Consider the following 44,113-nt stretch of genomic DNA (forward strand, 5'->3'; position numbering starts at 1 on the left):
TGCCGAAGATGGTCACGGCCAGCGCAGCACGGGACGCCATCTTCGACACGTACGCCGGTATCAGTCCGAAGATCGGGTAGAACGCCACGGCAAACACGACGCCCGCCACCAGCGGCCAGTAGCCGGTCGGCGCGACGACCAGAATCACCGCTGCCGTCGCCACGCAGACGTACACCATCAGCATCGCCGCACGCAGGCCGATGCGGTCCGACAACGCGCCGAGCGCCAGGCCGCTGAACATGCCGACGAAACCGATGCTGGCCCAGATCTGCGCGGTGTATTCGACGCCGAAATGCAACTCCGTGCGCAAGTAGGACGACAGGTAGTTCTGAAACGGAAAGGTCGAGAAGCCGATCAGAAAATTCATCGACCAGACCTTGTATACCCAGCCCTGCAGCGCCTCACGCAGCACGCCTTTGCCTGGCCCGCCCTCACTGGTGCTCTCATCGTTGCGCAGAAAGAGCCGCGCGCGTTTGAACACCAGAAACACGCCGGCCACCAGCACGACCGTGATCAGCCCGACGATCCACCACACCGTGCGCCACTCGCCCTGGGGCGCATACAACGGCACCAGCAGGCTGTTGATGAACACGCCATAACTGGTGCCGCTCGACACCAGCCCCATGGCCATGCCGCGGTATTGATAGGGCACGGCGCGCGCGATCACGTCGACCATCGGCACGAACACCGTCGCCGCCGTGCCAGCCAGAACAGTCAGCAGCACACCGATCAGCACCACGTTCTGCGCCAGGGGCATGAGCAGCAAGGCCAGGGCGCACACGGCGCCCGATCCGAAGATCATCCAGCCGCCGCCAACACGAGGCGTCAGCCAGGCCGCCAACAGCGCGCTGGCGAGAAACCCCGCCTGCCCCGCTGCGGTGATGGTGCCCACGTAAGCGATATCGAAGCCCAGGCTGGCGCGCATGTCCGGCACCAGTTGGGCGAAGAGGTAGATCCCGAAACCGTAGGTGGCCGCCACGAGCCCCGTGAGTAACAGCACAATCAGTGCATTGGCACGCATCATCGGCATCCTTGCTGAGGTCCGTCGCCGGCGCGGCGGCAGGAGTCGACCCGGATAATCAGTGCTGGATCAACCCACAGGCTAGCGTAAAACCGGCGCATTACTGACAGGGAAACGCGTTTTTCAACGCCGCGACCACCAACACGGATTCATTCAGGTGCAAGCTCTCGGGATGGGCCTGCAAGGACTGCACAATAATGCGCATCGACTGGATCATCGGAATGCCACCTTCGGGCACGCACACCAGCCGGGGCAATCCGCCCGCCTCGTGGAACAGATCCAGAGTGTCCATCGTCGCTTGCAGCACCCCGACACAATGCCCGACGCCCACGCCGTTCTGCGCCACGCCGCCGCTCATGCTGTTGATCCCGTCCTGGCATTCGAGCAACAACTTGTTGCCGTCCGCCAGAGCGCCAGCGCTCACACAGAGCGCGAATAACGCCGACACGCCCGCGATTGATTTACCCATCAGCGTAGCCACAATTCCTTCACCGAATGGTCCGACGCCTTACGCACCACGAGACTGGCGCGCTCACGGGTCGGCAGGATGTTTTCCAGCAGATTGGGCCGGTTGATGTCGTGCCAGATTTTGCGCGCCGCGTCCGGGGATTTCTCCGGCGGCAGATCGGCCAGTTCGCGGAAGTAGGCGCCTCGCGCGCGAAACGCGGTGCGTTGCAGCATCAGAAAGCGCTCGACGTACCAGCGCTCGATGTCACCCTCTTCGGCGTCCAGATAGATTGAAAAGTCAAAGAAGTCCGAGACGATGCTGCCGGGTTTCTGCCCGTCATTGCCCGCGGTCTGCAACACGTTCAACCCTTCGAAAATCAGGATGTCGGGCTGGCTGACCTTGAAGAACTGGTCCGGGACGATGTCATAGCTGATGTGGGAATAGACCGGGGCGGTGATTTCCGGCGTGCCGGCCTTCAGGTCAGAGAGAAACTTGACCATGCGCTTGCGATCGTAGCTTTCCGGAAAGCCCTTGCGGTGCATGATGCCGTCGGCGACAAGCCGGGCATTGGGGTGCAAAAAGCCGTCGGTGGTGATCAGATCGACCCGGGGATGATCCGGCCAGCGCGCCATCAGCGCCTGTAACACCCGGGCGAAGGTGCTCTTGCCGACCGCGACGCTGCCTGCCACCGCGACCACATAGGTCTGGCGCTTGGCAGGGCGTCCGAGAAAGGTGTCCTTGATGCTGTCGAGATTGCGCGCGGCGCTGACGTGCAGGTTGATCAGGCGCGACAACGGCAGGTAGATGTTGGCGACATCCTCCAGCGAGATGTCCTCGTTCACGCCCCGCAATGCGGCGAGGTCCTCTTCGGACAACGTCAATGGCGTACTGGCGCGCAGCCCCGCCCACTCCGCGCTGCTCATTACCAGATAGTCATCAGGGGCCATCAATCGCGTTCCAGTCAGGTGTCCGTATCAACAATGGTGCGAAGACTATCGTATTGGTCCAAATGGAGGGCAGATTTATTTGAATCTGCCGGGGCGACTGGCTTACCTCGCTGACGGCATCTCTGCCAGATCCGCAGCCAGGGTTTCCAGCGTCGGCCGCATGATCATAGGCGCCGGCGCACCTTCGGGCGCAGACAGGCCAAGACGGTTATGCCAAATCGTCGGCAGTCCCACCTTGGCCGTGCCGAACAGATCGTACGCCGAACCCGCGACGAACACGGCATGGCTGGCATCCACACCCACGGTGTCCAGCGCCAGACGATAAGGCGCGGGGTCGGGCTTATAAAAGCCGGCTTTCTCCGAGGTAATGACCACGTCGAACGGGATACCCAGCACCTCCGCCGCGATCCGGCCCAGGCGCTCCGAACAGTTGGTGACGATACCCAGCTTGTAATGAGGCTTGAGGGATTCGAGGACCGACTGGGCTTCCGGCCAGGGCTGCAACTCCCCGAAGCGCCGATCGAGTTCTGCGGCGGCATGCTTGCCCAGGCCGACTTCCATCGCCGCCTGCTCCACCAGCGTGTCATAGGGGCGATAGCGGCCGCAGCCGTAGGTCGCCTTCAGGTAGGCCATGCGCCAGGTCCGGCCCAGCTCCTCGGAGCCGGCGACTGAATTCCACAGGGTCCAGGAGTCCAGCAAAGCGGTGAGCAGGTCGAAAAGTACGAGTTGGATGGGGGGTGTTGGACGGAGGGGTGATGGGGTGTCGGTTGTCATCATTATTATTCCTGAGCGGAGGGGTGGCGTGCGGAGGATGCCCGGCCAGTCAGCGTGATGGGCCTGTGGGTTTCTTCGCGATGGACTCCATTCTAGGCGGCGCATACGGCGATGAACCGCATGTGGCCTAACACTATGGTTCAGCGTTGGTTAAGGATCATTCCCTCAAGGTCGGGTTCCGACGAGCCACGCGATCAGAGATAACAACGTTGAGACACGCAGCCATTTGCCAACAAGACAGGGATGAAAAATTTGAGAGAGTGGAAGGGATCGAGGCCGCCAGGGATGCGGATGATCAATACTCGTCATGGCGACGAGAGTGCGTTATGGAGGCAACCCCACCAGCCACACCCCGGCACACAATGTTCCCGCTGTGGCTGCTGCCTTCCGGCTCTGACCAGGTTCACGGGTAATCGTTGCGGGGGGACCGATGGGGTCACCATAACGACGCTCGCCAGTGGCGAGCCGCGCCATTGTACCGGTCTCGCGAGAAGTTACAACCTCTTGTTTCAGATTAAGATTTTGAGCGCCGTGAGCCCCTCGTCGCCTGCCCGATGCAGCGCATGAGGCGCTGAATGCGGCACAATGACGCCTGCCTTTTCACCTCCCACACGCAAGTGGCTGGCCCCTGCCCGGCCCCGCCAGGGCGCAAGACACAGGAACCACCGATGCAGTTCGCGCTCACCCGCCATGAATCCCTCTCCCCCACCCAACAGCGCCAGTTGCTGGAGATCGAGCTGCTCCCCGAGCAGATCCGCCACGTCGGCGACATTCATGGCGGTCTGCACACGCTGACCGCACGTCCCGTCGCCGACCGGCAGGGCTTCGTACTGCTGGTGGACGACATCCCCCGGGGCTTTTTCGTGCTCAAGCGCAGGTCGCTGTTGCCGGAGTGGGCACGTGAGCACGCGAAGGTGACCACCACGCTGCACGCGTTGATGGTCGATAAACGCTTTCAAGGCGGTGGTCTCGGCAAGCAATGCCTGCGCGCGCTGCCGGCGTTGGCGCGGGATTTATGGCCAGACACTGCGCAGTTGATGCTGGCGGTGGAGGCCGGCAATCACCCGGCGCGCCAGTTGTACCTGGCGCTGGGTTGGCAGGCGTTGCCCGAGCGCGATCCGGACCACGTCAGTGTCGAGCGGCTGATGCTGCTCGCACTGTAATCACTCAATGGGCCAGTGATCGCAACTGCCAGACTTTGCTGCAGCACTCGACGTTCATCCAGTGCTCGAGCGCGGTGACGGTCATGGGCCGCGCGACCAGGAAGCCCTGCACTTCGTGGCAACCCAGCTCGCAGAGGATTTCGTAGACGCCTTCGGTTTCGGCGCCTTCTGCAACGACGCGATAGCCCAGGCGCATCGCCAGATCAACGATGGCTTCCACCAGGCCGCGATCCTTGTCATTGCTGTCGATGTTTTCCACCAGCGATTTGTCCAGCTTGACCGTGGTGGCGGGCAATTGCCGCAGGTAGGTCCAGTTGCTGTAGCCGGTGCCGAAGTCATCGATGGCGATGTCGATGTTCAATGCGCGCAAGCGCTCCAGCTGCAGCCGGGTGACTTCAGGGTTGTCGCACAGGGCGCTTTCGGTGAATTCGAGCTCGAAGCCACTCGGGTCGAGACCGCTGACCGTCAATTGCTCGAACAGCGCATCGCTGAATGACGCGTTGGCCAGATCGATTGCCGACACGTTCATCGCCACTTTGAAGGCATAGCCCTGCGCCTGCCAGAGCGCCGCCTGGGCAACGGCCTTTCTCAACACCCAAAGGCTGAGCGAGCGAATCAGGGCGGTCTTTTCCGCCAACGGGATAAATTCCGCCGGGCTGATCGGGCCCAGCACCGGGTGCTGCCACCGCAACAGCGCTTCGACGGTCACGATGCGGCCGGTGGCCACTTCAAGCCTTGGCTGATACACCAGCGACAGTTGATCCGGGCTGCGCACGGCTTCGGCCAGCGCCGCCAGCAGCAGAAAGGCCCGTTGCTGGGCGAAGTCCAGGTGCGGCTCGTACCAGCGCCAGCCCGTCGACTTGCCGCGGGCTTCGTCCGCCGCGCTGACCACCAGCCGAATCCAGTCGTGCTCATCACAGCGGTCCAGGCCCAACGGCAGCACGCCGATGCCGACGTCCATTTGAATGGGGATGTTGCGACAGATCAGCGGCCGCCGAAAATGCTCGAGCAACTGCCGAAACAGCAGCTCGGCCTGCTCCGGCCGGGCGTTGCGGGTGATCAGCGCGATGCGCGTGGGGCTGACCTTGTACAACGCGGTGTCGGCAGGCAACTGGCTGCGGCAGTTTTCGATCATGCAGCGCACCAGTTCCTGGGCGAAGCTGTAGCCCAGCGCTTTGACGATGCTGTCGAGAAACGCTGGCGCGACCATGTCCAGCGCAACCAGCGCGTATTTGCGCCGATCCGCCAGGGCGGCGAGGTCTTCTTGCAGGCGCAGACGGTTGAACAGACCGGTGGGCTGATCGACGTAGCTGGCATGGCGCAGGTTGTTGAGCCGCTTCATGACCAGCTGGCCATACATCTCCAGCATCGCCACGTCGCGCGGGCCGAGTGGCGGCCGAGGCGTGCTGTCGATGATGCACAGCGTGCCCAGGGCCAGGCCGTCGGCGGTCACCAGCGGCACGCCGGCGTAGAAGCGGATGTGAGGCTCGCCAGTCACCAGCGGATTGTCGCTGAAGCGCGGATCGAGCATCGCGTCAGGGACCTGGAAGATTTCGGGGCTGAGGATGGTGTATGCGCAGAAGGCGATTTCGCGGGGCGTCTCGCGCTCGTCAAGGCCTGCCCGCGCGCGAAACCATTGGCGGTGCTCGCTGACGATGGAAACAAGGGCAATGGGGACCTCGAAATAGTGGGTCACCATCAAAATGATGTGGTCGAGCACGTCGTCCGCTGTCGCATCGATTAAACCCATGTGGGTGATGCGCGAAATCCGGGAACGCTCGTTTTGGGGAAATGGAGCACCAGTGGCCATAACTGAAGTCCCTTTTAGACCGCTTTGCCAATCGCCTTGCCAGTAGTGTCAAAACGATATGTACAGGGAAAATAGCACCCCTTTTTCCCCGTTGCAGGCATCGCGGACAAGCGGCGAAGTCCTTTCACCGCTTCGTACCCGTGCTTTTTAGCCCTCACTCACCTGAGTGAATCACTGCACCTGCAGCACCTCATCAGCCTTGCCGCCAGCACCCTGTATGACCAGATGGATGAAATGCAGCTTGGTGATGACCGCCGGAGGCAACACGAACGGATAGAAATCCGCCTGACCCATGGCGCGGGACAATTCGTTGAGCATGCCCGCCAGCTCGATCCACGCATTGACGAACGAGAGAAACGCCGGACCGCCCGGATGCTGAGGGTCGTACAGGGTTTCCAGCGGGAACGGCTGGTAGTCGAGGTCCATGTCACGGGCACTCATGCCCAGGCTCAGGGCGGTGTCGACGGCGTCCATCATGTGCAGGTAATGCGCCCAGGTTTCGGCCCAGTCTTCCCACGGGTGCATGGTCGCGTAGGCGCTGACAAAGCTCTGCTGCCAGTCGGCCGGCGCGCCATGCTGGTAGTGATGGTCAAGGGCGTCGGCGTAGCTGGCGCGGTCATCGCCGAACAGGTTGCGGAAACCGTCCTGCCAGTAGGTGTCGGCGATCAGGCGGTCCCAGTAGTAATGCCCCACTTCATGACGGAAATGCCCGAGTAGCGTGCGGTAGGGTTCGTGCATCTGCACGCGAACCTTCTCACGAATGGCGTCGTCGGCTTCTTCGACGTTGAGGGTGATCAAGCCACTGGCATGGCCGGTGGTGGGCAGGTTGCCTTCCAGGTCGACGCCGAGGAATTCGAAGGCCAGGCCGCGTTCTTCGTCGACGCTTTTGGGGACGACGTGAAGGCCGAGGGTGATCAACTGTGCAACCAGCCGGCGCTTGGCGGTCTCGATCTTGCCCCAGCGCTCAGGGTTTTCCGGCACGGACAGGTCGGGGATGGTCTTGTTGAGGCTGCAAGCGATGCAAAAGTCGCCGGCGTTCAGCGCCGGAAACACCCAATTGCAGGCGGCTGCCGTGTCGAGGTTGGCGCAACGGCGGTAGAGCCCGGCCTGGGGCTCGTCGGTGAGACGCCAGGTCTGCGCCTCCGGGCCCGGTTCCAGCGCGGCAATCTTGCTCTGCTCGGGGAGATACCCCAACGCTGCGGAGCAGGCCAGGCACTGGCTGTTGCGGAAAAACACCGACTGTCCGCAATGGCATTGCCAGACTTTGCTGTTGCGTTTGTTCTCACCGGCGAACGGCGCCGCGATCCGTGTGCTGAGTTGCTCGAAGAACTGGAACATGGCGATATCCTGATGGGGCTGCAAGCACTAGATCGTCAAGGGTGGCGGGGGTTCCGTGGGATCTGTGCTTACTCTAGGTCCCGCCTAACGGCGGGACTGTTTCGCCTTCGGCGAGTTACTTGGAAAAGCACCCCAAGTAACCAAGGGTGCCTGCTCCTGGTTTGGCCCTTCGTTCCTCAGGGTTCCCTCACTCCGACGACGCTCCGTGGGCCCGCGCCGAACGGACATCCATGTCCTGACGGCGCTCTCGCGGCATCCATGCCGCTCGGCCCACTCCGCGTCGTCTGCGTTCGGCCTGCACCCAAGTCGCGATTGGCGGTGTCTGGGCTGGCTGTGTATGAAGATCAAGATCAAGATCAAGTGCAGATCAAAGGCTTCCCGGCTGAAGCCGGTCCTACGGGTGCGCGTTGTTTCTGCTGATCGTTGATCGCTCCCACGCTCCGCGTGGTAACGCCACCTCGGACGCTCCGCGTCCCTGCATGACGCGGAGCGTCTTGGGATGCATGCCCACGCGGAGCGTGGGAACGATCAGTTGCCGAACTGAGAAACTGATGGTGACTGAACTGCCCCCTTCCCGGCTAAAGCCGGTCCCACTAACGGCAGCGCGTGCATTCTGCAAGAGTCGCGGCAGACCTCGACCGTAGGACCGGCTTTAGCCGGGAAGCCCTTGATCTGCTTTGAAAGCGCTTTTGATCTTCCTGCACAAAAAGCCCAAACACCGCAGAACGCGACTTGGGTGCAGGCTGAACGCAGGTCTCGCGCAGTGGGCCGAGCCGCAGGGATGCGGCGAGAGCGCCGTCAGGACATGGATGTCCGTTCGGCGCGGGCCCACGGAGCGAGACCGGAGTGAAGGAACCCGACGAAGTCGGGCCCAACCAAGAGCACAAGCCCTTGGTTACTTGGGGCTTTATCAAGTAACTCGCCGAAGGCGAAACAGTCTGCCCCCAGGCAGACGCTTTTGATCTTGATCTAGCCGACCTCAACGCCTTGTTGCTTCAGAAACCCCACAAACGCCTCTTCGTCGAGCACCTTCAGCCCCAGCTCGTTGGCCTTGGTCAACTTCGAGCCCGCCCCCGGCCCGGCCACCACCGTGTGGGTCTTCGCCGAGACAGAACCGGACACCTTCGCCCCCAGCCCCTCCAGCTTCTCTTTCGCCACATCCCGGCTCATCAACTCCAGCGAACCGGTCAAGACCCACGTCTGCCCGGCCAGCGGCAAACCCTCCACCACCTTTTTCTCGCTCTGCCAGTGCATGCCGAAATCCTTCAGCTGCTGCTCGATCGCCAACGCCCGCTGCGCATGCTCCGCGACATCGAAAAACGCCCGCACCGCCTGCGCCTGCTTCTCGGGCAGCGTCTGCCGCATATCCAGCCAGTCCGCCTTGACGACCGCCTCAAGGGTGCCGAACTTGTCCGCCAGTTTCTGCGCCGCACCCGGCCCTACCGACGGAATATTCAGCTTGTCCAGCATCCCGCCCAAGGTCGCACTGGCTGCGAACTCAGCGCCCAAGTCGCCCGTGTCCTGAAGCTCCATCTGGCATTCGCCGAGCAAGGCCCCGATCACGTTCTGGTTGTGCTCGTCCTCGAAGAAACTGTGAATCTCATGGGCGACTTCCAGACCCACGTCCGGCAGGTACGTCAGCACCTCCGGCAGCGCCACAATCACCCGATCCAGCGAACCCAGCGAGCGCGCCAATACCTTGGCCGTCTCCTCACCCACGTCTGGAATGCCCAGCGCATAGATGAAGCGCGCCAGCGTCGGCTGCTTGCTGTCGTCGATGGCCTTGAGCAGCTTCTTGCTGGAGATTTCGGCAAAACCCTCCAGATCGATGATCTGCTCGTACTTAAGTTTGTACAGGTCAGCGGGCGAACCGATGAGCTTCTCGTCCACCAGCTGCTCGATGGTCTTGTCGCCCAGGCCTTCGATGTCCATCGCCCGACGGGACACGTAATGGATGATCGCCTGCTTGAGCTGCGCGCCACAGGCCAGACGGCCGACGCAACGGTAAACCGCGCCTTCGCTGATGGTTTCCTTGCCCTTGCTGCGCTTGATCAGTTGCGTGCGCTCGACCTGGGAGCCACACACCGGGCAGGTCTGCGGGATCTCGACGGCGCGCGCGTGTGTCGGGCGGCGCTCCTGCACCACCTGCACCACCTGGGGAATCACGTCCCCGGCGCGGCGGATGATCACCGTGTCGCCGATCATCAGGCCCAGACGCGCCACTTCGTCCATGTTGTGCAGCGTCGCGTTGGCGACCGTCACACCGGCGACTTTCACCGGCTTCAAACGCGCCACCGGCGTGACGGCGCCGGTGCGGCCGACCTGGAATTCCACGTCGAGCAGCTCGGTGAGTTCTTCCATGGCCGGGAATTTATAGGCTATAGCCCAGCGCGGTTCACGAGCCCTAAAACCCAACTCCCTCTGCGAAGCAATGTTATTTACCTTAAACACGACACCGTCGATTTCATACGGAAGGTCAAGCCGCTGTTCAGACATGTCCCGACAATAGGCAATGCATCCCTCGACATCGCTAACCAGCCTTAGCTTATTACTAATCGGTACTCCCCACTTCTTGAGCTTTTGCAGCATTCCGTAGTAGGTGTCAGCAAAATCTCTCTGAACCTGGCCAATCCCATAGCTACAAAATTTCAAGGATCTCCGGCCAGAGATCTTCGAATCCAGCTGGCGCATGCTTCCCGCAGCGGCATTCCTAGGATTCGCAAATACCTTTTCGCCAATCTCGATCTGATGAGCGTTTACCCTCTCAAATCCAGCTTTTTCGATGAAAACCTCACCTCGGACTTCCAAAACCGAAGGCCATCCTCCATCCATCAGCCTAAGAGGGATATTCCGGACTGTCCTGACGTTCTCGGTTATGTCCTCACCAACCGTGCCATTACCACGTGTAGCACCCCTTGTCAGCCGTCCGTCGACATAAAGAAGACTGACTGCAAGACCGTCGAGTTTAGGTTCACAGGTGTATTCAACATTAACGCCGCTAAACAGATCATTAGGGAGAGGCGAAATGGTCTGGACCACTCGCTGATTAAATTCATACAAAGCCGCCTCTTCGAATGCGTTCCCAAGGCTGAGCATTGGTACTTCGTGCTTAACCTTGGAAAACGCCGTGAGGACCGCACTGCCCACCCGCTGGGTCGGCGAGTCAGGGGTCACCAGATGCGGGTTCTCCGCCTCCAGCGCCTTCAGCTCGTGGAACAGCCGGTCGTACTCGACGTCCGGGATGCTTGGCTCGTCGAGCACGTGATAGCGGTAATTGTGCTGATCCAGCTCAGCGCGCAGTTCAAGGATGCGGGTTTCGGCGGCTTTCATAGGTGTGATCTCGAAATGCAAAAGAGCAGCCGAAGCTGCTCAATCGTGGTACGTGCATAACCTGTGGGAGCGTGGCTTGTCCCGCGATCGGCTGCGCAGCAGTCGCAGCTCATCCAACGCGGTGTAGCTGAAATACCTCATCCGTCAGATCTACTGCCGCTTCGCGCCAGATCGCGGGACAAGCCACGCTCCTACAGGATTGCATCGTCCAATAAACGTGCAGCCAATCAACGGCGCTGGGTCAGGGCGCGGCGTTCGAACTCGACGATGCGCTGACGGTAATGCTCGATGGTTTGCGCGGTCATGACGCTGCGCTGGTCATCTTTCAATTCACCGTTGAGCTCGTGGGCCAGCTTGCGAGCGGCGGCGACCATGACATCAAACGCCTGCTTCGGATGACGCGGCCCTGGCAGACCCAGGAAGAAGCTGACGGCGCGGGTGCTGAAATGGTCGATATCGTCCAGATCGAACACGCCCGGCTTGACCGCATTGGCCATCGAGAACAGCACCTCGCCGTTGCCGGCCATGCTTTCGTGACGGTGGAAAATGTCCATTTCGCCAAAGCGCAGGCCGCTTTCCAGAATGTTCTGCAACAGCGCCGGACCTTTGAAGCCGCTTTCGTCCCGGGAGATCACGCTGATCACCAGCACTTCTTCCACCGGTGGCAGGTCCTTGTCTTCGGTGATGCGCTGGTTCGGCTTGTCGTCCGGGAAGTCGTCGTCGCGGGCACTGAACAGGTCAGGACCGGCGCTCAGGTTAAGGTCGCCCTGATGCGGCTCGTCCTTGCGCTTGCCCCGTCGCGGTTCACGTTCGGCGCGCTCCCGGGGCGCGGCACTCATCGTTGGCAGGTCATGCTCGTCGAGTTTCGGTTCTTTATGGGTGTCCAGAACGCGCGCAGGGCCCAGCACTTCGGCGGACGTCGGTTCGTCGTCGTCCGGCAGGTTGGATAAGTTGCGGTCCAGCCTGAATTTCAATTTGCCCTTGCCGCCGCGCATACGGCGCCAGCCGTCAAACAGAATACCGGCAATGACAATAATGCCGATGACGATCAGCCACTCTCGCAGACCGATTTCCATGTAGTCCCGTGCCTCTAATGAAATTCTGAAAATTAAGGGCGCAAACCCCTTTAAAACGTGGAGCCAACTCTATGTTCTGAATGGCCTTTTACCCACGCGAAATGGAAAAGTGGACATTAAGCTAGCACGACCAAAGGCAACTTTACACCGTCTGTTACATCTGGCAGGTCACAAGCATCTGTCACGCTGCGGCGGTGGTTCCTGTACTGGACGTCCGTGCGCCACTTTTCCCTGCAAATCTGCATGATCGCCACGCGATCAACTGCGCATCCTGCTATGACTCCACCAGCGCCATCGCCTCCTCTACGTCCACCGCCACCAGCCTTGAACAACCCGGTTCGTGCATGGTGACACCCATCAACTGGTCAGCCATTTCCATGGCGATCTTGTTATGAGTGATGTAGATGAACTGCACCGTCTGCGACATCTCTTTGACCAACCGGGCGTAGCGCCCCACGTTGGCGTCGTCCAACGGCGCATCGACTTCGTCGAGCATGCAGAACGGCGCCGGGTTGAGTTTAAAGATGGCAAAAACCAGCGCCAGCGCGGTCAGGGCTTTCTCACCCCCGGACAGCAAATGGATCGTGCTGTTTTTCTTGCCGGGAGGACGCGCCATGATCGTCACCCCTGTATCGAGTAAATCTTCGCCCGTCAGTTCCAAGTAAGCGCTGCCGCCACCGAAAACTTTTGGAAAAAGTGCCTGAATTCCGCTGTTTATCTGATCAAAGGTCTCTTTGAAACGGTTGCGGGTTTCCTTGTCGATTTTGCGAATCACGCTTTCCAGCGTGTCCAGCGCTTCGACCAGATCGGCGTCCTGGGCGTCCAGATAGCGTTTGCGTTCGGACTGCTGCTGATACTCGTCGATGGCGGCAAGGTTGATGGCACCCAGACGCTGAATCCGCGCGGCGATGCGTTCGAGCTCTTCTTCGGCGGCCTTCTCGTTGGCGTCGGCGGTCAGGGTCGCCAGCACGCCATCCAGGTCGTAGCCGTCTTCGTGCAGTTGCTCCTGAAGCGCCTTGCGCCTCACGGTCAGGGTCTGCCATTCCAGGCGCTGTTGCTCCAGTTGCCCACGCAACAGCGCCGATTGCTGCTCGGCCTGGTTGCGACGTTTCTCGGCTTCCCGCAGTTCGCGGTCGGCGTCTTCCAGGGCGTTCTTGGCGGTTCGCATCTCCTCGTCGACCACCATGCGCTTTTCCAGCAGCTCTTCGAGCTTCATGCGCAGTTCTTCCAGCGGCGCGGCGCCCTCCTCCAGATTCAGGCTCAGTTGCTCGCGCTTCTCGGTCAGGCGCTCGGACTGCATCTCCAGACGCTCCAGGGCCTGACGGGTGGAATCATGCTGCGCGCGCAGCGAACCCAGGCGCACAGCCAGCTGGTTGGCGTGATCCTTATGCTGGCGGGCTTCCTGACGCACCCGGTCCAGGCGCTCGCGCAGGCTGTCGCGCTGGGCCAGCAGCAGCTCGCGCTGTTCGGTGTCCAGCGCCATGCTGTCGAGGGCGTCCTGCAGTTGCAGGCGGGATTCGCCGAGGGTTTCCTGCTCCATGGCCCGCTGTTCGGCGAGCTCGGTCAATTCTTCATCGAGCCGCGTGCGGCGCAGGGTCAGTTGCTCGACCTTGGCTTTGGCAGCGGACAACTGCGCCTTGAGCTCGCTCTGCTGACGGGCTTCGTCCTGCAAGCGACGGCGCAATTGCTCGCGGTTGTCTTCCTGGGTGCGTTGCTGCTCGCGCTGAGTTAGCAACTGTTCTTCCAGCGCAGCCAGGCTCGCCTCACGTTCGTCGCGCTCGGCTTCAAGGCGCTGCAATTCCTGACCCCGCGCCAGCACGCCGCTTTCGGCTTCGCTGGCGCGGCGCACGCGGAGAAAATCCCGACCGACCCAATAGCCGTCGCGGCTGATCAGGCTCTCGCCGGCGCCCAGTTGCCCGCGAAGCGCCAAGGCATCGTCGAGGGTTTCCACGGGTTTGACCTGGCCCAGCCAGTGGGTGAGATCGACCTGAGTGTCGACTTTGTCCAGCAAACTGCCAGGGATGCGCGTGACATCAGCGCCGGGACTCACCAGGCGCAGGTCGCCCTGACTGAATCCGGCCAGATCGAGATCGGCGAAATCATCCACCAGCACCGCATTCAGGTCGGCGCCCAGCACGGTTTCCACGGCCATTTCCCAGCCCGCCTCGACCCGCAGCCCTTCGGCCAGACGCGGACGCTCACTGAGTTGATGATCGCGCAGCCATTCGGCGGTGCCGGTGCCGGGATCGAGCGCCGCCTGTTGCAAGGCTTCCAGCGAAGCGAGGCGACCGTTCAAGCGTTGCAGATCGCCCTGGGCCTGTTGCTGCGCCTGGGTGGCCTGTTGTAGATCAATGCGCAGTTGCTCAAGGCGCTCGATCAGGTGTTCTTCTTCAGCGGTCAATTCTTCGAAAGCCATTTCCCGCGCGGCGAGGTCTTCGCTGAGTTCGAGAATCGCGGCGTCTTCGGGGTCAGCCGCGAGCAATTGGCGCTCTTCACCCAAACGCCGCTGACGCTCGGCCAGGCGCTCCAGGCTGGTTTCCAGCTGCTGAATGCGCGACTGCTGCACTTCCGCCTGCCGCCGGGGTTCGGCGGACGTGAGATTGAAAGCGTCCCACTGCTCCTGCCAGCCGTGCATGGCGGTCTCGGCGTCTTCCAGCGCGGCGGCGGACTCTTCGGCGGCGGCGAGGGTGATTTCCTGCTCCGGCTCGAGCATTTCCAGCTCTTCGCTAAGGGTCGCCAGCAGTGTGCGGTCGTGGCCCAGGTGGGATTCGGTTTCCAGGCGCGCGCGCTCGGCTTCGCGCAGGTCGTCCTGCAACTGACGCAAGCGTTGCTGACCGTGCTGGATGCTCTGCTCGACCCGGGCAATGTCGCCGCCCACGGAATAGAAGCGCCCCTGCACGAGATTGAATCGCTCGGACAGGTCGTGATGGCCGTCGCGCAGGCGCTCGATGGCCGCGTCGGCGCTGCGCTGGTCGGCGACCAATGACTCGAAGCCGACCTCCTGATTGCCGATCACCGATTCGCGCTGGGCCACTTGCTCGTTCAGCGCCTGCCAGCGCAACGCCGACAGTTGTGCCTTGAGCTGACGCTCTTCGGCTTTGTATTCCTGATACTTCTCGGCCGCCTGGGCCTGACGCTGCAGGCGCTCCAGCTGACGACCCAGTTCTTCGCGCAAATCGGTCAGGCGCGCGAGGTTTTCGTGGGTGCGGCGAATGCGGTTTTCGGTGTCGCGGCGGCGCTCCTTGTACTTGGAGATGCCGGCGGCTTCCTCGATGAAGTTGCGCAGGTCTTCGGGCTTGGCTTCGATCAGCTTGGAGATCATGCCCTGCTCGATGATCGAGTAGCTGCGCGGACCCAGGCCGGTGCCGAGGAAGATGTCGGTGATGTCGCGGCGACGGCATTTGGTGCCGTTGAGGTAGTAGCTGTTCTGGCTGTCGCGGGTGACTTTGCGGCGAATGGAGATTTCCGCGTAGCTGGCGTATTCGCCCACCAGGGTGCCGTCGGAGTTATCGAAAACCAGCTCGATGCTCGCTTGGCTCACCGGCTTGCGGCTGGTGGAGCCGTTGAAGATGACATCGGTCATCGACTCGCCGCGCAGGTTCTTGGCCGAGCTTTCGCCCATGACCCAGCGCACCGCGTCGATGATGTTGGATTTGCCGCATCCATTGGGACCGACCACGGCCGCCATGTTGCTGGGGAAGTTCACCGTCGTCGGGTCGACGAACGATTTGAACCCGGCCAGCCTGATGCACTTGAGGCGCATGAATCAGCTGGCCGCCAGGGCAGACAAAACCGATTGGCAGCTGCGCTCGGCGTAGCAGGTCAGCACGTCGCGGATGCGCGCCAGATCCCGCGCTACCACCGCTTCGAGCAACTGGCCGAACAGGGTCAGGTATTCGCTCATTTCCGCCTCGCGTTGATCCAGGGCGAGGAAATAGAAGCGGCTCATGGAGGGCTGCAGGTTCTCGACGGTCTCTTCCAGGTACGGGTTGTTGGCGAACGGATAGGCCGCGCGCATCACGTTGAAGCTCTCTTCGACGAAGCCTTTCACGTCCTGGCGCTCGCAACTGGCCATGAGCCGCTGCTGAATCTGCTGGAACGGCGCCAGATCGACCGGCTCCTTCCAGCTGCGCGCCACGGCCAGACCGAGCAGGATGTACATCTCGCTCATCAAGGCGCAGAGGCTGGTGATGTTGTGCGGGGTCAGGACCGACACCTGCGCGCCACGACGGGGCAGGATCACGATCAGGTGGCGGCGCTCGAGGATCAACAACGCCTCGCGCACCGAGCCCCGGCTCACGTTCAGCGCGGCCGTGACCTTCTGCTCCTGAATCCGCTCCCCTGGCTTGAGCTCGCCGCGGATGATGCGCTCGGCAAGGTGGTGAGCGATCTGCTCGGCGAGGCTGTCAGGTGCCTTGAACGTCATTTCTTACCTTCAACTTCTTGGGTCGCAAACAAGCGGCGGAGTGTATCGCACTGCAGGTCTGTGGCGCAGGGCCATACTGTGGAAACTGGCACGAATTAAGCAGAAACACGGATATGTTCTGCCCACGCGCACCCAGTCTTTAAACATCATGTTCACCTGAGTTATCGGCCATATTTCGAAATAATGAATTTCTTGACCTTTGAGTCAGAATTTAATTGACCCGATAGTCAGAGCTGATAGATTCATCGACATGTTCGATGACCCCTCCGCCGGCAGCTGTGACCAGTGCTTTTAAATGACAAGAACGAGGCGCGACCCGTGATCCAGTTTCTCCTGAACCAAGAGCTGAAAACCGAACAGGCTCTGGACCCCAATGTGACGGTGCTCAACTATCTGCGCGAGCATCTGCACAAGTCTGGCACCAAAGAAGGCTGCGCCAGCGGCGATTGCGGCGCGTGCACCGTGGTTGTGGGTGAGCTGACCACCGACGCGGCGGGCCGGGAGCAACTGAGTTATCGCAGCCTCAATTCCTGTCTGACCTTCGTGGCCTCGCTGCACGGCAAGCAACTGATCAGCGTTGAAGACCTCAAGCATCAGGGCCGCTTGCACAGCGTTCAGCAGGCGATGGTCGACTGCCACGGCTCCCAGTGCGGCTTCTGCACGCCGGGCTTTGTCATGTCGCTGTTCGCGCTGCAAAAGAACAGCGCCGAATCCGCCTCGCCCGACACCAGGCACGCCCAGGCCCACGAAGCCTTGGCCGGAAACCTATGCCGTTGCACCGGCTATCGACCGATCCTCGCGGCGGCCGAGCAAAGCTGCAGCCAACCGCAGCCTGACCAGTTCGATGCCCTGAAAGCGCAGACCATCGCCCGCCTCAAGGCCATTGCGCCGGCGCAAACCGGCGAGCTGAACAGCGGTGACAAGCGCTGCCTGGTACCGCTGACCGTCGCCGATCTGGCGGATCTCTACAACGCCTATCCTCAGGCGCGATTGCTGGCCGGCGGCACTGATCTGGCCCTCGAAGTGACGCAATTCCATCGCCCGCTGCCGGTGATGATCTACGTCGGCAACGTCGCCGCGATGAAAAAGATCGAACACTTCGAAGACCGCATCGAGATCGGCGCGGCCACGGCGCTCACCGATTGCTACGAAGCACTGAGCCGCGAGTACCCGGACTTCGGCGAATTGCTGCACCGTTTTGCATCGCTGCAGATCCGCAATCAGGGCACCCTCGGCGGCAACATCGGCAACGCTTCGCCGATTGGCGACTCGCCGCCCCTGCTCATCGCCTTGGGCGCGAAGATCGTGCTGCGCAAAGGCGAGCAGACCCGCACCCTGGCGCTGGAGGATTACTTCATTGATTACCGCGTGACGGTGCGTCAGGAAAGCGAGTTCATCGAGCGCATCATCGTGCCCCGCGCCAACGCCCGGCAGACGTTTCGCGCGTACAAGGTTTCCAAGCGGCTGGACGACGACATCTCGGCGGTGTGCGCAGCGTTCCGCGTGCAGGTCGAGAACGGTGCCATCGTCGACGCCCGCGCGGCCTTCGGCGGCATGGCGGCGATCCCCAAACGCGCCGCCCATTGCGAACAGGCGCTGATCGGCCAGCCATGGACGTCGGCCACCATCGAGCGTGCCTGCGCCGCACTGGCCGAGGATTTCACGCCGCTGACGGATTTCCGCGCGAGCAAGGAATACCGCCTGCTCAGCGCACAGAACCTGCTGCGCAAATACTTCATTGAAGTGCAAACGCCCCACATCCAGACGCGGGTGACAGCTTATGTCTAACCATCATTCAGCCAAGTCCCAGGAAGAAATGGTCGCCCTGTTTCAACAGGACCTGACCACCGGCGTGGGCCGCAGCGTCAAGCACGACAGCGCCGACAAGCACGTCTCCGGCGAAGCGATCTACATCGACGACCGCCTCGAATTCCCCAATCAGCTGCACGTGTATGCGCGGCTGTCCGACCGTGCCCACGCGCGCATCGTCCGCGTCGACGTGTCGCCCTGCTACGCCTTCGACGGCGTGCGCATCGCCATCACCCATGAAGACATTCCCGGCCTCAAGGACATCGGCCCGCTGCTGCCCGGCGACCCGTTGCTGGCCATCGACACGGTCGAGTTCGTCGGTCAGCCGGTGATTGCCGTGGCCGCCCGGGATCTGGAAACCGCACGCAAGGCGGCCATGGCCGCGATCATCGAATACGAAGACTTGGAGCCGGTGCTCGACGTCGTCCAGGCCTACCGCAACAAGCACTTCGTGCTCGACAGCCACACCCACCAGCGCGGTGATTCGTCGACGGCGCTGGCGTCCGCCACCCACCGGATTCAGGGCACGCTGCACATCGGCGGTCAGGAGCACTTCTACCTGGAGACGCAGATTTCGTCGGTGATGCCCACGGAAGACGGCGGCATGATCGTCTATTGCTCGACGCAGAACCCGACCGAGGTGCAAAAGCTCGTCGCCGAAGTGCTGGACGTGCCGATGAATAAGATCGTCGTCGACATGCGCCGTATGGGCGGCGGCTTCGGCGGCAAGGAAACCCAGGCCGCGAGCCCCGCGTGCCTGTGCGCGGTGGTTGCGCGTCTGACCGGTCAGCCGACCAAGATGCGCCTGCCCCGCGTGGAAGACATGATGATGACCGGCAAGCGGCACCCGTTTTACGTCGAGTACGACGTGGGGTTCGACGACGACGGACGCTTGCACGGGATTCAGCTTGAACTGGCGGGCAACTGCGGTTATTCGCCGGACCTGTCGGCGTCCATCGTCGACCGCGCGATGTTTCACGCCGACAATTCGTATTACCTGGGCGACGCCACGATCAATGGCCATCGCTGCAAGACCAACACCGCGTCAAACACGGCCTACCGGGGCTTCGGCGGCCCCCAGGGGATGGTCGCCATCGAGGAAGTGATGGACGTCATCGCCCGGCATCTGGGCAAGGATCCGCTGGCGGTGCGCAAGTCCAACTATTACGGCAAGACCGAGCGCAACGTCACCCATTACTACCAGACGGTCGAGCACAACATGCTCGAGGAAATGACCGCCGACCTGGAAGAAAGCAGTGACTACGTCGAGCGACGCAAAGCGATCACGGCCTACAACGCCCACAGCCCGATTCTGAAGAAAGGCCTGGCCCTGATTCCGGTGAAGTTCGGCATTTCCTTCACTGCCAGCTTTCTCAACCAGGCCGGCGCGCTGATCCACATTTACACCGACGGCAGCATTCACCTCAATCACGGCGGCACCGAGATGGGCCAGGGTCTGAACGTCAAGGTGGCGCAGGTGGTGGCCGAGGTGTTTCAGGTCGACATCGACCGTGTGCAGATCACCGCGACGAATACCGACAAGGTGCCGAACACGTCGCCGACGGCCGCCTCCAGCGGCGCTGACTTGAACGGCAAGGCGGCGCAGAACGCTGCGGAAATCCTCAAGCAGCGGCTGGTGGAATTCGCAGCCAGGCATTATCAGTGCGATGAGTCGCGGGTCGAGTTTCGCAACGGTCATGTGCGCGTCGGCGAGCAGGTCATCAGCTTCGACACGCTGGCCCAGCAGGCGTGGATGGGCCAGGTGTCGCTGTCGAGCACGGGCTATTACAAGACGCCGAAGATCTTCTACGACCGCAGCCAGGCGCGCGGCCGGCCCTTCTATTACTTTGCCTTCGGCGCGGCCTGCACCGAGGTGCTGGTCGACACCCTGACCGGCGAATACAAAATGCTGCGCACGGACATTCTTCACGACGTCGGCGCCTCGCTGAACCCGGCCATCGACATCGGCCAGGTCGAGGGCGGCTACATTCAAGGGATGGGCTGGCTGACCACCGAGGAACTGGTCTGGAACGACAAGGGCAAGCTGATGACCAATGGCCCGGCCGGCTACAAGATTCCGGCCGTGGCCGACATGCCGGCGGACCTGCGGGTGAAGCTGGTGGAAAACCGCAAGAACCCCGAAGACACGGTGTTCCATTCCAAAGCCGTGGGCGAGCCGCCATTCATGCTGGGCATCGCCGCGTGGTGCGCGATCAAGGACGCGGTGGCGAGCCTGGGCGATTACCGGCATCAACCGAAGATCGACGCGCCGGCGACCCCGGAACGGGTGTTGTGGGGGTGTGAGCAGATGCGGGCGTTGCGGGCTGCGGCGCCGGAAGCGGAAGGTGTCGCCCATGAGCTGGCGGGTTCGCAAGTTTGAACAGTGGTGGCTTGAGCCAACGCCTTCGCGAGCAAGGTGGAGCGCCACCCCGGTCGTTCCTACAGTCCAAATGCGAGCCTGTAGGAGTGAGCTTGCTCGCGATGAGGCCAGCACGGGCAATGACGATGTTTGATCTGCCAACCCGCCGATCAGGAGAAATCACATGAATAACTGGATCAGCGCCCTCGCCGATTTGCAGCAGCAGGGCGAGGCCTGCGTGCTGGTGACCATCATCGAGGAGCGGGGCTCGACGCCGCGCAATGCCGGCTCGAAAATGGTCGTCAGCGCCGGGCGGATCTTCGACACCATCGGCGGCGGTCACCTGGAATACAAGGCCATGGAAATCGCCCGGGAGATGCTCGCCAGCGGTAGCCAGCACACCCGCCTGGAGCGCTTCAGCCTTGGCGCCAGCCTGGGTCAGTGCTGCGGCGGCGTTAACGTGTTGCTTTTCGAACCCATGGGCCAGCCCCAGGCGCACATTGCCGTTTTCGGCGCCGGCCACGTCGGTCGGGCGCTGGTGCCGCTGCTGGCCAGCCTGCCCTGCCGCGTGCGCTGGATCGATTCCCGCGAGGCCGAATTTCCCGCGCACCTGCCAGAAGGCGTGACGCAGATCCTCTGCGAGGACGTCACCGAAGAAGTGGATAACCTCCCCGCTGGCAGCTATTGCATCGTCATGACCCACAATCATCAGCTGGACCTGGAACTCGCCGCTGCGATTCTCAAGCGTGGCGACTTCAGCTATTTCGGCCTGATCGGCTCGAAAACCAAGCGCGTGAAGTTCGAGCATCGCCTGCGGGATCGCGGCTTCGATGCTGCGGTGCTGCAGCGGATGCGGTGCCCGATGGGCCTGACCGAGGTCAAAGGCAAGCTGCCCATGGAAATCGCCGTGTCCATCGCCGGCGAAGTGATCGCCACCTACAACGCTCATTTCGGCGAGCAAAGCACCACCGCCGAACCTGTCGCCAAGCTGCTGCCGGTGTCCCGCCGCAGCCAGGCCCAATGAATCCCGGAAGAACGATCAACTGACATGACCCCTGACATCCGCACCGCCCAGAAAGCCTACCGCGCCGCCATCATTCACAGCATCGCCGACCCTGCCGACGTAGCGGTGGAAGCGTCGTACGAATATTTCGAAGACGGCCTGATGGTGGTCGACAACGGCAAGATCATCGCCCTCGGCAATGCCGAAGACCTGTTGAAGACCTTCGCCGACGACGTCGAAATCGTCAGCTATCAGGACGCGCTGATCACCGCCGGTTTCATCGACACCCATATCCATTTGCCGCAGACCGGCATGGTCGGGTCCTACGGCGAGCAGTTACTCGACTGGCTGAACACCTACGTCTTTCCCTGCGAGAAGCAGTTCGAAGACCCTGAGCATTCGGCGCAGGTGGCTGACATCTTTCTCAAGGAACTGCTGCGCAACGGCACCACCACGGCACTGGTGTTCGGCAGTCGTCACAAGGAGTCGGTGGAGGCGCTGTTCAGTGCCGCCGAGAAGCTCAATCTGCGCCTGATTGCCGGCAAGGTGATGATGGACCGCAACGCGCCGGATTATCTGGTGGACACCGCTGAATCCAGCTACGTCGACAGCAAGGCGCTGATCGAGCGCTGGCATGGCAAGGGCCGTCTGCATTACGCCGTCACCCCGCGCTTCGCCCCGACCAGCACGCCCGAGCAATTGACCCTGGCCGGCCAGTTGCTGACCGAATACCCCGACCTGTACATGCAGACCCACATCAGTGAAAACCTGAAGGAAGTCGAGTGGGTCAAGGCGCTGTTCCCGGAGCGCAAGAACTACCTGGACGTGTACGACCATTTCAACCTGCTCGGCGAGCGATCGATGTTCGCCCATGGCGTGCACCTGTGCGACCAAGAGTGTGAGCGCCTGGCAGAAACCGGGTCAGCCATTGCCTTCTGCCCGACCTCCAACCTGTTCCTCGGCAGTGGGCTGTTCAACTTGCCGATGGCGGAAAAGCACAAGGTCAATGTAGGACTCGGAACGGATGTCGGCGCCGGGACGAGTTTCTCGCTGCTGCACACGTTGAACGAGGCGTACAAAGTCATGCAGCTGCAAGGCGCCAAACTGAGCCCGTTCAAATCGCTGTACCTGGCGACACTGGGCGGCGCACGGGCACTGCGGCTCGAAGACAAGATCGGCAATCTGCAGCCAGGCAGCGAAGCGGACTTCGTGGTACTGGACTACAACGCCACACCGCTGCTGGCCTACCGCATGAGTCAGGCGACCAGCATTGAAGAGCGGTTGTTCGTGTTGATGACCCTGGGGGATGACCGGACCGTGAGCGAAACGTATTCGGCGGGGGAATTGGTGCATAAGCGTTGAGGCGCTGCTGCACGCTCTGCGTTCGCCGCAAGAGATGCGGCGAACTGGCGGGGTTAGACGGCGGTGCTGCGCCCTGCTTTTTTCTTCGGCAGCATCAGGTGGGAGAACACGGCGTGGAGGTCGTCGGAGGCACTGTCTTCGTCGAGGTTGAGCTTGCTGTCGATGTGATCCATGTGGTGCATCATCAGGTTCACCGCCAGGGTCGCGTCGCGGGCTTCGATGGCGTCAATCAGTTGGGTGTGTTCATCGTATGAGCAGTGCGAGCGGTTGCCGCTTTCGTACTGCGCGATGATCAGCGAGGTCTGCGAGACCAGACTGCGCTGGAAGCTGATGAGCGGAGCGTTTTTCGCCGCTTCCGCCAGCTTCAGATGGAATTCCCCCGACAGACGAATGCCTGCTCCGCGATCCCCTTTGGAAAAACTGTCGCGCTCGTCGCTGACCATCTGGCGCAGCTCGCTGAGCTGTTCCGCGGTGGCGTGCTCGACCGCCAGTTCCGTGATCGCCTTCTCCACCAGACGCCGGGCAAAGAACACCTGTCGTGCCTCATCGACGCTCGGGCTGGCCACCACCGCCCCACGGTTAGGGCGCAACAACACCACCCCCTCGTGGGCCAGACGCGAGAGTGCGCGACGAATGATGGTGCGGCTGACGCCGAAGATTTCACCCAGGGCTTCTTCACTCAGTTTGGTGCCGGGCGCCAGGCGCTGTTCGAGAATCGCCTCGAAAATGTGCGCGTAGACGATGTCGTCCTGGGTGCCGGTACGGCCGGATTTGGCCGTGCGTGAGTGTTTCTTGAGGGGTTGCAGCTGATCGTTCATGGGCACTCGTGGTAACAGAATCCGGCGCGGGGCCTTGCCGTGATCAGGGCGGGTACGACCACTGTTGGGGCAACCAATAGCAGATATCCCGGCAAAGTCACAGTAGAAGTAATGGCGCATTGTACACAGCCGGCAACGTCTGCACAGGCCCCGAAACGACGGGGCGTTATGCACACAATCCTCCAGATATCCCGAACAATATCGAAAACATTATTTGCATTATTTGTATACAAAAGCATAATTCTCTCGTGCACGTTTCTGACCTTTCAGTCAACAAATCGGCCTGACAGGTCCACTCGCCTCCCGGAGCCCGCAACCGGCTTTGTCATAACAACAAAAACGTCCCGAGGATTTCACTGTGGAAAGTCGCAAAACCGAAGCCACGCCGCTGGATCTCACGCTGCCGCGCAAAGGCCTGCTTGAACGCCTCTTCAAACTGAGCCTGCACGGCACGACCGTCCGGACCGAGCTGCTGGCGGGGCTCACGACCTTCATCACCATGGCCTACATCATCTTCGTCAACCCCAACATCATGGCCGACGCCGGCATCGATCATGGCGCGGCGTTCGTCGCGACCTGCATCGCCGCGGCGCTGGGCTGCCTGCTGATGGGGCTGTACGCCAACTGGCCGGTGGGCCTGGCGCCGGGGATGGGCCTGAACGCGTTCTTCACCTACACCGTGGTCGGCACCATGGGTTACAGCTGGGAAACGGCCTTGGGCGCGGTGTTCGTCTCGGGCGTGATCTTCATGTTCCTGACGCTGTCGCGGATCCGCGAATGGCTGCTTAATAGCATCCCGGTCAGCCTGCGTTACGCCATGGGCGCGGGGGTCGGGCTGTTTCTCGGGCTGATCGGCCTGAAGACCGCCGGCATCGTGGTCGACAGCCCGGCGACGCTGATCAAGCTCGGCTCGTTGCGCGAACCCGGTCCGCTGCTCGCCGCCATCTGCTTTCTGATGATCGCCGTGCTCAGTTATCACCGGGTCTTCGGCGCGATCCTCATCAGCATCATCACGGTGACGCTGGCCGGCTGGGGCCTGGGGCTGGTGCATTACAACGGCATCTTCTCCACCCCGCCGAGCCTTGCGCCGACCTGGATGGCCATGGACCTGGCGGGCGTGTTCAACGTCAGCATGATCAGCGTAGTGCTGGCGTTTCTGTTCGTGCACATGTTCGACACGGCCGGCACGCTCATGGGTGTGGCACAGCGCGCCGGTCTGGTGCGCGAAGACGGTCGCATCGAGAACCTCTCGCGGGCCTTGAAGGCAGACAGCGCCTCCAGCGTGTTCGGCGCAATGGTCGGTGTGCCGCCAGTGACCAGCTACGTGGAGAGCGCCTCGGGCGTGGCGGCCGGGGGGCGGACGGGGCTGACCGCCGTGACCGTGGGCGTGCTGTTCGTGGCGGCGATGTTCTTCGCCCCGCTGGCTGGCATGATTCCCGCCTACGCGACGGCAGGGGCATTGATTTACGTGGCGATGCTGATGATGGGCGGCATGGCGCACATCGACTGGGACGAAGCCACCAACAGCATCCCCGCGATCGTCACGGCGATCATGATGCCCCTGACGTTCTCAGTCGCCGACGGCATCGCGCTGGGCTTCATCACTTACGTAGTGCTCAAGGCCGGCACCGGCAAACACAGGGAGATTTCGGTCAGCCTGTGGGCGCTGTGCGCGATCTTCATCGCCAAGTTTGTGTTTCTGTAAATCAATAGCCGGCGGCGGCGCCATTGCCACGCGGGTCGAAAGCGCCTTCAAAACTGCCATTGACCAGCCGCACCGCAGCCCCGGCATGCCCCATGGTTTCAGTGAAGGCCGCAAGCAACTCGACCTCGTGGCCACGGCGCTTGAGTTCATCGACAACGGACGCCGGGAAACGCGACTCCAGTTTCAGGGTGTCCGACGTATCACCCCAGGTCCGCCCCAGTAACCAGCGCGGCGCCGTCACCGCCTGCTGCAATGGCTGACCAAACACCGCGTAGCGGCTGAACACCGCCGCCTGCGTCTGCGGCTGACCGTCTCCACCCATGGTGCCGTAGACCATGGCGCGGCCATCCTTCAAGCGGGCCGCCGCAGGGTTGAGCGTGTGGAAAGGCTTCTTGCCCGGCTTCAAGACCAACAGGTGCTCAGGATCGAGACTGAACGAGGCGCCGCGGTTCTGCCAGTTCAGGCCTGAGCCCTGCAACACCACGCCGCTGCCGAATTCGTGGTAAATGCTCTGAATGAACGAAACCGCCAGCCCGTCGTTGTCGATCACCCCCATCCAGATCGTGTCGCCCGGCCCCTTGCCTTCACCCCACGGCGCGGCTTGCTGCGGATCAATGCGCGCGGCCAGCGCTTGCAGATTGTCCGGCGCCAGGCAGCTCTGTGGGTCGATAGTCATGTGCTCGGGGTCCGTTATGTGACCATCGCGCAGCGCGAATGCGAGCTTGGTCGCCTCCACCAGGGTATGAATATGGTCTGCCTCGTCCGCGGCATGTGAGGCCAAACCTGCGTGATCGGAAATCCCCAGGATCAGCTGCGAAACCAGCCCCTGGCTAGGGGGCGTCAGGTTGTAAACCGTGCCTGCGCTGTGGGTCAGCTCAAGGGGGCGCACACGCCTGGCCCGGTAGCCGGCCAGATCGGCGCGGGTCACCGGCGCGCCCAGCGCTTCCAGATCATGGGCAATGGAATCGGCAAGCGCCCCGCGATAGAAACTGTCGAGACCGTCGTCGGCCAATGATTGCAGCGTGTCCGCCAGACGCGGTTGCCGGAACAGACTGCCAGCTTGCGGTGCTGCGCCGTTCGGCAAAAATGTCTCTGCAAAACCCGGCACATGCTGCAGCTCAGCCTGCTTGGCAGAAGTGGCGACGTGTTGCGAGACGGTGGTGGGGATTCCAGACCGTGCATAGTGGATCGCGTCTTCGAGCAGGCGCGGCAAAGGAGTATGGCCACCCCGTTGCGCCGAAACTGCCAAGGCCTCCTGCCAGCCGCCTACGGTTCCCGCCACCGTCAGCGCCGCATCGACGCCACGGGTCGGGATCTTGCTCATGCCTTCGTAGCGGCTCAGGGTGGCCAGACTGCCAGCCGGACCGCTGGCGTCAATCGCCACCGGCTCGCCCTGAGCAGGCATGATGAGCCAAAAACCGTCGCCGCCCAGGCTGTTCATGTGTGGGTACACAACGGCGATCGTGGCGGCTGCCGCGACCATGGCCTCGATCGCGTTACCGCCCTCGCGCAATACTGCCAGCGCCGATTGTGCAGCGAGGCTGTGAGGCGCAACGGCAATGCCCCGAGCGGCCAGTGTGGTGTTCAACATGCGCAGATTCCTTGTTGTAAAAATTACAGAGCGTGTGCGGCAAGCCAGTTCATACGCATGCGTTTGAGCACGAAGAAGGCCAGCAGAGCGGTGACGATGTCAAAGCTGATGGCCACTGCGAATACCGGGTACCAGCTACTTGTGTACTGGTGCAGCAGCGCTGCAACCGGACCGCCAAACACCGCGCCAATCCCCTGCGCCATGTACAGAAAACCGTAGTTGGTGGTGGCGTGGCGGGTGCCGAAGGTATCGGTCAGGGTCGAAGGAAACAGCGAGAAGATTTCGCCCCAGCCCAAGAACACGACACCCGACAACAGCACGAACAGGACCGGATTATTAATGGTCAGCAACCACAGCGTCATGGCTACACCTTCAAACAGGAACGCGAACGCCATGGTGTTTTCACGGCCGAAACGGTCGGAAATCCAGCCGAACAATGGCCGGGTCAGGCCATTGCAGACCCGGTCGATGGTCAGGGCCAGTGGCAAGGCCGCCATGCCCATCACCATGACGGTGGTCATGCCGAAATCCTTGGCGAAGCTGGCCATCTGTGAGGTCACCATCAGACCGGACGTGGACATCATGGTGAACATGGCGAACATCAGCCAGAAGACTGGCGTCTTGAGCATCTCGCGGGGCGCGACATCAGAAACGGTCTGGGGCGTTTGCGCCACCGCCGCATCACGCAACAGTGCCGGTGGTTGACGCAAAAACCGCGACGCGGCAAGCCCAACCACCCCCAGCACCAGGCCGAACGTCATCATGGTCTGTTCCATGCCAGCACTTTGCAGACTGTTGCTGATAGGAAACGTGGTGAGCATTGCGCCCATTCCATAGCCTGCGGCCACAGCGCCTGCCGCAAAACCGCGACGGTCCGGGAACCAGCGCACCATCAGACCGACAATTCCCACGTAGACAATCCCGGTACCCAGGCCACCCACCACGCCATAACTCAAGTACAGCATGCTCAGAGAAGAAGCCTGACTGGCCAGCACCCAACTAAGGCCGGACAACGTGCAACCCAGACCGACCAGCAGGCGAATGCCAAAACGATCGACCAGATAGCCCTGCACGGGGGAAAAGAATGTCTGCAAAATAATCAACAGGGAAAAGGTGATTTGCACTTGCGCCAGCGAAACACCAAGTTTATTGGTCAGCGGGCCGGTAAACAGCGTCCAGACATATTGCGGACTGGAAATCGCCATCATGCACACAACACCGATGAAAAGTTGATACCAACGGGCGGTCGCAACAGGCGTACGTGCGCCTTCAATAATGTATTGATCACTGCTCATGGCATTAGGCTCGAAGTTGGGTTTATCGAGTCAAAGCAAAGAGCAAACGGCATGCCAGCTACTTAAATCGCTTCAACTTATCTGCCTATTAAAAACCAAACTTACGCCGGTCAAAACCTTTCGTCCGCGCCTCCGCCTTCCGGCTATTTATCCGAAATTCAATGTATATATAAGTCCAACTAAACAATGAGTGGAAAAGAACGTACGCGCCAAGCGCAGGCTTGTCTATCGCTAAAGGGACGGCGTATATCGCCTAACGGACACGCGCAAAATTCGAGGTCAGCTTATCGCCCGACGTCGGTGCAGCGACGCACGCCGCGCACCAGGCTGACCCGATTTACAACGGCGGCAACGGTATTGCCGAGTATGAGAAGAGCGGTCCGAACCCGGCCGCCCTCTTCATTCATAGCGCGCCGGGAATAGATCCAGCCGCCTTTGCGAGCGCGAACCTCACGCCCGCTCGAATACGATCTCTTGAGCCCCTTCCCATAACGTCTTCACGCCCAGGGCGCGCAAGTTTTCCTTGCCTTGCACGATGGTCAGAAAGTGATTGCCCGCCAGTTGCCCCATTTTGCTGGCAAAGCAGCAAGAGCCGTACGCCACGAGAATCTCGGTTTCGCTATAGGGGCCGGGGTAGAAAAGAATGTCACCCACGGAAGGATGGCTGGTGTGATTCTCGAAGCCGATGGGCTCCTCGCCCTTCAGAAGTTGATACTCACCCAATGGCACCCAGCATCCCTCGCCACTCCAACGCACGTGAATCAGCTTCTGACGATAAGGCAGCAATGCGAGAAACGCCGAGACAGTTTCCGGGGCATCGGGGTGAGTTTCGGCGAGAAACTGATACCCGCCTGCGGTGATTTTAAGAGTGGTCATGCAGCATTGTCTCCTCAATAGGCATGGCGATGATCCGAGGGGTGGCGCCCCTAGCTCCCGCGATAGGTCGAATAACTATAAGGCGAGATCAGCAGTGGCACGTGATAGTGGTCCTGCGCCGCATCAATGCCGAAGCGCAGCACGACCACATCAAGAAACGCGGGGTCGGGCAGTTGAACGCCTTTGGCGCGGTAGTAATCACCTGCGTGGAATTGCAACTGGTAGACGCCTGAACGGTAATCATCGCCCTGCAACAATGGCGCGTCGCATCGACCGTCGGCGTTAGTGACGGCGTCGGCGACTTTCTCCAGCCGTTCGCCTTCAACCCGGTAAAGCACGATGTGAATGGAGCTGCCGGGGCAGCCGTGAGCGGCGTCCAATACGTGTGTGGTCAGTCGTCCCATGCTTGTCGGGGCCTCGCTTGAGAAGTGGAAAATCAGGCACGCGCACCAATTGAGGGCTCGGCGGGTGCGGGGAATGAACGATTAAGACACTTTGAGCTTAAATTGTACACAATAGATATCGTTCCATAGCCCGTTTTGCTTGTCGCGTCTGGATAACCCGTATTTCAGAGCCGAGTCAGGAAATTATTAGGGTTTTTGTAAAGATCCTGACCAATAAGGCAGGTTTCTTGCAGCACCAGCCTTCGCAAGAAAAGAAAAAACAGGCTTACAAAAAACGGACGAGGTTGTATACAATCTTTTCACCGCAACGGCAGTCCACTGCATCGTTCCTGCAATGTCAGACTGCCAACAGCAACAGACAACACGCACAGAAGGAATCTCGCAGTGAGCGCCGACTACCCACGCGACCTGATCGGTTACGGCAGTAAACCGCCCCATCCCCACTGGCCAGGCAACGCCCGTATCGCGCTGTCGTTCGTGCTCAATTACGAGGAAGGCGGCGAGCGCAACATTCTGCATGGCGACAAGGAATCCGAGGCGTTCCTCTCTGAGATGGTCGCCGCGCAACCGCTGCAGGGCCAGCGCAACATGAGCATGGAATCGCTTTACGAATACGGCAGCCGCGCCGGCGTGTGGCGCGTGCTCAAGCTGTTCAGGCAATTCGACATCCCGCTGACCATTTTCGCGGTGGCCATGGCCGCCCAGCGTCACCCGGACGTGATCCGCGCCATGGTCGACGCCGGCCATGAGATCTGCAGCCACGGCTATCGCTGGATCGACTATCAGAACATGGACGAGGCCCAGGAACGCGAGCACATGCTCGAAGCCATCCGCATCCTCACCGAACTCACCGGCGAGCGTCCGCTGGGGTGGTACACCGGGCGCACCGGACCGAACACCCGGCGGCTGGTGATGGAAGAAGGCGGTTTTCTCTACGACTGCGACACCTACGACGACGACCTGCCCTACTGGGAGCCGAACAGCCCCACCGGCAAGCCGCATCTGGTGATCCCCTACACCCTCGACACCAACGACATGCGCTTCACCCAAGTGCAGGGTTTCAACAAGGGCGATGACTTCTTCGATTACCTGAAAGACGCCTTCGACGTGCTCTACGCCGAAGGGGCCGAGGCGCCGAAAATGCTCTCGATCGGCTTGCACTGCCGCTTGATTGGCCGCCCGGCCCGGCTGGCCGCGCTGCAGCGTTTTCTTGAGTACGTCAAAGGCCACGAACAGGTCTGGTTCGCCCGTCGCGTGGAGATCGCGCGGCACTGGCACCAGGTTCACCCCTTCAACGGAGCTGCCAAATGAGCCGTTTTCAGACCCTGACGCCCTCTTCCTTCAGCCGCGAAGCCTTCGTCCAGACCTTCGCCGACATCTACGAACACTCGCCTTGGGTCGCCGAACAGGCCTATGACCGGGGCCATCTGCACGAACTCGATGATATCGAGACGCTGCATGCACGCATGAGCGACATCCTGTTGAGCGCCGATCACGCCGCGCAACTGGCGTTGATCAACGCCCACCCGGACCTTGCCGGCAAAGCCGCCGTGCAAGGCCAACTGACCGAAGCCAGCACCTCTGAACAGGCTGGCGCCGGTATCCACCAATGCACGGCCGAAGAGTTTCAGCGCTTCACCGAGCTGAACGACGCCTACAAGGCGACGTTTGCGTTCCCCTTCATCATGGCGGTGAAAGGCAGCAACCGGCATCAGATCCTCGAGGCCTTCGAGACGCGCATTCACAACACGGCAGACGCCGAGTTTGCCTGCGCCCTCGCCGAGATCAACAAGATCGCGATGTTCCGCCTGCAAGCCCTCTGACCGACCGTTCCCACGCCCCTTATCAAAGGCAGACAAAAAGAATGAAAGCTTACGCCGCACCCTTCGAGAAGTTCGTCAACCTGGCCGATGCGCGCCTGGGGACGAAGATCCTGTCCGTCACCGATGACTGGTTCGCCGACGCCAACCGCCTGTTCCAGCCGACCCCTGCGGTCTGGAAAGAAGGCGTGTTCGACGACAACGGCAAGTGGATGGACGGCTGGGAGTCGCGCCGCAAGCGCTTCGAAGGTTACGACAGTGCAGTGATCCGTCTGGGCGTCGCCGGTTCGATCAAGGGCGTGGACATCGACACCTCGTTCTTCACCGGTAACTACCCGCCCTCGGCCTCCCTGGAAGCGTGCTTCCTGGCGTCGGGCGAGCCGGACGAGCACACCGTGTGGACCGAAGTGCTGCCGGCCGTGGAGCTCAAGGGCGACAGCCACCACTACCACGAGATCGCGGACGCCAAGGCCTACAGCCACTTGCGTTTCAATATCTACCCGGACGGCGGCGTGGCGCGTCTGCGGGTGTACGGCGTGCCTCACCGGGACTGGTCGGCAGTGGGCGACAACGAGCAGATCGACCTGGTCGCGGCGCTGAATGGCGGCCGTGCACTGGCCTGCTCCGACGAGCATTTCGGGCGCATGAACAACATCCTCAACCCGGGACGTGGCGTGAACATGGGCGACGGCTGGGAAACCGCACGTCGCCGCACCCCCGGCAATGACTGGGTGATCGTGGCGCTGGGGCATGCCGGTGAGGTCGAGCAGATCGTCGTCGACACCCTGCACTTCAAGGGCAACTACCCGGACAGCTGCTCGATTCAGGCGGCGTTCGTCAAAGGCGGCACCGACAGCCAGATCGAAACCCAGAGCCTGTTCTGGCGCGAACTGCTGCCGAGCCAGAAGCTGGAAATGCACGCCGAACACACGTTCGTCGAGCAGATCAGGGCGCTGGGACCGATTACCCACATCCGCCTGAACGTGTTCCCGGATGGCGGTGTGAGCCGGTTGCGGGTGTTGGGCAAAGTCGCGAAATAAACGCTTGGCCCCTGATGACTGATGGTTCCCACGCTCCGCGTGGTAACCCCTTTGCGGACGCTCCGCGTCCAGGGTGACGCAGAGCGTCAGGGGATGCATTCCCACGCGGAGCGTGGGAACGATCATTTATGCACACCATTTACGAATAACGAGAAAGAAGACCCCGCATGCGCACACTGATCATCGAGCCGTTGACCAAGGCAGCCTTCGCCCCGTTCGGCGATGTCATCGAAACCGATGGCAGCGATCATTTCATGATCAATAACGGCTCGACCATGCGCTTTCACCGTCTGGCCGAGGTTGAAACGGCCACGCCGGATGACAAGGCGATCATCAGCATCTTCCGCGCCGAGACGCTGAACATGCCGTTGACCATCAGCATGCTGGAGCGCCATCCGCTGGGCAGCCAGGCCTTTATTCCGCTGCTCGGCCACCCTTTTCTGGTCGTGGTCGCGCCACTTGGCGATGCACCTGAACCCGAGTTGACCCGCGCCTTCATCACCAATGGCAGGCAGGGTGTTAATTACCATCGCGGCGTCTGGCACCACCCGGTGCTGACGATCGAAAAGCGGGATGACTTCCTGGTGGTTGATCGCAGTGGCAACGGCAATAACTGCGATGAGCATTTCTTCGAAGAGAGTCAGAAGATGGTTCTCGATCCCCAACTATAAGAAGGGTCTGACCACCCGCCAAGGGGTGGCAGGCAAAGGGTAAGACTGTGGCTGCACATCTGATGGAATGGCTGAATCTGGGCGTGCGCTGGATTCACATGATCGTCGGGATCGCCTGGATCGGCGCGTCCTTTTATTTCGTCTGGCTGGAGAACAACCTCAACCGCGCCAACCCCCGTGACGGTCTGTCGGGCGACCTCTGGGCGATTCACGGCGGCGGTATCTACCACCTGGAAAAGTACAAACTGGCCCCGCCGACCATGCCGGACGACCTGCACTGGTTCAAATGGGAAGCCTACTGGACCTGGATGTCGGGCGTCGCGCTGCTGTGCATCGTGTTCTATTCCAACCCCACCCTTTACCTGCTGGCACCCGGCAGCACGCTGAGCGGCGGCGCAGGCATCGCCATCGGCGTCGGCTCATTGATCGCCAGCTGGACGATCTACGACATCCTCTGCGATTCGCCGCTGGGCAAGCGCCCTGTCCTGCTGGGCCTGGTGCTGTTCGTGCTGGTCATCGCGGCCTGCTTCGGCTTCAGCCAGGTGTTCAGCGGGCGAGCGGCTTATCTGCACACGGGTGCGATCATCGGCACGATCATGGTCGGCAACGTGCTGCGCATTATAATGCCGGCCCAGCGCGCGCTGGTCGCCGCCATCGCCGAGAACCGCACGCCGGATCCGTCGCTGCCCGCCAAAGGCCTGCTGCGTTCACGGCACAACAACTACTTCACCCTGCCGGTGCTGTTCATCATGATCAGCAACCACTTCCCGAGCACCTACGGCAGTCAGTACAACTGGCTGATCCTGGCCGGGATCGCGGTGTGTGCGGTGCTGGTCCGTCACTTTTTCAACACCCGCCACAACAGCCACAAATATGCCTGGGCCCTTCCGGTCGGCGCGTTGGGGATGATGTGTCTGGCGTACGTCACCGGCCCGGCGCAAACATCTCGCAGCCCGGACGTGGCGGCGAACATCCAGTACCAGCCGCTGCCGGGCACGGCCATCGGCGGTCATCGCGCCGACGAGCCGAAGCCCGCGGTCGCGCCAGCGCCTGTCGCCGCTGCGCCTGAAACTGTGCCTGCGCCCGCTGCCACTGCCCCCGCTGCCGCGCAACCAGCGCAACCCGCGCAACCCGCGCAGGCCAGCAGCGGCGGTGTGGATTTCGAGAAAGTCCACAGCGTGATTCAGGAACGGTGCACCGTCTGCCACTCCGCCAAACCCACCAGCCCGCTGTTCAGCAGTGCGCCGGCCGGAATCATGTTCGACACGCCGCAACAGATCCAGCAACTCGCCCCGCGCATCCAGGCCCAGGCCGTGACCGCGCAGATCATGCCGCTGGGCAACATCACCCAGATGACCCAACAGGAACGTGACCTGCTGGGTCAATGGATTGATAAGGGGGCGCAGACGAACTAAGCAGCTGCAAGCTTCAAGCGGCAAGCCACAAGTCAGAAGCAGTACGCGATCGGCTTTAGCTTGAGGCTTGCCGCTTGAAGCTTGTCGCCTTCACCGATTCAAAGCTTCAACCCCAAAATAAGAACAAATGAGGTGTTGCATGTCCGAGTCAACTCACGCGCGCATCCCTGCCGCGCCGCCACGACAGCCCCTGCCCTTGCTGCAACTGATTCTGGTGGGCCTGCAACACGTCCTGTTGATGTACGGCGGTGCCGTTGCAGTGCCGCTGATCATCGGCCAGGCCGCCGGGCTTTCCCGGGAAGACATCGCCTTTCTGATCAACGCTGACCTGCTGGTCGCCGGCATTGCCACGTTGGTGCAATCGCTCGGCATCGGTCCGCTCGGCATCCGCATGCCGATCATGATGGGCGCCAGTTTCGCCGCTGTCGGCAGCATGGTGGCGATGGCCGGGATGGGCGGCGTCGGCCTGCCGGGGATCTTCGGCGCGACCATCGCGGCGGGCTTCTTCGGCATGCTGATCGCGCCGTTCATGTCGAAAATCGTGCGCTTCTTCCCGCCGCTGGTGACCGGCACGGTGATCACCTCCATCGGCCTGTCGTTGTTCCCGGTGGCGGTCAACTGGGCCGGCGGCGGCAGCAAGGCGGTGAGCTTCGGCGCCCCGGTGTACCTCGGCGTCGCTGCGCTGGTGTTGTTGACCATCCTGCTGATCAACCGATTCATGCGCGGGTTCTGGGTGAACATCTCGGTGCTGATCGGCATGGGCCTGGGCTACATCCTCTCCGGCTTCATCGGCATGGTCGACCTCAGTGGACTGGGTCAGGCCGAATGGCTGAAAGTGGTCACGCCCCTGCACTTCGGCATGCCGCAATTCAGCCTCGCGCCGATCCTGTCGATGTGCCTGGTGGTGGTGATCATTTTCGTCGAATCCACGGGGATGTTCCTCGCCCTGGGCAAGATCACCGACCGCGACGTCACCCCGGGCATGCTGCGCCGGGGCCTGCTGTGCGATGCGGCCGCCTCATTTCTTGCGGGCTTTCTCAACACCTTCACCCACTCCTCGTTTGCGCAGAACATCGGCCTGGTGCAGATGACCGGTGTACGCTGCCGCTCGGTAACCATTGTCGCGGGCGGGTTTCTCATCGTGCTCAGCCTGCTGCCGAAAGCGGCCTATCTGGTGGCCTCGATTCCGCCTGCCGTATTGGGCGGCGCGGCCATTGCGATGTTCGGCATGGTCGCCGCCACCGGGATCAAGATCCTCCAGGAAGCGGACATCTCCGATCGGCGCAACCAGCTGCTGGTCGCGGTGAGCATCGGCATGGGCCTGATCCCGGTGGTGCGGCCGGAGTTCTTCAGCCAGCTGCCGCAGTGGATGGGCCCGATCACCCACAGCGGCATCGCCATGGCGACGCTGAGTGCCGTGCTATTGAACCTGCTGTTTAACGTGCTCGGCGGTGCCGATCGTGCGGTGATGGCCGGGCCGCTGCATCCACACTGAGGGGTTGCCCTGTTTTCGACGGGAGTGCGCTGTGACAGAGCACTTGAGCACCGCCGCGCGAGTCAGTATCCTCCGCCGCCGCTCGAATTCAGTCCAATAACAACACTGCAACTGACCTGACTGGCCGGACAACTCTCCGATCAGCCCGTGCCTGTTCCAAACGGCATCGATAAAACGACCCATCGACTGTTCTTTAAACAGCCGGCGGGGCTTTTTCGTCTTTTTTCAAGGTGTTGGCTCAGCTCTTGCTATCAACTCGAAGCTGACCAAACAGACAACTTAGTTAATAAAACCAAGGCGCCATAACAGAGCGTCAGTTCGCAAAAAACCACGACGTCAATCCAAGGGAGTATTTACATGAACCGCACGCTTTCCAGCCTGATGGCCGCCAGCAGTCTGCTTGCCGCTGCGCCGGCCATGTCAGGTGATCTGTTGCAGTGGCAAAGCAACAGCCTGACTTACCTCTACGGCAAGAACTTCGCCGTGAACCCTGAGAACCAGCAGACGTTCACCTACGAACATGCCGATGGCTGGAAATACGGCGATAACTTCGTCTTCCTCGATTACATCAACTATAACGGCAAGAAAGACGGCAGCCTGGGCAACGCCTCGACGTACGGGGAGATCTCCCCTCGCCTGTCCATGGGCAAGATCTTAGATCAGAAGTTTCAGCTGGGGCCGATCACTGACGTGTTGTTGGCGACGACGTACGAGTTTGGCGAAGGGGATGTCGAGTCGTACCTGATCGGCCCGGGTTTTGACTTGAAAGTGCCTGGCTTTGATTACTTCCAGCTGAACTTCTACAAGCGTTACACCGACGGCCACCGCGCCGGTAACGGTGCCTGGCAGATTACCCCGGTCTGGTCCTACACGATCCCGGTGGGCAAGTCCGACATTCTCATCGACGGTTTCATGGACTGGGTCGTGGACAACAAACAGTCCAACAGCAAAGGTGATTACCACTCCAACCTGCACTTCAACCCGCAGATCAAATACGACCTGGGCAAGGCGCTCAATCTTCCGGACCGGCAGTTGTATGTGGGCGTCGAGTACGACTACTGGAGCAACAAGTACGGCATCAACGACACGCGCTCTTTCGACACCGATCAGAACACCGCCAGTTTGCTGGTAAAAGTGTTCTTCTAACGAAGCGTTGATCTGCTGCCGATCGATGGTCGACCGGCAAGATCCTTGTCGACCTGAGGCGCAGCGGATCAGACACCAAAGGTCTCTGATCCGCCACTTTCAGCCGCTCCAGCCCTGCCGACAGCACCCCCTCAGGAGTGCCCTTCCCACGGCAGCGGCTTGCCCGCTCGCACCCTCGCGTTGAGCGAGCGCAACAGGTCGAGGGGATCACGGTCCTTCATCGCATGACTCTGCTCGTCGACCCAGGTCATGACCTGCTGCCGGTCGAGCGTTGGCCGGCGGTGCAGGATTTCCACCAGCTGTCGCTCGCAATGCTGGGCATACGCAACGACGCTGGAAAACAATGGGCTGTTCATGCTGCCGACACCTCGCCACCGAATACGCGTTCAGCCTTGATAAGGCGCCCGTTCTGTTACTGCCCTTCTGCTACTGCTCCCGATGCAACCCGCCACACAATACCACCGGCACGCCGTCGCGCCAGTGACAAAGCCGGTGGACAAAGGGGTTGTAGTTGCACAGCAGTGGCAATGTTGAGCCTGCTGCGAGGCCGGTGCTAACATTCGCCACCGCCGAGCAGGCAAGGACATACCGGTTTATGAGCAGCATCCGCGAGCGCAACAAAGAACTGATCCTGCGCGCAGCCAGTGAAGAATTTGCCGATAAAGGATTCGCTGCCAGCAAGACCAGCGACATCGCCGCCAAGGCGGGTGTGCCCAAGCCCAACGTCTATTACTACTTCAAATCGAAGGACAACCTGTACCGAGAGGTGCTCGAAAGCATCATCGAGCCGATCATGCAGGCGTCGACGCCATTCAATCGTGAGGGGGTGCCGGCTGAAGTGCTGACAAGCTACATCCGCTCGAAGATCCGCATCTCCCGCGACCTGCCTTTCGCTTCCAAAGTGTTCGCCAGCGAGATCATGCACGGCGCGCCGCACCTGACGCCCGAGCAGGTTGACCAGTTGAATGGTCAGGCCAGGCACAACATCGAGTGCATCCAGGGCTGGATCGATGACGGCCTGATCGCACCTGTCGACCCCCATCATCTGATGTTCAGCATCTGGGCGGCGACCCAGACCTACGCCGATTTCGACTGGCAGATCTCTACAGTGACGGGCAAAGCGACCCTGGACGACGCTGATTACGAAGCGGCCGCCCAGACCATCATCCGGCTGGTGCTCAAAGGGTGTGAGCCGGACCGCTGAGGGTCACAGGCTTTCGTGCTTGTCGTAGCCCAAGGCCTTGTTAACGCCTTGTAAAAGCTGGCCGAAACTCCAGGGCTTGCGAATGAACACGACCGGGTGCACGACGCCAGAACTCTCGGGGGTCTCGTGACCTGACATGATCAGGATCGGGATGTGCGGATACTTGTTGCCCGACAGGTTCGCCAGATCGGCACCGTTCAACTGACCCGGCATGAGGATATCGGTGAGAAGGAGCGCCACGTCGTCGGAGTTGCTCTCGAGGTACGTCGCAGCCTCGTCGGCAGTCTCCAGCGCATAGGTCATAAAATCTTCGTCCTCGAGGATTTCGCAAACAAACTCGCGAATGATTTGCTCGTCCTCAACCACCAGAATGAGTCTCTTGTTCGGTACGTCTGCTGCCATTTGCGCCACATCCACAATAATTATTTCCCATGCCTGCCCGGCCGGCCCTGTCCTGGACTCGGGTGTAGTCCGTACTGTGAGCGGCGCGAGCGCAGGAAATTCCATCGGGAAGCAACATTTGGTCGAAACGCTGTACAGATTCGGTAAATGAATGGGTACAAAAGGGCGTTCGCCAAATCGCGGGCAATAAAAAACCCGCCGAAGCGGGTTTGTGCAACACCGTCCAACTTCCTGTTGGCCGCCAATGCCTGGCAACGGTCGATCATCCTTGATCCTGCAGCGGTCCGTTGCTGCAGTTGATGGATCCAATGTACCGCGCCGAAGTGTTTCAACCTAGAGCCAAGTTCCTCAGCTCGTGTAAGCCTTTCGCTATACCTGTATCGGATCTGACGTCAGGCGAAGGCATTTCTTACAGCTTATTTGGCTTTGATAACTACCATTGCAGATATATCCCTGCACCGCTCTCACGTTTGTCACAAACAAGCCGAGACGCTTAATGACACCGCGTCCTCTGTCTGTCGTTTGACGGTCATCGATCCGCTGTCCCGCAACCAGTTTGACTGGCGCGCTGCCCAGGACGCCAGACCCAATAAAAAGAACAAAGAAACGGAGTGACGATCATGAACATGCGCAATCTTTCCATCAGCCGGCGCTTGTGGTTGATTCTCATCGTCGCGGTGGTGATGTTGTTTACGCTGGCAGCGGCGATGCTCAAGCAGATCCATGACGATCTGTACGAAGCCAAAACCGTCAAGACCATGCACGTGGTGCAGACCGCCAGTGGCCTGCTTGATTACTACCATGGCCTGGAAACCGCCGGCACCCTGACCCGCGAGCAGGCGCAGCAGCAGGCCATGGATGCCATTCGCGGGCTGCGCTATAACCAGACCGACTACTTCTGGATCAATGACCTGCGCCCGGTGATGATCATGCACCCGGCCAATCCCAAGCTGGTGGGCCAGGACCTGTCCGGCATCAAAGACCCGGACGGTTTCCAGGTCTTCAATGAGATGGTCACCCTGGCCAAGGCCAAAGGCGCAGGCATGGTCAACTATCGCTGGCCCAAGCCCGGCGCCACTGACGCAGTCGGCAAGACCTCCTACATCTCGCTGTTCGCGCCGTGGGGCTGGATCATCGGCTCAGGCGTTTACATCGATGACGTGCAGGGCGAGTTCTACAAGCAAGTGGTCAAGGCGCTGTCGATCAGTGCCGGCATCTTTCTGGTCATGGCGCTGCTGTTGATTCTGATCGCACGCAGCATCGCCGGCCCGCTCAAGGCCACGGTCGAAGCGATGGCCAACATCGCCAGCGGCGAAAGCGACCTGACCCGCACCCTGGAAACCCAGGGCAACGACGAAGTCACGCAACTGGCCCGGCACTTCAATGCGTTCACCGCCAAACTGCGGCGGGTGGTCAGCGAGCTGCAGTCGTCTGCGGTCGGTCTCGGCCAGGCATCCAGTGAGCTGGGCAGCAATGCCATCCAGGCCCAGGAGCGCAGCCAGCAGCAGTCGTTGCAGATGGAACAGGTGGCGACGGCGGTCAATGAGGTCACTTATGGCGTGCAGGACGTGGCGAAGAACGCCGAGCACGCCGCCAGCGAGATGCGCAACGCCGAGTCCCAGGCGCAGCAGGGCCAGGCCAACATCGACAGCAGCCTGAAGCAGATCGGGCACCTGTCCGGCACCATCGATCAGGCTGTGGAAGTGATTCGCACGCTGGCCAGCGAAAGCACGCAGATCGGCGGGGTGCTGGAGGTGATCAGCTCGATTGCCGAGCAGACCAACCTGCTGGCGCTCAACGCCGCCATCGAAGCCGCCCGCGCCGGTGATCAGGGCCGAGGCTTCGCCGTGGTCGCAGACGAAGTCCGCCTGCTGGCCCAGCGCACGCAGAAATCCACGGCGGAGATTCAGGCGATGATCGAGCGCCTGCAAGCCCATTCGGACGCTGCAGTGAAAGTGATCGCTGACAGCAGTCGTTCGTCGCAGCTGACCATCGAACAGGCCAACCTGGCCGGCCAGAGCCTGACGTCGATCAGCCAGGCACTGCGCAACCTCAACGGCCTCAACGCCTCGATCGCCAGCGCCACCCTTGAGCAATCCCACGTGGTGGAAGACATCAACCAGAACGTCACCCAGGCCGCACAACTCTCCCAGAGCACGGCGGTGGCGGCGGAACAGTCCAGCGCGGCGAGCCATCAGCTCAAGGGGTTGAGTGAGCAGTTGAATGGGTTGTTGAAGCAGTTTCGGGTTTAAGCGACTGACGCCTTCCCGGCTGAAGCCGGTCCCACAGGGGTACGCGATGTTTTCGTAGGACTGGCTTCAGCCGGGAAGAGGCCGGTGGGAGCGCCATCAGATGTGCGGTGCGACGCCTCACAGGTTGCGCTCCTGAGCGCTTTGTCCCACGCTCTGCCGACCTTGCACGCGGAACGACCCCATGGACAGCAACATCAGCTGGCGCGAACAGCTACGCATCATCGTTTTTCAAAGTGACACCAAACCCGGCCGACGCTTCGACAAAATTCTGCTGGTGCTCATCCTCTGCAGCTTGCTCGTGGCGATCATCGACAGCATCGAGGCCGTTCACCGCAATTACGCCGCGCCATTGGCCTGGGTCGAGTGGACCTTCACCTTCATCTTCGCGGTCGAGTACCTAGTGCGCCTGTACTGCTCGCCCAAACCCCTCAAATACGCGTTCAGCTTCTACGGCCTGATCGACCTGCTGGCGATCGTGCCGGGCATTCTGGCGATCTATTACAGCGACGCGCAGTACCTGCTGATCGTCCGCGTGGTGCGCATGCTGCGGATCTTCCGCGTGCTCAAGCTCAGCCCTTATCTGAAACAAGCCAACTACCTGCTCGCCGCCCTGCGTGGCAGCAAACAGAAGATCATCGTGTTTCTCGCCACCGTGTCGACGCTGGTGACGGTGTTCGGCACCTTGATGTACGTCGTCGAAGGCCCGGAGCACGGCTTCACCAGTATTCCCAAGGGCATCTACTGGGCGATCGTCACGCTGACCACGGTGGGCTTTGGCGACATCGTGCCGAGAACACCGATCGGGCAGATCCTCTCGTCGCTGGTGATGATCACCGGTTACTCGATCATCGCCGTGCCCACCGGGATTTTCACCGCCGAACTGGCCAATGCCATGCGCGGCGATCAGCTGCAGCACGACTGCCCGGTCTGCGCAAAGAACGCCCATGAGCCTAACGCGGCGTTCTGTTCGCGCTGCGGCAATGCGCTGTTTCCCAAGCTCGGCGCGATCGCTGGACCGGCCAATGCAGAACCCGACATAAGCACATGAGTTTTTGATCTATTGGGGGGCTGGCGACTTTGGTTATAGTCGCCAGCCATTGGCCATCTCGTCTGGTTCTAACAACGGCTCTTTCAAGAGCGAATCGATAAACGCCTCATGCTCAACGCCACAAGGAATCCACAGTGAAAAAGATCTTCGCCGCTTCCCTGCTCGCCGCAGGACTGGCTCTGGGCAGCGCTGCACAGGCCGCCGCGCCATCGCTGCTCAACGTGTCGTATGACGTGATGCGCGATTTCTACAAGGACTACAACGCCGCGTTCCAGAAGCACTGGAATGCCGAGCATCAGGAAAGCCCGACGATTCAGATGTCCTTTGGCGGGTCGAGCAAACAGGCGCGTTCGGTGATCGACGGACTGCCGGCCGATGTCATCACCATGAACATGGCCACTGACATCAACGCGCTGGCCGATAACGGCGAGCTCGTGCCGAAGGACTGGGTCACTCGCCTCCCGAACAACAGCGCGCCGTTTACCTCGGCCACGGTGTTCATCGTGCGCAAGGGCAACCCGAAGGCGTTGAAGGACTGGCCGGACCTGGTCAAGGAGGGCGTTGAAGTCGTGGTGCCCAACCCGAAAACCTCCGGCAACGGCCGCTACACCTACCTGTCGGCGTGGGGCTATACGCTGAAGCATGGTGGCGATGAAACGGCGGCCAAGAAGTTCGTCGGCGAGTTGTTCAGCCATGTGCCCGTCCTCGACACCGGTGGCCGTGGCGCGACCACCACGTTCATGACCAACCACATCGGCGACGTGCTGGTGACCTTCGAAAACGAAGCGGAGATGATCGCCCGCGAATTTGGTCGCGATCAGTTCGAAGTGGTCTACCCGAGCGTCTCCGCTGAAGCTGAGCCGCCTGTGAGCGTGGTGGACAAGGTGGTCGACAAGAAAGGCACCCGCGCGGTGGCCGAGGAATACCTCAAGTACCTGTGGTCGCCAGAAGGCCAGGAAATCGCGGCCAACAATTACCTGCGCCCACGGGACCCGGCAGTGCTGGCCAAATACACCGACCGCTTCCCGAAAGTGGATTTCCTGTCAGTGGAAAAAACCTTCGGCGACTGGCGCACCGTGCAGAAGACCCACTTCAACGATGGTGGGGTGTTTGATCAGATCTACCCGGCCAAGTAAGGCCTCCGGCTTAGTACGCCAAGATCAAGAGCGTCTGCCTAGGGGCAGACCGTTTCGCCTTCGGCGAGTTACTTGATAAAGCCCCAAGTAACCAAGGGCTTTTGCTCCTGGTTGGGCCCCTCGTTCCTCGGGGTTCCTTCACTCCGGTCTTGCTCCGTGGGCCCGCGCCGAACGGACATCCATGTCCTGACGGCGCTCTCGCCGCATCCATGCGGCTCGGCCCACTGCGCAAAACCTGCGTTCAGCCTGCACCCAAGTCGCGATTTGTGGTGTTTGGGCTTCTTGCGTATGGAGATCAAAAGCAAATCAACAGCTTCCCGGCTGAAGCCGGTCCTACGGGGGTAAGCGCTGCTCTTAGTGGGACCGGCTTTAGCCGGGAAAGCGTCAGCAGGCACGCCGCGAAATTGATGATCGTTGATCGTTCCCCCGCTCCGCGTGGGAATGCATCCCGTGACGCTCCGCGTCACCTCTCCAGGCCTAAATGCGGGTCGTCTGAGGGACGCGGAGCGTCCGGGGCGGCGTTACCACGCAGAGCGTGGGAACAATCAGAATTGATGGTGAGCAACCCGGCCTCTTCCCGGCTGAAGCCGGTCCCACTAACAGACCTCGCACGTCCGTAGGAGCGGCTTCAGCCAGGAAGCTTTTGATCTGCTTTTGATCTTCATACGCAAAAGGCTCAAACACCGCCAAACGCGACTTTGGTGCAGGCCGAGCGCAGACGACGCGCAGTGGGCCGAGCCGCATGGATGCGGCGAGAGCGCCGTCAGGACATGGATGTCCGTTCGGCGCGGGCCCACGGAGCGTCGTCGGAGTGAGGGTACCCTGACGAAGGAAGGGCCCAACCGAGAGCAGGCACCCTTGGTTACTTGGGGTGCTTTTCCAAGTAACTCGCCGAAGGCGAAACAGTCTGCCCCCAGGCAGACGCTCTT

The 44,113-nt window shown here is 61.2% G+C and carries 34 protein-coding genes and 1 other RNA gene (1 of these 35 cut by a window edge); 17 read left to right on the forward strand and 18 right to left on the reverse strand.

All coding sequences use genetic code 11. The features are described 5' to 3' along the window. From BBI10_RS11945 to ffs, 5 genes are all read right to left on the reverse strand, one after another. A protein-coding gene (locus BBI10_RS11945) for an MFS transporter (protein ID WP_065988703.1) crosses the window boundary here: on the reverse strand, nucleotides 1-1,021 show its 5' portion. The gene continues 176 nt to the left of window position 1, outside the view; 1,021 of the gene's 1,197 nt are visible here — the first part of the coding sequence; it begins with the start codon at nucleotides 1,019-1,021; the stop codon falls past the left edge of the window. Between the two features lie 100 nt (nucleotides 1,022-1,121). After that, on the reverse strand, nucleotides 1,122-1,490 hold the full coding sequence (locus tag BBI10_RS11950) for a Rap1a/Tai family immunity protein (RefSeq protein ID WP_065988704.1): 369 nt from the start codon (nucleotides 1,488-1,490) through the stop codon (nucleotides 1,122-1,124). Further along, entirely contained in the window at nucleotides 1,490-2,416 is a 927-nt protein-coding gene (coaA, locus tag BBI10_RS11955; RefSeq protein ID WP_065988705.1) for a type I pantothenate kinase, read from the reverse strand. The genes BBI10_RS11950 and coaA overlap by 1 nt, the downstream gene beginning before the upstream one ends. A gap of 102 nt (nucleotides 2,417-2,518) precedes the next feature. Continuing rightward, nucleotides 2,519-3,193, reverse strand: coding sequence for an HAD-IA family hydrolase (locus BBI10_RS11960; RefSeq protein WP_065988706.1), 675 nt, complete (start codon nucleotides 3,191-3,193; stop codon nucleotides 2,519-2,521). Nucleotides 3,194-3,526: 333 nt separating this feature from the next. After that, an RNA gene (ffs, locus tag BBI10_RS11965) (signal recognition particle sRNA small type) lies at nucleotides 3,527-3,623 on the reverse strand. 235 nt (nucleotides 3,624-3,858) lie between these two features. Between ffs and BBI10_RS11970 the strand changes: the two genes are divergently transcribed. Further along, nucleotides 3,859-4,353: a GNAT family N-acetyltransferase gene (locus BBI10_RS11970; protein ID WP_065988707.1), complete on the forward strand. Its 495-nt coding sequence runs from the start codon at nucleotides 3,859-3,861 to the stop codon at nucleotides 4,351-4,353. Between the two features lie 4 nt (nucleotides 4,354-4,357). Here the strand turns inward: BBI10_RS11970 and BBI10_RS11975 are convergent, their stop codons facing one another. From BBI10_RS11975 to BBI10_RS12000, 6 genes are all read right to left on the reverse strand, one after another. Further along, nucleotides 4,358-6,163 (reverse strand): putative bifunctional diguanylate cyclase/phosphodiesterase, encoded by a 1,806-nt coding sequence (locus BBI10_RS11975; protein ID WP_065988708.1) that lies wholly within the window; start codon nucleotides 6,161-6,163, stop codon nucleotides 4,358-4,360. Between the two features lie 171 nt (nucleotides 6,164-6,334). Next, entirely contained in the window at nucleotides 6,335-7,501 is a 1,167-nt protein-coding gene (locus BBI10_RS11980; RefSeq protein ID WP_065988709.1) for a zinc-binding metallopeptidase family protein, read from the reverse strand. 969 nt (nucleotides 7,502-8,470) lie between these two features. After that, nucleotides 8,471-10,831, reverse strand: a complete 2,361-nt coding sequence (gene ligA, locus BBI10_RS11985) for an NAD-dependent DNA ligase LigA (RefSeq protein WP_065988710.1) — start codon at nucleotides 10,829-10,831, stop codon at nucleotides 8,471-8,473. Between the two features lie 227 nt (nucleotides 10,832-11,058). After that, nucleotides 11,059-11,907, reverse strand: a complete 849-nt coding sequence (gene zipA, locus BBI10_RS11990) for a cell division protein ZipA (protein ID WP_065988711.1) — start codon at nucleotides 11,905-11,907, stop codon at nucleotides 11,059-11,061. Nucleotides 11,908-12,181: 274 nt separating this feature from the next. Further along, on the reverse strand, nucleotides 12,182-15,670 hold the full coding sequence (smc, locus tag BBI10_RS11995; RefSeq protein ID WP_065988712.1) for a chromosome segregation protein SMC: 3,489 nt from the start codon (nucleotides 15,668-15,670) through the stop codon (nucleotides 12,182-12,184). Between the two features lie 3 nt (nucleotides 15,671-15,673). Beyond that, nucleotides 15,674-16,333, reverse strand: coding sequence for a GntR family transcriptional regulator (locus BBI10_RS12000; protein ID WP_065988713.1), 660 nt, complete (start codon nucleotides 16,331-16,333; stop codon nucleotides 15,674-15,676). 318 nt (nucleotides 16,334-16,651) lie between these two features. Here BBI10_RS12000 and xdhA point away from each other — a divergent pair, with 318 nt between their 5' ends. The 4 genes from xdhA to guaD all read left to right on the forward strand — a co-directional run bounded on the left by xdhA (nucleotide 16,652) and on the right by guaD (nucleotide 22,866). Further along, complete coding sequence (gene xdhA / locus BBI10_RS12005; protein WP_065988714.1) at nucleotides 16,652-18,121, forward strand: xanthine dehydrogenase small subunit; 1,470 nt, start codon at nucleotides 16,652-16,654, stop codon at nucleotides 18,119-18,121. Continuing rightward, a complete protein-coding gene (gene xdhB, locus BBI10_RS12010; protein ID WP_065988715.1) occupies nucleotides 18,114-20,522 on the forward strand; it encodes a xanthine dehydrogenase molybdopterin binding subunit in 2,409 nt (802 codons plus the stop codon). Before xdhA ends, xdhB begins: the two co-directional genes overlap by 8 nt. Before the next feature lie 163 nt (nucleotides 20,523-20,685). Next, the gene (xdhC, locus tag BBI10_RS12015; protein ID WP_065988716.1) at nucleotides 20,686-21,525 is read left to right on the forward strand and encodes a xanthine dehydrogenase accessory protein XdhC; all 840 of its coding nucleotides are present in this window, start codon (nucleotides 20,686-20,688) and stop codon (nucleotides 21,523-21,525) included. Between the two features lie 24 nt (nucleotides 21,526-21,549). Further along, nucleotides 21,550-22,866 (forward strand): guanine deaminase, encoded by a 1,317-nt coding sequence (gene guaD / locus BBI10_RS12020; protein ID WP_065988717.1) that lies wholly within the window; start codon nucleotides 21,550-21,552, stop codon nucleotides 22,864-22,866. A gap of 53 nt (nucleotides 22,867-22,919) precedes the next feature. Here guaD and BBI10_RS12025 read toward each other — a convergent pair whose 3' ends face one another. Further along, entirely contained in the window at nucleotides 22,920-23,684 is a 765-nt protein-coding gene (locus BBI10_RS12025) for a GntR family transcriptional regulator (protein WP_065988718.1), read from the reverse strand. 358 nt (nucleotides 23,685-24,042) lie between these two features. Here BBI10_RS12025 and BBI10_RS12030 point away from each other — a divergent pair, with 358 nt between their 5' ends. Further along, nucleotides 24,043-25,389 carry an NCS2 family permease gene (locus tag BBI10_RS12030; RefSeq protein WP_065988719.1) on the forward strand — a complete coding sequence of 449 codons (1,347 nt, stop codon included), beginning with the start codon at nucleotides 24,043-24,045 and terminating at the stop codon, nucleotides 25,387-25,389. A 1-nt stretch (nucleotide 25,390) separates the two neighbouring features. Here the strand turns inward: BBI10_RS12030 and BBI10_RS12035 are convergent, their stop codons facing one another. The 4 genes from BBI10_RS12035 to uraH form a co-directional block, all read right to left on the reverse strand. Beyond that, nucleotides 25,391-26,980 (reverse strand): gamma-glutamyltransferase family protein, encoded by a 1,590-nt coding sequence (locus BBI10_RS12035; protein WP_065988720.1) that lies wholly within the window; start codon nucleotides 26,978-26,980, stop codon nucleotides 25,391-25,393. Between the two features lie 23 nt (nucleotides 26,981-27,003). Continuing rightward, nucleotides 27,004-28,275 (reverse strand): oxalate/formate MFS antiporter, encoded by a 1,272-nt coding sequence (gene oxlT / locus BBI10_RS12040; protein WP_065988721.1) that lies wholly within the window; start codon nucleotides 28,273-28,275, stop codon nucleotides 27,004-27,006. A gap of 450 nt (nucleotides 28,276-28,725) precedes the next feature. After that, entirely contained in the window at nucleotides 28,726-29,151 is a 426-nt protein-coding gene (locus BBI10_RS12045; protein ID WP_065988722.1) for a DUF3830 family protein, read from the reverse strand. A 50-nt stretch (nucleotides 29,152-29,201) separates the two neighbouring features. After that, the gene (gene uraH, locus BBI10_RS12050) at nucleotides 29,202-29,555 is read right to left on the reverse strand and encodes a hydroxyisourate hydrolase (protein WP_065988723.1); all 354 of its coding nucleotides are present in this window, start codon (nucleotides 29,553-29,555) and stop codon (nucleotides 29,202-29,204) included. A gap of 384 nt (nucleotides 29,556-29,939) precedes the next feature. Here uraH and puuE point away from each other — a divergent pair, with 384 nt between their 5' ends. The 7 genes from puuE (at nucleotide 29,940) to BBI10_RS12085 (ending at nucleotide 37,142) form a co-directional block, all read left to right on the forward strand. Then, nucleotides 29,940-30,866: an allantoinase PuuE gene (puuE, locus tag BBI10_RS12055; RefSeq protein ID WP_065988724.1), complete on the forward strand. Its 927-nt coding sequence runs from the start codon at nucleotides 29,940-29,942 to the stop codon at nucleotides 30,864-30,866. After that, nucleotides 30,863-31,378: a 2-oxo-4-hydroxy-4-carboxy-5-ureidoimidazoline decarboxylase gene (uraD, locus tag BBI10_RS12060; RefSeq protein ID WP_065988725.1), complete on the forward strand. Its 516-nt coding sequence runs from the start codon at nucleotides 30,863-30,865 to the stop codon at nucleotides 31,376-31,378. Before puuE ends, uraD begins: the two co-directional genes overlap by 4 nt. 41 nt (nucleotides 31,379-31,419) lie before the next feature. After that, a complete protein-coding gene (gene alc, locus BBI10_RS12065) occupies nucleotides 31,420-32,415 on the forward strand; it encodes an allantoicase (protein ID WP_065988726.1) in 996 nt (331 codons plus the stop codon). A gap of 167 nt (nucleotides 32,416-32,582) precedes the next feature. Then, nucleotides 32,583-33,086 (forward strand): ureidoglycolate lyase, encoded by a 504-nt coding sequence (locus BBI10_RS12070; RefSeq protein WP_065988727.1) that lies wholly within the window; start codon nucleotides 32,583-32,585, stop codon nucleotides 33,084-33,086. 47 nt (nucleotides 33,087-33,133) lie between these two features. Further along, nucleotides 33,134-34,501, forward strand: a complete 1,368-nt coding sequence (locus BBI10_RS12075; protein ID WP_065988728.1) for a urate hydroxylase PuuD — start codon at nucleotides 33,134-33,136, stop codon at nucleotides 34,499-34,501. A 139-nt stretch (nucleotides 34,502-34,640) separates the two neighbouring features. Beyond that, the gene (locus BBI10_RS12080; RefSeq protein ID WP_065988729.1) at nucleotides 34,641-35,996 is read left to right on the forward strand and encodes a nucleobase:cation symporter-2 family protein; all 1,356 of its coding nucleotides are present in this window, start codon (nucleotides 34,641-34,643) and stop codon (nucleotides 35,994-35,996) included. Between the two features lie 357 nt (nucleotides 35,997-36,353). Further along, complete coding sequence (locus BBI10_RS12085) at nucleotides 36,354-37,142, forward strand: hypothetical protein (RefSeq protein WP_065988730.1); 789 nt, start codon at nucleotides 36,354-36,356, stop codon at nucleotides 37,140-37,142. A 131-nt stretch (nucleotides 37,143-37,273) separates the two neighbouring features. Here the strand turns inward: BBI10_RS12085 and BBI10_RS12090 are convergent, their stop codons facing one another. After that, nucleotides 37,274-37,498, reverse strand: a complete 225-nt coding sequence (locus BBI10_RS12090) for a hypothetical protein (RefSeq protein ID WP_065988731.1) — start codon at nucleotides 37,496-37,498, stop codon at nucleotides 37,274-37,276. A gap of 239 nt (nucleotides 37,499-37,737) precedes the next feature. Here BBI10_RS12090 and BBI10_RS12095 point away from each other — a divergent pair, with 239 nt between their 5' ends. Then, entirely contained in the window at nucleotides 37,738-38,346 is a 609-nt protein-coding gene (locus tag BBI10_RS12095; protein ID WP_065988732.1) for a TetR/AcrR family transcriptional regulator, read from the forward strand. 3 nt (nucleotides 38,347-38,349) lie between these two features. On the opposite strand, the gene BBI10_RS12100 is transcribed toward BBI10_RS12095, so the two are convergent. Further along, on the reverse strand, nucleotides 38,350-38,748 hold the full coding sequence (locus BBI10_RS12100) for a response regulator (RefSeq protein WP_065988733.1): 399 nt from the start codon (nucleotides 38,746-38,748) through the stop codon (nucleotides 38,350-38,352). Nucleotides 38,749-39,368: 620 nt separating this feature from the next. On the opposite strand from BBI10_RS12100, the gene BBI10_RS12105 reads away from it, so the two are divergent. From BBI10_RS12105 to BBI10_RS12115, 3 genes are all read left to right on the forward strand, one after another. Then, nucleotides 39,369-41,000, forward strand: coding sequence for a methyl-accepting chemotaxis protein (locus BBI10_RS12105; RefSeq protein ID WP_065988734.1), 1,632 nt, complete (start codon nucleotides 39,369-39,371; stop codon nucleotides 40,998-41,000). A 181-nt stretch (nucleotides 41,001-41,181) separates the two neighbouring features. Next, nucleotides 41,182-42,048 carry an ion transporter gene (locus BBI10_RS12110; protein ID WP_065988735.1) on the forward strand — a complete coding sequence of 289 codons (867 nt, stop codon included), beginning with the start codon at nucleotides 41,182-41,184 and terminating at the stop codon, nucleotides 42,046-42,048. 134 nt (nucleotides 42,049-42,182) lie between these two features. Further along, entirely contained in the window at nucleotides 42,183-43,184 is a 1,002-nt protein-coding gene (locus BBI10_RS12115; RefSeq protein WP_065988736.1) for a sulfate ABC transporter substrate-binding protein, read from the forward strand. Nucleotides 43,185-44,113 lie beyond the last annotated feature (929 nt).

The organism is Pseudomonas graminis, assembly GCF_001705435.1.
In the GTDB taxonomy this organism is placed as follows: Bacteria; Pseudomonadota; Gammaproteobacteria; order Pseudomonadales; family Pseudomonadaceae; genus Aquipseudomonas; species Aquipseudomonas graminis_B.

What these genes read in the sequence shown, in the direction of transcription:
- BBI10_RS11950 (WP_065988704.1), bottom strand. Translation starts at nt 1,490, where the DNA reads ATGGGTAAATCAATCGCGGGCGTGTCGGCGTTATTCGCGCTCTGTGTG.
- uraH (WP_065988723.1), bottom strand. Translation starts at nt 29,555, where the DNA reads ATGGGACGACTGACCACACACGTATTGGACGCCGCTCACGGCTGCCCC.
- BBI10_RS11980 (WP_065988709.1), bottom strand. Translation starts at nt 7,501, where the DNA reads ATGTTCCAGTTCTTCGAGCAACTCAGCACACGGATCGCGGCGCCGTTC.
- BBI10_RS12045 (WP_065988722.1), bottom strand. Translation starts at nt 29,151, where the DNA reads ATGACCACTCTTAAAATCACCGCAGGCGGGTATCAGTTTCTCGCCGAA.
- BBI10_RS12080 (WP_065988729.1), top strand. Translation starts at nt 34,641, where the DNA reads ATGTCCGAGTCAACTCACGCGCGCATCCCTGCCGCGCCGCCACGACAG.
- BBI10_RS12085 (WP_065988730.1), top strand. Translation starts at nt 36,354, where the DNA reads ATGAACCGCACGCTTTCCAGCCTGATGGCCGCCAGCAGTCTGCTTGCC.
- uraD (WP_065988725.1), top strand. Translation starts at nt 30,863, where the DNA reads ATGAGCCGTTTTCAGACCCTGACGCCCTCTTCCTTCAGCCGCGAAGCC.
- xdhC (WP_065988716.1), top strand. Translation starts at nt 20,686, where the DNA reads ATGAATAACTGGATCAGCGCCCTCGCCGATTTGCAGCAGCAGGGCGAG.
- BBI10_RS11970 (WP_065988707.1), top strand. Translation starts at nt 3,859, where the DNA reads ATGCAGTTCGCGCTCACCCGCCATGAATCCCTCTCCCCCACCCAACAG.
- BBI10_RS12105 (WP_065988734.1), top strand. Translation starts at nt 39,369, where the DNA reads ATGAACATGCGCAATCTTTCCATCAGCCGGCGCTTGTGGTTGATTCTC.
- smc (WP_065988712.1), bottom strand. Translation starts at nt 15,670, where the DNA reads ATGCGCCTCAAGTGCATCAGGCTGGCCGGGTTCAAATCGTTCGTCGAC.
- BBI10_RS11960 (WP_065988706.1), bottom strand. Translation starts at nt 3,193, where the DNA reads ATGATGACAACCGACACCCCATCACCCCTCCGTCCAACACCCCCCATC.
- ligA (WP_065988710.1), bottom strand. Translation starts at nt 10,831, where the DNA reads ATGAAAGCCGCCGAAACCCGCATCCTTGAACTGCGCGCTGAGCTGGAT.
- oxlT (WP_065988721.1), bottom strand. Translation starts at nt 28,275, where the DNA reads ATGAGCAGTGATCAATACATTATTGAAGGCGCACGTACGCCTGTTGCG.
- guaD (WP_065988717.1), top strand. Translation starts at nt 21,550, where the DNA reads ATGACCCCTGACATCCGCACCGCCCAGAAAGCCTACCGCGCCGCCATC.
- xdhB (WP_065988715.1), top strand. Translation starts at nt 18,114, where the DNA reads ATGTCTAACCATCATTCAGCCAAGTCCCAGGAAGAAATGGTCGCCCTG.
- BBI10_RS12070 (WP_065988727.1), top strand. Translation starts at nt 32,583, where the DNA reads ATGCGCACACTGATCATCGAGCCGTTGACCAAGGCAGCCTTCGCCCCG.
- BBI10_RS12110 (WP_065988735.1), top strand. Translation starts at nt 41,182, where the DNA reads ATGGACAGCAACATCAGCTGGCGCGAACAGCTACGCATCATCGTTTTT.
- BBI10_RS12000 (WP_065988713.1), bottom strand. Translation starts at nt 16,333, where the DNA reads ATGACGTTCAAGGCACCTGACAGCCTCGCCGAGCAGATCGCTCACCAC.
- alc (WP_065988726.1), top strand. Translation starts at nt 31,420, where the DNA reads ATGAAAGCTTACGCCGCACCCTTCGAGAAGTTCGTCAACCTGGCCGAT.
- BBI10_RS11975 (WP_065988708.1), bottom strand. Translation starts at nt 6,163, where the DNA reads ATGGCCACTGGTGCTCCATTTCCCCAAAACGAGCGTTCCCGGATTTCG.
- coaA (WP_065988705.1), bottom strand. Translation starts at nt 2,416, where the DNA reads ATGGCCCCTGATGACTATCTGGTAATGAGCAGCGCGGAGTGGGCGGGG.
- BBI10_RS12035 (WP_065988720.1), bottom strand. Translation starts at nt 26,980, where the DNA reads ATGTTGAACACCACACTGGCCGCTCGGGGCATTGCCGTTGCGCCTCAC.
- BBI10_RS12100 (WP_065988733.1), bottom strand. Translation starts at nt 38,748, where the DNA reads ATGGCAGCAGACGTACCGAACAAGAGACTCATTCTGGTGGTTGAGGAC.
- BBI10_RS12095 (WP_065988732.1), top strand. Translation starts at nt 37,738, where the DNA reads ATGAGCAGCATCCGCGAGCGCAACAAAGAACTGATCCTGCGCGCAGCC.
- zipA (WP_065988711.1), bottom strand. Translation starts at nt 11,907, where the DNA reads ATGGAAATCGGTCTGCGAGAGTGGCTGATCGTCATCGGCATTATTGTC.
- BBI10_RS12090 (WP_065988731.1), bottom strand. Translation starts at nt 37,498, where the DNA reads ATGAACAGCCCATTGTTTTCCAGCGTCGTTGCGTATGCCCAGCATTGC.
- BBI10_RS12025 (WP_065988718.1), bottom strand. Translation starts at nt 23,684, where the DNA reads ATGAACGATCAGCTGCAACCCCTCAAGAAACACTCACGCACGGCCAAA.